This window comes from Bacillus cereus group sp. BfR-BA-01347, from assembly GCF_022663835.1.
Lineage (GTDB): Bacteria > Bacillota > Bacilli > Bacillales > Bacillaceae_G > Bacillus_A > Bacillus_A thuringiensis_K.
The window spans coordinates 57672-115342 of record NZ_JAKUGG010000011.1 but is presented as its reverse complement, the minus strand read 5'-3'; the positions used below and the strand labels follow the sequence as shown (position 1 = coordinate 115342).

Genomic DNA, 57671 nt, shown 5'->3' with positions numbered 1-57671 from the left:
CATGATGAGTGGGAGAAGATATATATTGATAATATAGATTTTAATAAAGCAAATGAATTAACCGATCAGCTAATCCAGAAATTATTTGCAGATAAAAGCGGGAGACAATCGCTTGTAAAACATCGTTTTTTAGGAGCTGCTACACCGAAAGGAGCAGTTGATTTTGTTCCTAATTTAACAGAAGGGTTACCATATCGTTATTTTATAAAAGGGCGCCCAGGCTCTGGAAAATCAACGATGCTCAAAAAGTTAGCTAGGGCAGCTGAAGAAAAAGGGTTTGAAGTTGAAGTATATCATTGCGGATTTGATCCGAATAGTCTTGATATGGTTATCGTAAGAGAATTAGGCTTTGCAATTTTTGATAGCACTGCACCACATGAATATTTTCCAAGTCGCGAGGGTGATGAAATTATTGATATGTATGCCCTTATTGTTACCCCAGGGACGGATGAGAAATATGCGAAGGAAATTCGTGATGTTTCCATTCAATATAAAGCAAAAATGAATGAGGCGATGTCTTTCTTAGCAAAAGCAAAATCGGTTCGTGATAAATTAGAACGAATTTATATTGCTGCTATGGATTTTTCAGTAGTAGATGCATATAAAGAGGAGATTCAAAAAGAGTTTGAACGAATTGCTGCTACTGTAATCGAAAAGCAATAATAGAAGTTTCATTGGGCTGTCAGTAATTTCTGACAGTTTTTTTAGTATGTAGTAAAATTGATAGTGTATTGTCGAATTTCCAAGGAAATAATCAAAAAATGGAGATGTTATGAAATGAGAGAGAAAATCGAGTTGGAGTTAGAAAGAATTGAAAAAGAGAATGATGTGAAAATTTTATTTGCGGTGGAATCAGGGAGTCGTGCTTGGGGGTTTCCATCGAAAGATAGCGATTATGATGTTAGGTTTGTTTATATACATCCGGTAGAATGGTATTTATCAATTCATGACAAACGAGATGTAATTGAATATCCAATTAGTGATGATTTAGATATAAGTGGTTGGGATATTAGAAAGGCGTTGCAACTATTCGCGAAGTCGAACCCAGCTTTACTTGAGTGGATTCGATCACCAATTTTTTATTCGAAAAACTCTAATTTTCCAGAACTACTTCAACAGATGAGTGAGAAGAATTTTGATCCAAAAGCAACGATATATCATTATTTACATATGGCTTCGAAAAATTATCGTGAATTTTTGCAAGGTGAGAATGTAAAGCTGAAAAAGTACTTTTATGTATTACGTCCTATTTTAGCTTGTAAGTGGCTAGAAGAGAAAGCAACTTTACCACCTGTAGAATTTGACCGATTGATTACAGAATTATCATTAGAACGTAGCGTATTAGATGAAATTGAAAAGTTGTTAATAAAGAAAAAAGCAGGTACTGAATTAGATGTTGGATTGAAAATTAAGGTGTTGAATCAATTTTTAGAAGAACAAATTCATTACTATGGGCAATACGTGAAAGGTGTTGAAAAGGGGTTAGGGATCGATATTGAGATTTTAAATAAACTATTTCGAGACATGCTGTTTGAAGCATATGAAAAAGAGCACAAGTAAGTTTGTGCTCTTTTTATTTTGTAGGAATAAAGAAAACAGATATAGCTGCGATAAGACCTGCAAAGGAGAATAAGTAAAAATTCCATGATAAGTCATATTGCATTGTCATAATAATACCGACGAGAATAGGGCCAGCAATTGCACCAACTCGGCCAAGTCCAAGTCCCCAGCCTAAGGAAGTAGCTCGGATATGTGATGGGAAGTATTGGGTTACATATGCATTTAATATTTGAGTAATACCGACTGATCCAATTCCAGCAAGACCAATTAAAAGATAAATGATTGTAACAGATGGTTTAATTGTTAATAGTCCAATACATATAGCTGCCATAAGATAGGAGATGCTAATAACGATTTTAGCTCCTATACGATCCGCGATTGCTCCAGCAAATAATGCACCGATAGCGGCAGTAATATTTAGCATAAGTAGAAATGATAAACTAGATCCAAGAGGGTATCCTGCCTGTCGCATCATCTGAGGTAACCAAGTATTTAAACCGTATATTAAAAACATTCCCATTATATAAGTGATCCAAAAAAGTAGCGTTGCTTTTATGTATTCTTTTGAGAATAAAGTAAGAAATCCATTTTTCTTTCGTATATTAGACGGAGTTTGATAAGTTTCATTTTTCGCATAGAATACAATTTGAAAACGATTAAGGATTTGGTCCACTTCTTTTTGGCGATTACGTGATAATAAAAATTGAATGGATTCAGGTAAATAACGAATAATGAAAGGAATGAGGAGTAGTGGAATCATTCCGATGCCAAACATAGTTCTCCATCCGAAACTTTCTAACATAAACATAGACAAAATAGCGCCTAACACGATACCTAAAGGATAGCCAGTAAACATAAGAGCATAAATAAAAGATTGTCGTTTTTTTGGTGAATATTCAACAGTAAGTGCTGAAGCTGTTGGAATAACACCGCCTAATCCGATTCCTCCAATAAATCGAGATAAACCAAATAATTCGGGAGAAGGAGCAAGTGCAGCTAGTCCCATTGTGATAGAAAAAAGCGCTAAACAGCATATAAGCGTCCATTTTCGTCCAATTAGATCTGTAATAGTTCCAACTAGAATAGCACCAATAAACATCCCAAATAAAGCATAGCTTGCAATTGTGCCAGCGTAAGCTGGTGAAAGTGCCCAGCTTTTGTCTTCTAGGAGCTTTGGAAGAACGGCACCGTAAATACCTAAATCATATCCATCAGCTAGAATGGCTAGCCAACAAATAAAAACAACAAGTTTTGTAATAGAGCTTGAAAAGATAGTTTCTGTAGATTCTAGATGAGGTGGAGCTGAAGGTTGCATAGTATTCCCCCCCTTTTATTTGTAGATGAATATATTATTTTATTTTATGTTAATATTTTCCTCCCTGTGTCGAAATTTATCTGAAAAGGTTTTATAATCAATAAAGAAGTTCAACAGGAAACCTGTTGAACTTCTTTATTGGTTTACTCATTATCAACTCGTTTTAACGGTTGATCTGCTGGACCTTCAATAACGTCTCCCTCAATTGAAAAGCGGGAACCGTGACAAGGACAATCCCAAGTACAATCACCATTATTCCATTCAACTTCGCAGCCGAGATGTGTACAAGTTGTATCGACGATATGTAATTTTCCTTCTTTGTCCTTATAAGCACCTGCCCGTTTACCGTTAACATGTACGACAGATCCTTCACCAACTTCGAGATCTTCTGGTTTACGTAATGCATTTTCAATCTTTCCTTCAATTAAATGTTTCGCAACATCAATGTTCTGGGAGAGGAACGTTTTTATATCTGGATTTGCATGGAAGCGTGATGGTGCATACAGTTCTTTATAGGGACTGTGGACTTTTAGGATGGAGTCCTTCAGTAGGTGAGCGGCAGCAGTTCCAGTTGTCATTCCCCATTTGCGATATCCAGTTGCAACAAATATATTTGGATTTCTTTCGTTAATATGTCCGATATAAGGAAGCTTATCTAGAGTGATTAAATCTTGTGCTGACCATCTATAAGGAACTTCGTCTATTCCAAAAGTTGCTTCAGCAAAAGAATAGAGTGCTTCATAATGAAGCATCGTATTTATTCCTTGCCCTGTTTTATGACTCTCTCCGCCAATCAAAATTAATTTTTCTCCATTGTTTGTTATATAGCGTAAGGAGCGCTTTGGATCATCAATACTTAAATACATGCCACCTGGATAATCCATTTTTGCTTTTATTGCAAGAGCATAGGAGCGTTCTACGTACATTCGCGTAAAGAAAAAGCTATTTGCATCATAAAAAGGAAAATGTGAACAAGAGACGACATATTCACAAGTGATATGATGGCCCTCTTTTGTAATTATTTGTGGATAATCTCCCTTTTCCACATTCATAGCTGTTGTTTGTTCGTAGAGCTTTCCGCCCATCTCCACAAACTTTTCTAAAAGTGTTTTTAAATAAAGAAGGGGATGGAATTGTGCTTGATTTTTCATTACAAGCGCAGATTGTACTGGAATAGGAATCGATAGAGATTGAACATAATCACAAGGTATATTTAATTTTTGATAAGCTTCATATTCTTTCGATAAATTTCTTAATCCGTTATCAGTAGTTGTATATAAATATGAATCTTCATTTGAGAAATTACAGTCGATTTTATATGTTTGAACAGTTTCGTTTATGAATTGTAGAGCCTGATTATTTGATTCATAGTAAAGCCGGGCCTTTTCTACACCGAAATGATTTATTAATTCATCATAAATAAGATCATGTTGTGCTGTTACTTTCGCTGTTGTATGCCCAGTCGTCCCGTTTAAAATACGACCAGAATCAATTAAAACCACATCGATGCCTTCTTTTGCAAGTAAATAGGCAGTGGTAATACCTGTAATACCAGCACCGATAATAGCAACTTTCGTTTTTATATTTTCGGATAAACGAGGAAAAGTAGGAAACTCGGTAGATTCAATCCAATAAGATAGCGGCAGTTGTGGAAATGTATCATTTGTCATTGCGGAAACCTCCTGATTTTAGAACAATTTTCCTTTTAATATTTCCATATTATATGAAAATCATGTGTGTTGTTTTAGAAGAAGTCTATTTTTATTAAAAGAGGATATAAATTATTTTAATATAATTAATTAGGTAGGGCATTATGAAGAAGTAGGATTTATATAAAACTAAATTCAAGTGATTCTATTTGTTGATTACATAGAGAGTTATTGAATGAGATAGAGTCTATGGCGTTTAAGAAAATGTCTATATATAGTGGATAAAACCTTATGGAATCTATACATTTTCTTTAGTGAAATAAAGTATGATTATAAAAACATAACCACCTTTTATTACTAGGTCATAAAAGGTGTTGACAATATAGAAATTCTATTGTTATGATTCATCATGTGGAAAGGTTGATAGAGAGTAAAAAGAGAAATGTTTTTCATTGATAATAAAAGCGAAAAATAAGTGACGATAGAGTGAGTATATTTTCCTTATAATAGATGCTTTTTGGATCATCTAGTAAAATCAATCTGGAAGCAAGAATTGATATATGTAAGTTGCGCAAGGCGCGGCATAAGAAAGGGGCAAAAGGATGAAGGAGCTTCATACGTTTGGGTGGTATGCAGCACGTGTATCACCACATTTGCCGAAAAAAGCATTTAAACCAGTGCCTACTCGTTTATTTGGTGGACTGGCTTATTTGCTTGTGGCATTGGCGGGGTTAATATCGATTGGTGTATTTGAATTGAATGTGTGGGCGAATCTAGGAATTGCGATTGTTCTTGGATTATGTTTTGCTTCACTTGGATTTTTAGGGCATGAAATTTTACATGGAACTGTTGTAAGAAAGGCATGGCTTCGTGACTTCTTAGGCGCGATTGCATTTATGCCATTATCAACAGGGCCAAAGCTTTGGAGAAAGTGGCATAATGCAACGCATCATGTTCATACACAGCATGAAGAGAATGATCCGGATGCATGGCCGACACTTGAGAAACTTAAGAAGAGTAAGTTTTTGAGTTGGGTATATCGTATGCCTTTACATGTACGTTCATTCTTTAGTTTTCTGTCACTAACAATTCAATTTACATTGCATTCGACTCGAATGTTCTTTCATTTTATAAAAGAGTTCAAGTCATCCAATCAAAAATCTGTATGGCTTCAACTTCTTTTGCCTTGGACAGTTTGGATTAGTTTATTGTTTATTATGGGACCTGGAAAATGGTTATTTGCATATGTCATTCCGTTGTTAATTGCTAACTTTATTGTAATGGCATATATCGCAACAAATCACCGCTTAAATCCAATTGTTCCAGTAAATGATCCGTTAGCAAACTGTTTGTCAGTAACAGTGCCGCGCTGGGTAGACGTTTTACATTTCAATTTCTCATATCATACAGAACACCATCTGTTTCCTGCTATGAGTTCTAAATACTATCCGTTAGTAAAAGAGAAGATTAAAGAAATGTGGCCGGAACGCTATCATGAGATGCCGATGACAAAAGCTTTGGCAGCGCTATGGAATACACCACGTGTGTATTATCAAGGAAGTGAATTAGTGGATCCGCATAGAGAGCATTTCTATGGTTCTTTAGGAAATGGACTAGATCCTCATAATATTTCATATCGTGAGGAACATATAGAGGAAGACGAAAGTATTAAAAAAGTAAATCAGTAAAAATTAATATATTTTTGCAATGAAAAAGCAAGCCATCTCAGGCTTGCTTTTTCTTATAAAGAAACTTCCGTTTTGTTCTTTTTATGGACTTGGACGGAGTTAGTTTCTTTTTGTTGTAGTCGTTTTTCTAAAAGATTAACAAAGTAAGTAAATAGAAGAACAAGTACGAGATAGTATACACCAACGATTATGTAAGTATCTAATTGTTGGAAGTTACCTGCTGCAATTGATAAACCTGATCCCCATAATTCGGACAGTCCTACGTAAGCGACAAGTGAAGAGTCTTTTAATCCAATAATAAACTGGTTTCCTAGAGGAGGAAGAGACAGACGAAATGCTTGTGGTAATATAATCCGGCGCATAGCTAAAGGATAAGGCATACCTAAGGAGCGAGCGGCTTCCAATTGTCCTCGGTCGACGGATTGAATGGATCCTCGGAAGATTTCCGTAATATATGCACCGTTATGAATTGCTAAAGCGATTGCTCCTGCCCAAAAAGGGGAGAAAACAATGACAGATGTAATGCCAAAATAGAGAATTGCGATTTGAACGATTAAAGGTGTACCACGAATAATAGCAATATAGATATGAGCAATGCTATTTAAAACTTTGTTATTCGAGATTCGAAAGAAAGCGAATAATAATCCAATTAATGAACCGAGTACTAGGGAGGTTAATGTTAATTGTAATGTGACAATGGTAGCCTTTAAGAGTGTGGGATAGGTAGAGATAAAAATTTCAAACATGCGTTTCACCTCATATTGTATAGATTTTAGTAGAGAATGAAATGCCCCACATAAAATGAACATTTAATGAGTGGGGCACTGTTTATGAATCTTTTGAATGGCTAACTTACTTCGTTTTTTCCTCTTCACCAAGAATATTACGCCCGAACCATTTTTTACTGATCTTTTCATACGTACCATCTTTAATGATTTCATCTAACGCTTTATTTACTTTCTCAACCATTTCTTTATCATCTTTGCGAATAGCAATTCCCATTTCATCAAGATTTAATGGTTTTCCCGCTTCTTTTATATTCGATTTTCCTTCTTTTATCATACGTAGACCAACCATTTGATCCGTAATTACTGCGTCAACACGCCCAGGCTCTAAATCCATAAGAGCAGTAATGTCGCTGTCATATTCTGTAATTTGATCTGTATATTTTGCAACAAGATTTTTAAAGGTACTAGCTTTTACAACACCAATTTTCTTATCTTTTAAATCTTCTGGAGAAGAGATAGCAGTATTCTTTTTAGTCACAAAAATTTGAGCGCCAGAGCGATAGTACGGATTTGAGAAACTAACAGCTTTTAAGCGCTCCTCTGTAATTGCCATACTACCCAGTATTACATCATATTTCTTCGCTTGAAGACCTTGAATTAGCGTTTCCCATGGGTTTGTAACTGGCGTAGCCTTCATGTTCATCTTTTTAGCAAGAGCTTCACCGATTTCTATATCAAAGCCGACAAGTTTGCCGTCGTTTTCTTTATAATTAAAAGGTTTGTATAATCCACTCATTGCATAGCGAAATTCTTTTTCACCATTTGATGAAGTAGTAGAGCTTTCTTTGCTACAAGCTCCTAGTATGAAGGATGTACATAGTGTAATGCTCGCAACAATGGTTAATAGTTTTCTTTTCATAAAACCCCTCCTATATATTGATCATACGGATGATTTTAAGTATGTTATTGAAATATTTTATTTGGATGATTAGTTGTGCACCGTATGAATGTATTCCTTTTCGTTTGAAACAGAAGTTACATTATAAAACGTTGCGTAAAAATTGTTTTGCCCGTTCATGTGATGGAGCTGAAAAGAATTGTGCTGGCGGAGCATCTTCTACAATCTTTCCATCATCCATAAAGATGACGCGATCAGCTACATCTCTTGCGAAATTCATTTCATGAGTAACAATAACCATTGTCATCCCTTCTTCAGCAAGTTCTTTCATAACTTGCAATACTTCTCCAACAAGTTCAGGGTCTAAAGCTGAGGTAGGCTCATCAAATAGCATAATCTTAGGGTTCATTGCAAGAGCTCGTGCAATGGCAACGCGCTGTTTTTGGCCACCTGAAAGAAGATGAGGAGTTACATCCGCTTTATCCTGAAGGCCGACTTTTTGGAGAAATTGAGTTCCAATATCCTTTGCATTTGCTTTCTCTAATTTTTTTACGTGAATAGGTGCTTCTATGATGTTTTCTAGTGAGGTCATATGAGGAAAGAGGTTAAAGTGCTGAAAAACCATACCGACATTTTCACGGACTTTATTTAAATTTGAATGTTTTGGATCAATTCGCTCACCTTGTAAGTGAATTTCGCCTTCATCGTACATTTCTAAAAAGTTAAGACAGCGAAGTAATGTACTTTTACCAGAACCACTGGCACCAATTAAAACAACAACTTCTTTTTCTTTTACTTCTAAATCAATTCCTTTTAACACATCAAGTGAACCGAATGATTTTACTAGATTTCGAACTTGAATCATACAAAACCCCCAGTTAAAAATATATTTTACAAATGTTGCCCCTTATTTCTGTTATTAGTCATAAATTGTCAGAATCCTTTATTTTTTTCGTGCAATTTGATATTCAAAGAAATAATATTTTTAAAATCTCTATATCCTTCTATAATGAAAATATGGATAATAATATATAGGTAGTATTTATATTGCTTATAAAAAGGGGGAAAGGGAAGATGGAAAAAGAAAGGAAAACATTTTCTTTTGGATTACGTACACAACTTATGCTATTCACTACAGTTTTAGCTTTTATTACATATTCAACAAGTATATTTTTTATTTACGTGATATACGATTATTTTCAAAGTTATGTAAGTCAAACTGTATATAATATTATCGTTATGTTATTAGGGGTAGTATGGTCTGGAATTTTAGCATATGGAGCAGCCGTATTTTTAATTAAACCACTTCGCAAGTTAGAGGAAGCGGCAAGAAAAGCAGCTGAGGGTGATATTCGTGAAGATGTTCCATTACCGAAGACAGATGATGAAATTAAATCTTTAAGTGTTGCATTTAATATGATGTTAGGAAACTTAAGGGGCATGGTAAAAAATATTGATACAACATTTTCGTATACAAATAATCAAGTACAGCAGATTAGAAAACAAACAGGCGAAGCAACGAGACAAGCGCAAGGTGTATCTGAGACACTTGCAGAGATTTCTTCAGGCGCTGAGCAATCAGCGGCATCAATTCAAGCAATTGTTTCTGCTGTTGATACAACGACGTCTATTGCAAGTGAAGTAGAAGAAAAAGCGAAGCAGTCTGATACATTGTCTTCAGAAATGGTTGAAGCTTTAGGGCATAGTACTCGTGTTTTTACGTCTTTAATTCAAGGTATTCAAACATTGGCAAAAGAAAATGAAGATTCAATGCAAAATGTACAGAAGTTAGAAGAACGAATGAAACAAGTAGAACATATTGTGTCTGTTGTGAGTGCGATTGCTAGCCAAACGAATTTATTAGCACTAAATGCTTCTATTGAGGCAGCTCGCGCAGGAGAGCATGGAAGAGGTTTTGCGGTTGTTGCGGAAGAAGTACGTAAACTTGCTGATGAAAGTGATCATTCTGCAAGAAACATATCGCAGTTATTACGGAATATGCAAGATGAAGTACAACAAGTTGCAATGAAAATGACAGAACAAGTGAAAATAGCTAAAGAAGAGGCGAAACGTGGGGAAGCTACGGAATTAATTTTAAAAGAAATGTCATCAAGTGTTATGGAAGTAGCCGATGCAACTCAGCAAATTAGTAGTTATATGAATGAACAAGTGAGCCACATTCATCAAACAGGAGCACAAACAAAAGCTGTAGCAGCAATTGCTGAAGAAACGTCAGCTGGTTCGCAAGAAGTGGCGCGTGTGACGCTACAACAGTCTAAAAATATGATAGTAATCGATCAATTATTAAAGGATTTAGAGAAGCAAGCAACTGATTTGAAACAAACAATTGAACGATTTTCAATGTAAAAGGAAGAACAGAATGCTGTTCTTCTCTTTTTTATTTAGCTTGATTTAATATTTACAGTTAAACTATGAACGTTTCCGCAACATTCTTTTCTGTCCCTTTCGGATGAAAATTATAGCGAGCTATAATATTAAAAGGGGTGTCTTTTATGAAAAAAGAAAAAAGACAACGGTTAATTAAACAATTTGTAAAGGAGTATGAAATAGATAAGCAAGAAAGATTAGTAGAATTGTTAGCAAAAAAAGGTGTATTAGTAACACAAGCTACGGTTTCTCGCGATATTCGTGAGTTAAACTTAACGAAGGTACCTTCTCAAGAAGGATTAATGATATATAAAGTTTTCTCAGAAGAGCATTTACAAACTGATATAAAGTTGAAGAAAAAATTACGAGAAGTTGTTGTAAAAATTGATTGTGTAAATCAATTAATGGTTATTAAAACATTACCTGGTAATGCACATGTTATTGGTGTTTTATTTGATGAGTTAGATTGGAAAGAAAAAATAGGATGTATATGTGGAAATGATACATGCCTTATAATTTCACAGTCGAAATCAGATAGGGAGATTATAGAAGAAAGATTAAATTTAATTATTTAGATACAAAAATCCTGTTTTTAATAAAATTAAAAACAGGATTTTTGTTTAAATACGGAAGTTAAATATTCAACATATATGCATAATATATGTATTTTTTATTGAGAAAGCGAGATAGTTTGTTATAAAAATACATATTCGTATGATTTTAAAAAAATAACTTGTTTAATATTTCACAATGATAATGTGGATGCTTTCACAAAGATGAAAGTGCAGAGCATTTATTATGTACTTGTAAGACATCAAACATATTTAAAAGGAGGTACAACAAATGAAACATCCGATACATGTTACTTCAGAAATTGGGGAATTACAAACGGTTTTATTAAAACGACCGGGTAAAGAAGTGGAAAACTTGACGCCAGATTATTTGCAGCAATTATTATTTGACGATATTCCATACTTACCAATTATTCAAAAAGAGCATGATTATTTTGCACAAACGTTACGCAATCGGGGTGTTGAAGTTCTTTATTTAGAAAAACTAGCCGCTGAGGCGTTAGTAGATAAAAAACTTCGAGAAGAATTTGTTGATCGTATTTTAAAAGAAGGACAGGCCGACGTAAATGTTGCACATCAAACTTTAAAAGAATATTTACTTTCCTTTTCAAATGAAGAATTAATTCAAAAAATTATGGGCGGTGTACGGAAAAACGAAATTGAAACAAGTAAGAAGACACATTTATATGAATTAATGGAAGATCACTATCCGTTTTACTTAGATCCAATGCCTAATTTATATTTTACTCGTGATCCAGCAGCTAGCGTGGGCGATGGCTTAACGATAAATAAGATGAGAGAACCAGCGCGTAGACGTGAATCATTGTTCATGGAGTACATCATTAAATATCATCCAAGATTCGCAAAACATACTGTACCAATCTGGTTAGATCGTGATTATAAATTTCCAATTGAAGGTGGCGACGAGCTAATTTTAAATGAAGAAACAATTGCGATTGGAGTATCTGCTCGTACTTCAGCTAAAGCAATTGAACGTTTAGCTAAAAATCTCTTTAGCCGACAAAATAAAATTAAGAAAGTGTTAGCAATAGAAATTCCAAAATGCCGAGCATTTATGCATCTAGATACAGTATTTACAATGGTTGATTATGACAAGTTTACAATTCACCCAGCCATTCAAGGGCCAAAAGGGAATATGAATATTTATATTTTAGAAAAAGGATCAGATGAGGAAACTCTTAAAATTACACATCGTACTTCTTTAATGGAAGCATTAAAAGAGATATTAGGCTTAAGTGAATTAGTTCTTATTCCATGTGGAGGAGGAGATGTAATTGCTTCTGCTCGTGAACAATGGAATGATGGCTCGAACACATTAGCAATCGCGCCAGGTGTAGTTGTTACATATGATCGCAACTATGTATCCAATACGTTATTACGGGAACATGGTATAGAAGTGATTGAGGTGCTAAGTTCGGAATTATCTCGTGGTCGTGGGGGTCCACGTTGCATGAGTATGCCAATTGTTCGTAAAGATATTTAGTATAAATAACGGAGAAAGTAGGGATGAAGTATGTTAATGACTAGACCAAATTTAAAAGGAAGAAGCTTTCTAGCAGAAAAAGATTTTACACAAGAAGAATTGTTATATTTTCTAGATTTGGCAGCAGAATTAAAAGAGAAAAAGAAAAATGGTATCCCGCATCATTATTTAGAAGGTAAAAATGTAGCGCTCTTATTTGAAAAAACTTCTACTCGTACGCGTTGTGCATTTACAGTAGCATGTACAGATTTAGGGGCAAATCCTGAATATTTAGGGAAAGGTGATATTCAACTTGGGAAAAAAGAATCTGTAGAGGATACAGCAAAAGTGTTAGGGCGTATGTTTGACGGAATTGAGTTTCGTGGATTTAGTCATGAAACTGTAGAATCTTTAGCACAAAATTCTGGTGTGCCGGTTTGGAATGGATTAACAGACATGTGGCATCCAACACAAACACTAGCAGATTTATTAACAATTAGAGAACATATAGGAAAATTAAAAAATGTGAAGCTCGTTTATGTTGGAGATGGACGAAATAATGTTGCTAATAGTTTACTAGTTGGTGGAGCAATCATTGGAATGGATGTACGTATTTGTACACCGGAATCTTTATGGCCTGCACAAGAAGTAATTGATTTAGCAAAAAAATATAACGAACAGGTAATGATAACAAGTAATGTGGAAGAAGCTGTTGCGAATGCAGATGTAATTTATACAGATGTATGGGTGTCTATGGGGGAAGAAGAAAAATTTGCTGAACGTGTGGAGTTATTGAAACCTTATCAAGTAAATATGAAAATGATTAAAGAAACAGGGAATGAAAACGTGATTTTCTTACATTGTTTACCTGCATTTCATGATGTTGAAACGATGTATGGCGAAGAAGTTTATGAGAAATATGGGTTGAAAGAAATGGAGGTAACTGACGAAGTATTCCGCAGTAAACATTCAAAAGTATTTGATCAAGCTGAAAATAGAATGCATACAATTAAAGCGGTTATGGCAGCTACTTTAGGAAACATGGAGTAAAGAAGAAAGGGAGTTTTCCTTTCTTCTTTCTCCTCCTTTAGACACTATCATTCACTATTGCTTTTGTATTGTTATTGCAATTAAAGAGAGGTGAGTGGAATGGGTGAAGATAAGAAATTAGGGTTGTTTACACTAACGGCTCTTGTAGTTGGGTCTATGATTGGTGGTGGAGCATTTAATTTAGCAAGTGATATGGCAAAAGGTGCTGGTGCGGGACCCATTATTATTGGTTGGGTTATAACAGGAATTGGAATGATTGCACTCGGATTATCTTTTCAAAATCTCACTGTAAAACGACCAGATTTAGATGGTGGTATTTTTAGCTATGCAAAAGCAGGGTTTGGTAATTTTATGGGATTTAATAGTGCGTGGGGATACTGGCTATCTGCTTGGCTTGGGAATGTAGCTTACGGTACATTATTGTTCTCTTCATTAGGATATTTCTTCCCGATTTTTGAAGGCGGGCAAAATGTAGCGTCTATTATTGGTGCAAGCGTATTATTATGGTGTGTTCACATGTTAATTTTACGTGGAGTTCAATCAGCAGCCCTTGTGAATTTAGTAACTACAATCGCAAAATTAGTACCTGTATTTGTATTTATTGTCATAGGAATCTTCGCGTTTCATATTGATACGTTCTTAGATGGATTTTGGGGGCAAACTGGTTCTTTTTCATGGGGAGCAGTTGGCAGCCAAGTTAAAAGTACAATGCTTGTAACTTTATGGGTATTTATTGGGGTAGAAGGGGCTGTTGTTTTATCCAGTCGAGCAAAAAATAGAAGTGATGTAGGGAAAGCAACCGTTATTGGCTTAATTGGTACACTCATCATTTACATTTTAATCACATTATTGTCTCTTGGACTTATGCAGCAAGCAGATATTGCAGGTTTGAAAAATCCGGCTATGGCTTATTTATTTGAAAGTGTTGTTGGAAAATGGGGTGCTATCTTTATTAATTTAGGTTTGGTCATCTCTGTATTAGGTGCTTGGTTAGGTTGGACTTTGCTCGCTTCTGAAATTCCATATTTAGCGGCTAAAGATGGAGTATTTCCAAAATGGTTCGCAAAAGAAAATAAAAATAAGGCTCCAGTAAATTCATTATGGATAACAAATGGTTTAATACAAATATTCTTGTTAACATTCGTCGTTTCTGATCAGGCGTATAACTTTGCATTCTCTTTAGCATCTTCAGCTATTTTAATCCCATATGCTTTTTCAGCATTTTATCAACTGAAGCATAGCTTAAAGTCTGAAGAAGCAGATCGAAATAAAAATATAATAATTGGCTTGATAGCAAGTATTTATGGCGTGTGGTTAGTTTATGCAGCCGGTTTAGAGTATTTATTATTAACAATGACTTTATATGCGCCAGGTATTTTTATTTTTTACAATGTTCAAAAGCAAAAGAGTTCGAAGCAAATATTTACTCGAGTGGAATTAGCATCATCCGTAGCAATTGGTGCCTTAGCATTCTTTGCGATTTATGGATTAATTACAGGCAGTATTACTTTATAAAGCGCTGTGAAAGCGAAATCAACTGGAGGGCTGGAATATGGTACGAAGAAAAATTGTAGTTGCACTAGGGGGAAATGCGATACAGTCTGGAGAAGCTACTGCGGGAGCGCAGCAAGAAGCGTTGGAAAAAACGGCGGAACAACTTGTGAAAATAATGGAAAATGATGTGGATATAGTAATTGCGCATGGAAATGGCCCACAAGTGGGAAATATTTTATTACAGCAAAAAGCTGCAGAAACGGAAAAGACACCTGCAATGCCATTAGATACTTGTGGGGCAATGAGCCAAGGGATGATTGGATATTGGATGGAAAATGCGATTGAAAAGGCATTGAAAAAGCGGAATATAAATAAAGACGTAGCAACGGTTATAACACGCGTTGTTGTGGATAAAAAAGATGAGGCATTTAAAAATCCAACTAAACCAATTGGTCCTTTTTATACAGAAGAAGAGGCCAGAAGATTAATGGATGAAACAAAAGCAGTGTTTAAAGAAGATGCTGGTAGAGGATGGAGACGTGTTGTTCCATCACCGAAGCCTGTAAGTATTCATGAACATAAAGTTATTAATTCTTTGGTCGAAGATGGAAACATAGTAATAGCTGTTGGCGGAGGTGGAATTCCAGTAATTGATTCCGAAGAAGGGTTAGAAGGAACTGAAGCGGTTATCGATAAAGATTTCGCTGCGCAGAAATTAGCAGAATTAGTAGATGCTGATACGCTCGTTATTTTAACTGCAGTTGATCATGTGTATGTAAATTATAATCAACCGAATCAAAAAAAATTAGAGCATGTCACAGTGAATCAATTAGAAGAATATATTGAAGAACAACAATTTGCTGCGGGAAGCATGCTTCCAAAAATTGAAGCTGCTATTAATTTTGTTAATACAAATCCAAAAAGAAAAACGATTATTACGTCTTTAGAAAAAGTATATGAAGCACTAGAAGAAAAAGCTGGTACTATTATTTCAAAACAGAATGTATGCATGTATGTTTAAATTATTATGTACGCTACTTAGTAGTAAAAAAAGAATGGAGTTAGTAACTTCATTCTTTTTATTTATTAATATTTTTTGTGCTCATTGTTCATAAAGTTTTCATGATGAAATCTGAATATATAAGTTAATTATGATAAAATCCAAATTGAATACGCTTTCTTGATTTTTCGCTCCAACATACAGCAAGAGAGAGGGAATTTTATGAATAGACGGAACGTAGTGAAAGACTTAAAGCAGTTCGAATTATTTGCTCATTTAACAGAAAAAAAATTGAAAGGGTTAACAGAGTTTGTTTATTGGCGAACTTATAAAAAAGGTCAATTTTTATTTTTAGAAGGGGATTCAAGGGAAAGAATTTACTTCATGTTAGATGGTTTTGTAAAGTTAGAGCGGGTTAATCAAAATGGGAACTTATTATACGATGACTATGTAAAGCGGTATTCTATTTTTCCTTATGGTGGTATGTTTACAGACAGAGGATATAACTATACAGCAGAAGCAATGACGGATGTGGAGGTATATTATATTCCAACGGTAATCTTTGAAGATATGGTAAAATCCAGCAGAACGCAATTGATGTACGTTGTTCAGCAATTATCATCTATATTAAAATTGAACGAAAATCGAGTGCAAAATATTACAATTCCTAATGCACAAGATCGTGTTATCCAAACGTTAAATTATTTAATGCAGGATTTAGGAGAACAGAGTGGGGAAAAGATTGTAATTTCATGTCCACTTACAACAATTGAAATATCCAAAATATCTGGAACATCTCGAGAGACAGTTAGCGGTGTATTAAAACAATTAAAAAATGATAGCATTGTTACAATTTTAGATAAAAAAATTACAATACATGATCCAACATATTTTGAAGAAATCTCTATGTGAAAATTGTATATTGATTTTTAATTCATACGGTATATTAATAAGGTTCTTTATATATTTATAAGGGACTTTTTTACGTTATCCGCTATAAAAAGATTGTATAGTATGGTAATAATAGCTAAAATCGATAATAAAAAACAAAGTAAAGGGGAGAAGGAATGATTCGCATTGAGTATGATCGATTAGTAGCTATTTGTTACAGTATAGGGGTTTTATTATTATTAAAAATTCCAAATGATAATGAATTAATTGGGGAAAAACTATTCAACGTCTATAGGGTTCCGATACATACGTATGTTTATATGGATTATAAAGTCTCAAATATATTGATTGTTTCTTTCATACTACATGTAATTGCATTTATATTATTTTTAAAATGGCTAGGAAAAAAGGAGTCTAGTACATTTAGAAAAATGAATAAGATAAAAGTAGTAGGTACTAGTATTTTGATTTTAATGATGCCGTTTATTTTAAATAACATCCTCCAGACATTGAATAAAACATGGTACTACGCAGGAAAAACAGGTGTAGAAGCCATAGAATATAAAAAAGATGATAGCCAGTGTAGAGTGGAGAAAAATGGAGAGGATATCGAACGAAAGTGCATCGTTACTTTAAAAAATTATCGTAGTCATTCACAAGCATTAAAAGTTGTTTTATATGATAATGCAAACGAAAATTCAAAAAGTTATCCGGTACCGAAACCAGTCTATTTGCAAAAACACGAGACAAAGCAATTCGAATTTCAAGTTCCTGTTTCTTATAATAGCGGTATTGAAAAAGATAAATTTCCAAATATTAAATTACATTCATTGCATGAAAATGATACGAAATACAATTAATCTATAAGTAAAAGTTTATGAGTAGGAGCAAGAATTTGAAACGATATAGAAAATCAATTTGAATCATCCAACATGCTGCGAGGTAACGGCATATTGGATGATTTTTTATTGTATACCTTTTTACATATGAAAAGGAGGGATACAAAAGAGAAAAATTATCGTAACTATGATGTCCGCTTCTTAATCGAAATGGTATACGACGTTCGCGTGCGTGGACAAGAGCTGATGAGGAATGAGATTTGCTCTTGTGAGAAATAAATAAAGCATAAGAATAAAGAATCTACATAGAGTTCAATGAAAACAGTTGCAAACTGTTCATATTTTGTTATGATAGTGTTACGAAAACGTTTGCATAAAATTCCGATGGGATGCAAAAGGAGAGAAGGACTATGAATAAGACATGGTGGAAAGAAGCAGTTGCTTATCAAATTTATCCACGTAGCTTTATGGATTCAAATGGAGATGGTATTGGAGATTTACAAGGTATTATTGCGAAACTGGATTATTTAAAAGATTTAGGTATAGATGTAATTTGGATTTGCCCAATGTATAAGTCACCTAATGATGATAATGGTTATGACATTAGTGATTATCAAGATATCATGGATGAGTTTGGTACGATGGAAGACTTTGATGCTTTACTAGATGAAGTTCATAAGCGTGATATGAAGCTTATTATTGATTTAGTTATTAATCATACAAGTGATGAACATCCATGGTTTATTGAGTCTCGTTCATCTAAAGACAATCCGAAGCGTGATTGGTATATTTGGCATGATGGTAAAGATGGTGCGGAACCAAACAACTGGGAAAGTATTTTTAATGGTTCGGCATGGGAATATGATGAAGTAACAGGACAATATTATTTACACTTATTCTCGCGTAAACAACCAGATTTAAACTGGGAGAATAAAGAAGTTCGCGAAGTATTATACGATACAGTTAATTGGTGGCTTGATAAAGGTATTGATGGTTTCCGCGTTGATGCGATTAGTCATATTAAAAAAGAAGAAGGTCTCAAGGATATGCCAAATCCAAAAGAGTTAAAATATGTGCCATCTTTTGATAAACATATGAATGTAAAAGGTATTCAACCTTTATTAGAAGAGCTAAAAGAAAATACATTCTCTAAGTACGATATTATGACTGTTGGTGAAGCAAATGGCGTTAAGATTGAAGATGCTGAGCTTTGGGTTGGAGAAGAGCAAGGTAAGTTCAATATGGTATTCCAGTTTGAACATTTAAGTTTATGGGATGCAGAGAAGAAGAAAGACCTTGATGTTGTAGGATTGAAAAAAGTATTAACGAAATGGCAAAAAGGATTAGAAAATAAAGGATGGAACGCTTTATATATTGAGAATCACGATAAACCACGTATCGTTTCAACATGGGGAGATGATAAACAATATTGGCGTGAAAGTGCAACAGCTCTAGGAGCGATGTATTTCTTTATGCACGGTACACCGTTTATTTATCAAGGACAAGAAATTGGTATGACAAATGTTCAGTTACCAAATATTGAAGATTACGATGATGTAGCAATTAAAAATTTATATCGCGAGAAAATTGCAGAGGGCGTACCACATCAAGATATGATGGAGATTATATGGGCTTCTTGCCGCGATAATTCACGTACACCTATGCAGTGGAATGATGAGATGAATGCTGGTTTCACAACAAGTACACCTTGGTTTAGCATGAATCCAAATTACAAAGAAATTAATGTTGAGAAGCAAAAAAATGAAGAAAAGTCTATTTTCAATTTCTATAAGAAAATGATTGCCCTGAAAAAAGAGCACGATGTACTGAACTATGGTACGTACGATTTACTTTTAGAAGACGATCCACAAATTTATGCATATACACGTACGTTACAGGATGAAAAAGTCATTGTAATTAGTAATATCTCAAAAGAGGAAGCTGTGTATAATGAGGGTTCATTTGCACTAGAACGCAAACGTTTGCTTTTAAATAACTATGAAGTTGCGGAACATGAAGAAGTAACAACAATTGCTTTAAAACCTTATGAAACAAGGGTTTATCGCATTTCATAATAAAAAAGGATGCTCTTTGAGCATCTTTTTTTATGAAAAAAAATAAATTTCTATTGCAAAGTGAAAACGCTTTTATTAAAATAGATTTATGAAAACGGTTGCGTAAAAAGAAAAATGATATGAGGAATCGTTTTCATAAAAGGGACAGAAATTATAATTTAAATCATTATGTTGTTATAAATAAAGGGGAGGAAGAACAGATGAAAATTACGTCTTTTGATTTTTGGCAAAAGTTCGGGAAAGCTTTATTAGTTGTTGTAGCCGTAATGCCAGCAGCTGGTTTAATGATTTCCATCGGTAAGTTAATTGGTATGTCTGCTGGGGATGTTAACGCAGTTCATACAATCGCTCGCGTAATGGAAGACATCGGTTGGGCAATCATTACAAATCTACACATCTTATTCGCAGTAGCAATTGGGGGATCTTGGGCGAAAGATCGCGCGGGTGGTGCATTTGCAGCGCTATTAGCATTCGTCTTAACAAACCGAATTACAGGAGCTATATTTGGCGTAAACGCTGAAATGTTAGCGGATTCAAAAGCGAAAGTTTCTTCAGTAATAGCGGGAGATTTAATTGTAAAAGATTACTTTACTTCTGTACTTGGTGCACCTGCATTAAACATGGGAGTGTTCGTAGGGATCATCACAGGTTTCTTAGGAGCTACTTTATATAACAAATATTATAACTATAATAAACTGCCACAGGCATTAGCATTCTTTAATGGAAAACGATTTGTACCATTCGTTGTAATTCTTTGGTCTACAGTTACTGCGATTGTATTATCACTTCTATGGCCATTCATCCAAAGTGGGTTAAATGAATTTGGTCGCTGGATTGCAGCTTCAAAAGATAGCGCACCAGTTGTTGCACCGTTTGTATATGGAACGTTAGAGCGTTTATTATTACCATTTGGTTTACACCATATGTTAACGATTCCGATGAACTATACAGAGCTAGGCGGAACATATACGATGTTAACTGGTTCAAAAGTTGGACAAGTTGTAGCAGGACAAGATCCATTATGGCTTGCATGGATTACAGATTTAAATAATTTACTAGCAAATGGAGATACGAAGGCATATAACGATTTATTAAATAACGTTGTACCAGCTCGTTTCAAAGCTGGACAAGTTATCGGCTCAACAGCAGCGTTAATGGGGATTGCATTTGCGATGTTCCGTAACGTTGATAAAGAAAAGCGTGCAAAATATAAACCAATGTTTTTATCAGCAGCATTAGCAGTATTCTTAACAGGTGTAACAGAACCAATTGAATTCATGTTCATGTTTATTGCTCCAGTATTATATGTTGTATATGCTATTACAACAGGACTTGCATTCGCGCTAGCTGATTTAATTAACTTACGTGTTCATGCATTTGGATTTATTGAGTTAATTACTCGTACACCAATGATGGTTAATGCAGGTTTAACAAGAGACTTAATCAACTTTGTTATTGTTTCATTAGTGTTCTTCGGTCTTAACTTTACACTATTTAATTTCTTAATTAAAAAATTCAATTTACCAACACCAGGGCGTGCAGGTAACTATATTGATAATGAAGATGAGGCATCAGAAGGAACAGGAAATGTACAAGACGGTTCATTAGCAACAAAAGTTATCGATTTATTAGGTGGAAAAGAAAATATTGCTGACGTAGATGCTTGTATGACACGCTTACGTGTAACAGTAAAAGACTTAGATGTTGTTGCACCAGAAGCACAGTGGAAACAAAATGGTGCTTTAGGGCTTATTGTAAAAGATAAAGGTGTACAAGCGGTATATGGTCCGAAAGCTGACGTATTAAAGTCAGACATTCAAGATATGTTAGGTGCGTAATAATATGAAATTGCTAACTTTAAACTGTCATTCTTGGCAAGAAGAGAATCAAATAGAAAAGATAAAATACCTTGCTAAAGTAATTCAAGAAGAAGAGTACGATGTCATCGCATTGCAAGAAGTAAGTCAGTCCATACAAGCTGAAAATGTATGCGGTAACAAGAAAAAAGATAATTTTGGACTTTTACTATTAGAAGAGTTAAAAGCGCTACATGTAAAAGATTACAATATTACTTGGGATTTCTCTCATATTGGTTATGACTTGTACGAAGAAGGATTAGCGATTATAACGAAGCATAATATTATAAAAGAAGATACGTTCTTTATTTCAGAAAACGAGGATACAACGTATTGGAAAACGCGTAAAATTGTAAGTACAACACTTGCTTATAATGGTAAGGATATAACGTTTTACTCTTGCCATCTCGGTTGGTGGAATGATGAAGAAGAGTCATTCAAAGGTCAAGTCGATCGTTTGATGGAGCGTGTAGATAGCAATAAGCTCGCCTTCTTAATGGGGGATTTTAATAACAATGCTCGATTGAAAGGCGAAGGTTATGAGTATATGATGCAAAAAGGGTTGTATGACACATATGAATTAGCAATAGAGAAGGATGAAGGAACGACTGTCCAAGGCGAGATTGCTGGTTGGGATGAAAATAAACATAGTTTGCGAATCGATCTAATATTGTGTAACCAAAGTAAAAAGGTTCATTCTTCAAAAGTTATTTTTAATGGTACAAACAGAAATGTAATTTCAGATCATTTCGGTGTAGAGGTTCAATTGGATATATAATAGAAGAAATCCTCACAGAGAATAAAAGCTGTGAGGATTTTTTTTAGGAATACAAGTATTTCCAAGAGAAAATACTTGTATTTTTTATGACATTTCATATATATTTGTTATTATTGAATGTAAAACCGATTTGGTCATTTTGTATTCATACTTTCACTCACTTCGTTATATAATGAAGTAAGTGAAAGTTAATGGGAAAAAATAGTACGTTTTTGGTTAATACACGATGTAGAAAGTGATATAATTGCAAAATGTATGTATCATTTTCTAAAGAAGGAAAAATATATAATTAGGTGATAACTTCTATGAAACAGATTTGGCGTATTTATAAGACAGATTTACGGAATGTAGCCAAACATTGGGCTGCAATTGTTATTGTTTTAGGATTAATGATTTTACCATCGTTATATGCATGGTTTAACATTAAAGCTTCTTGGGATCCGTATGGAAATACAAAAGAGGTTCCCATTGCAGTTTCTAACCAAGATGCAGGTTCTAATTTAAGAGGGAAAGACATTAATATCGGGAAAGAGATTGTAGACTCCCTTAAGAAAAACAAAAATCTTGGCTGGAAATTTGTAGATGAAAAACAAGCAATTTACGGAGTTGAGCGTGGGGATTATTATGCAAGTATTACGATTCCAAAAGACTTCTCTGAAAAAATTGCAACTGTTCTGGATGAAAATCCTAAAAAACCAGAACTGGATTATTATGTGAATGAAAAAGTAAACGCGATTGCACCGAAGATTACAGCAAAAGGTGCATCAGGCATTACAGAAGAAATTAGTAAAAACTTTGTAAAAACAGCAAACGGTGAGATTTTTAAAGTTTTCAATGATCTTGGAATCGATTTAGAAACAAATTTACCAAGTATCGAAAAAGTAAAAGATCTTGTATTTAAGTTAGAAGCGCAGTTCCCAGAAATGAATACACTTATGGATAAGGCATTAGATGATGCAACTCGAGCAGAAGATGTTGTGAAAGTAGCGCAGAAAGATTTACCTGTTGTAGAGAGTGTAATAAATGATGGGCAGGAAGCGTTGGCGAATTTAGATAAGTTCTTTGCAAGACAAGATCAAACATTAAAAAATGCTCCAGGGACGATAAGAAATGATTTAGTGGCAGCAAAAGGCGTTATGGATAGTGCAGCTGCATTTACTGACTTTTTAATGAATCCAGGTATAGAATTAAATATTCCTGATTTGTCTGGAATGAATGGATTACCTGAATTCCCAGCGAGACCAGATCTTTCTAAGTTGAATAGTGATGGGTATAAAGGGATAGCACAAAATATTAATCAAACAGTAAATAATGTTCTAAGCTCATCACGTGCAGGAACAGCTTATGGAAAAAGTGTTTTAAATGGATTGCAAAATGGTCAGTTTGATCCAGAACAAGCAAAGAAAGATTTAAATGCGGTATCAGAACGATTACAAACTGGTACAGATGGTATTTCATATCTTATTAATTTCTTTACTGAACTTCAAAAATCGGCGACTACTGATTTTGGTCAAAGCTTTTTCCAAGGGCGAGTGAATCACTTAACTAATGTTAAAAAAGGTATGGAAAATGCAAATAACGGTATTAAAGATATTGTAAATGTTATTGGCAAAGGACAAGAAGTAAAGAAAGATGTAACAGATGTAGCGAATCAAAAATTAGATGCAGCAAATGGATTAATTGATCAAGCTGAAAAAGATTATAATGAAACGTTTGTAGCAGATTATAAAAAAGCAGTTAGCACAGTCGATCAAGCCAAAGTTGATGCAAATGCAGTATATGATAATGCAAAAGCAGATTACGATAAAGTAAAAAATGGTATTGAGGGTGCAAAAGCAGATTTACAGAAAGCAAAAGAAGATGTACAAAATAGAGGTATTAACGGTTTAGATTCAACGAAAGTAGCTTTAAATAGCTTAAATGGTCAATTCCAATCTGGAATCGGTTTAATTGATGATATGATTCCTGTTCTAGAAAGTACAAATAAGGTTTTAGCGGATGTAAATAGTGATAAAAACCTTAATAATGGAATCGCAAAATTAAACAAAGCGAAAAGCAGCTTACAAAAAGGTGTAGAGGCAACGAATAAGGGAATTACACTTCTTAACAATGGCCAGAAACCTACAAAAGATGTAATTGAAAGTATTAACAATGCTGCGAAGGGCGGATCAGCTCAATTAACAGATGTATTATCGACGTATGATTCAGAAATTGTACCTAATTTCAATACAGCAATTGCTCGTACAAAAGAGATGTCGAAAAATACAACTCAAATTTTAAATGATGCAGACAAAAAGCTTCCAGATGTTAAAAAATTACTAGAAGATTCATCAAAAGGCTTAGTAGACGGGAAAAAGAAATTAGCAGATATTAAAGCTGAAATGCCAGCTACTGAGAAAAAGATTAAAGAATTAGCAGATAAAATTCGTGATTTTGAATCTGAAGAGGATTTAAAAGACATCATACGCTTATTGAAAAACGATGTTGAAAAGCAAAGTGATTACTTTGCGAATCCAGTAAATTTAAAAGAGAATAAATTATTTGCGATGCCGAACTACGGTTCAGCGATGTCACCATTCTATACAGTGCTTGCATTATGGGTAGGCGCATTATTAATGGTTTCATTATTAACGGTAGAAGTACACGAAGAGGGCGCGAATTATAAGAGCCATGAAATTTACTTCGGACGTTTATTAACATTCTTAACGATAGGTCTTTCACAAGCGTTTATCGTATCGATGGGAGATATATTCTTACTCGGTACGTACGTAGTCGATAAGTTCTGGTTTGTGTTATTTAGTTTATTTATTGGTGGAGTCTTCGTTTGTATCGTATACTCACTCGTTTCTATTTTCGGAAACGTTGGGAAATCGATGGCAATCATTTTACTTGTACTGCAAGTAGCAGGATCGGGCGGAACATTCCCAATCCAAATGACACCAGCGTTCTTCCAAGCGATTTATCCGTTCTTACCATTCACATACGCAATTAGCGCAATTCGTGAAACAGTTGGCGGAATGCTTTGGGATATCGTAACGCGAGATTTACTTGTGTTAAGTGCTTTCGTAGTAGTTATGATCGTTGCTGCGTTATTACTGAAAACACCAATTAACAAATCAAGTGAAAAATTTGTTGAGAATGCAAAAGGAAGTAAAATCATTCACTAAAATAAAAGGTTCCTACCGATAGAGGTAGGAACCTTTTTGTTTAATCAAATTTTAATTTTTTTAATGCTTCTGCGAATGGGTTATTTAATGGTTCTTCTTCTTTTTTCTGTTGTTTCATATATTTTTGAACGTCGCGTTTATCGGCTTTGTTTCCAGATTCTTTTTTACGTCGCTCTTGGAATGTTGATAATTTCTCGCGATAGCCACATTTACATGCGAAAATTTGGCCTGCACCCTCACCACGTAATTCTAGTTTCTTTTTACATTGCGGACAGCGAGCGTTTGTTGTACGAGATACATTTTTACGATGACCACATTCACGATCTTGGCATACGAGCATTTTTCCCTTTTTGCCGTTTACTTCTAGCATTGGTTTACCGCAATCTGGACAAGACTTCGTTGAAATATTGTCATGTTTATATTTTTTATCACTCGATTTAATTTCAGAAACAATTTCTTTCGTATAGTTCTTCATTTCCGAAATGAATACTTCTTTCTTTAATTTTCCTTTTGCAATTGCCTCAAGTTTTTGTTCCCATTCACCAGTTAGTGTAGGTGATTTTAATTCTTCTGGTACTAAATCAAGTAATTGACGACCTTTTGATGTAATGTGAATATCTTTACCACGTTTTTCAATTAAGAAAGAATTGAAAAGTTTGTCGATAATATCTGCACGTGTCGCTACAGTACCTAATCCACCAGTTGATTTTAACGTATCAGCAAGTTGTTTATTTTGCGTATCCATATATTTTGTAGGATTCTCCATTGCTGAAAGTAAAGTTGCTTCATTAAAGCGTGCAGGTGCTTTCGTTTGGCCTGATGTTTGCATAAGTAACTTTACAGTTAATGTATCGCCCTTTTCAATGTGAGGTAGAATCTGCTCTTTTACGTCATCAGTTACATCATCGTCTTCAAATCGATTTTCGTATACTTCCTTCCAACCAGCATGTAAAATCGTTTTTCCGCGTGCAATGAACGTTTCACTACCAACTTTGGTACGTAATGTTAGTTGCTCATATTCGAATGCTGGGAATAAAACAGCTAAGAAACGTTTTACAACTAAATCATAAATTTTGCGTTCTTTATCTGTGAATGCTGAGAAGTTAACGTATCCTTCTGTTGGAATAATCGCATGATGATCGCTTACTTTACTATCATCAACAAATGATTTGTTAGGTTTGATAGGCTTTTGTAATACTTTATGTGCGAAGGGACGGTATTCTCCAACACCACATGCTTTTAGACGTTCTGGAAGTGTTCCAACGATATCAGATGAAATGTAGCGTGAATCTGTACGAGGGTACGTTAGCACTTTATGCTGTTCATACAATTTTTGCATAATATTTAATGTTTCTTTAGCAGAGTAACCGAACTTTTTATTTGCATCACGTTGCAATTCAGTTAAATCGTAAAGACCAGGAGAGAATGACTTCTTCTGTTTCTTATCAATTTCCACAACAGTAGCATTTTGTTTATCTAAACTTTTTACAATACCATCGATTTTTTCTTTATTAAAACTACGGCTATTGCCATTTGCATCTTGCCAAGTAAGTTTGAGCTTCTCCATTGTTTGAGCTTCGATGCCGTAGTAAGTTTGTGCTTTGAAGTTCTTTATTTCATCCTCGCGACTAGCAATCATAGCAACAGTAGGGGTTTGCACACGGCCACAATTTAACTGGGCATTAAAGCGAGTCGTTAAAGCACGAGTTGCATTAAGACCGATATACCAGTCAGCTTCTGAACGCGCAACTGCTGAAGCGTATAAATTGTCATAGGCTTTACCTGGTTTTAAATTTGCAAAACCATCTTTAATTGCTTTATCGGTTACAGAAGAAATCCATAAACGTTTGATTGGTTTATTTATCTTAACTTTATCGATAATCCAGCGTGCGACTAATTCCCCTTCACGTCCAGCGTCTGTTGCTACAATAATTTCATTTACATCTTTTCTAAGTAGCTGACTTTTTACAGCATTAAATTGTTTACCAGTTTGTTTAATAACCGTTAATTTCAAACGCTCAGGTAGCATCGGTAAATCTTCTAAATTCCACTTTTTATATTTCACATCATAGCTTTCTGGATCAGCTAATGTAACAAGATGGCCTAAAGCCCAAGTTACAATATATTTACTACCCTCAAGATAGCCGTTTCCTTTTTTATCACACTTCAGTACACGAGCAATATCTCGTGCAACGGAAGGTTTTTCAGCGATTACAACGCTTTTTGACATATTAAAAACATCCTTTCAAATTTCCATAAGTTAAATATAGCATACATCTTCTTGAGATTCAGTTTCGCTCCATATTTGAGCTGTTTTTAATGGAGTGAACAAAATCCCAACTGATTAAAGTTTCACTTTATCAGTTGCTTCTATATTAAATAGAAAAGTAAAGAACTTGTTATTTTACTAGAATAAGAGTAGACTTTGAAGTAGATGAATAAGAAACACATGGGAGTTTGTGGATACAAACTGAGAGTATGACTAGTCCGTCATTGACCATTTGAACCTGTTGGATAATGCCAGCGTAGGGAGAGTGTAAAAGCACATGTTCAGGCACTTTGCGTACGCGCGAAGTGTCTTTTTGTGTATCTCCCATCATTATAGTTAGGAGATGAAAAGGATGAATATGAAAGAAATTAGTAAAGTAGTGGATTTGGTGAGAGAATCTAATCCGCTTGTTCATAATATTACAAATGTTGTTGTAACAAATTTTACTGCTAACGGTTTGTTGGCACTTGGGGCATCGCCTGTAATGGCGTATGCAAAAGAAGAAGTAGCAGAAATGGCTAGCATTGCTGGAGCGTTAGTATTAAATATGGGGACACTTCGTCCTGAAGAAGTAGAAGCGATGTTACTCGCAGGTAAATCAGCAAATGCGAACAATGTGCCAGTACTATTTGATCCAGTTGGTGCAGGAGCAACTTCGTATCGAACAGAAGTTGCGAGACATATTCCGGCTGAAATCGATTTAGCAATTATCCGCGGAAATGCAGCTGAAATAGCAAATGTTATTAATGAGAAATGGGAAATTAAAGGGGTAGACGCTGGTACTGGACATGGCAATGTTGTAAGTATTGCAAGGCAGGCAGCAGACGAATTAAATACAGTTGCGGTTATTACTGGAAAAGAAGATGTTGTTACAGATGGAGAGAGAACTATTGTTATTCGAAACGGTCACCCTATTTTAACGAAAGTTACGGGAACAGGTTGTTTACTAACTTCGGTAATAGGAGCATTTGTAGCAGTAGAAAAAGATTATGTAAAAGCAGCAGTAGCTGCATTAACATTTTATGGAGTAGCAGCGGAACTAGCAGCGGCTAAAACGGTAGAAAAAGGACCTGGTAGTTTCCAAATTGAATTTTTAAATCAGTTAGCGAATACTACTTCTGATGATATTGAGAAGTATGGGAAGATTGAGGAGTTAAAGTAAGGGGGAGGAAACACACGATGCGCATTGAAACAAAGAAAATGTCTAAGTTATTACAGGTGTATTTTATTATGGGAAGTAATAATTGCGCGAAGGATCCTTTATCTGTATTGAAAGAAGCATTAGATGGTGGAGTGACACTTTTTCAATTTCGTGAAAAGGGAGAAGGGGCTTTAATTGGAGAAGAAAGAGTGCGTTTTGCAAAAGAATTGCAGGCGCTTTGTAAGGAATATAGTGTTCCTTTCATTGTAAATGATGATGTAGAATTAGCCATTGAATTAGATGCAGATGGTGTTCATGTAGGACAAGATGATGAAGGAATTACATCTGTTCGTGAAAAAATGGGAGATAAAATTATCGGCGTATCTGCTCATACAATTGAAGAAGCACGCTTTGCAATCGAAAACGGAGCAGATTATTTAGGTGTTGGACCTATTTTCCCAACGAGTACGAAAAAAGATACGAAAGCGGTTCAAGGAACGAAAGGATTAGCTTATTTTAGAGAACAAGGAATTACAGTGCCAATCGTTGGTATTGGTGGGATTACAATTGAAAATACAGTGGCAGTTATAGAAGCGGGTGCGGACGGTGTTTCAGTTATTTCAGCAATTAGCTTAGCTGAATCTGCGTATGAAAGTACGAGAAAATTAGCTGAAGAAGTAAAGAGAAGTTTGTAGGGAAGGACGTGTAGTATTTTAAGTGCTACATGGAGAAATAGACTGCCCCAAAATTTAAACAAATATTTGATTAAAAAAGCACAAACCTTTTTAAATAAAGGTTTGTGCTTTTTCTTTAAAACATAATTGAAATTAAGAGCATTCCAATTCCGATAGAAGTAAATGTTGCAATTAGGCCCGGAATCATAAAACTATGATTTAATACGTATTTACCGATACCTGTTGTACCAGTGCGGTCGAAGTTAATGGCAGCAACGATTGTTCCATAGTTTGGAATGAAGAAGTATCCGTTCACTGCAGGGAACATAGCAATCAGTAATGCTGGCGGAATACCAAGAGATAGTCCAAGTGGCATTAAGGCACGAACTGTTGCTGCTTGGCTGTACAGTAAAATAGATAGAATGAATAATGCGATAGCAAATAGCCATGGTGCACTTGTTACTAAATGCTGAATGGATCCTTGAATCATATTTAAGTTTCCGTTAAAGAAAGTATCTCCCATCCAAGCGATACCGAAAATAGCAACAACTGCTGTTGCTCCTGCTTTAAAGACGTTACCAGATACAATGCTTTCTACATTTGGTTTACAGAAAATAATAATAAGGGCCGCGATAGTTAACATAACCATCTCAATTGTGTTCGGCATGGAAAGACGAGCTAACTTCCCATCAACTATCCATCCTGGACGAAGTGCTTCAAATGAACCAAGAAGTACAACAAGGAAGGTTCCTACAAGGAAAAGGATAACTGATAATTTGGCGCCCTTTACACCTACAAATTCTTTTTTCTCTTCAAGTTTAGGAATCATTCCTTCGTTTAATCGTTTTAAGTATTCAGGGTCTTCATTTAATTCTTTTCCCATCTTACTAGCAACAAATGCTGCTAACATACAAGCAATGAAAGTAGAAGGAATACTCACTTTTAAAATATCTAATAAAGTGATTTTATAGTCAGCTAACATTGCTAAAAGAGCAACTGTGGCAGCTGAAATTGGACTAGCTGTAATTGCTTGTTGAGAAGCGATTACGGCAATCGACATTGGGCGTTCCGGTCTAATCCCTGATTCACGAGAGACTTCTGCAATAACAGGAAGTACAGAATAGGCAACGTGACCAGTACCTGCACATAGTGTGAATAAATAAGTAACAATTGGAGCAAAAAAAGTAATACGCTTTGGATTTTTTCGTAATGCTTTTTCAGCTAGATGAACAAGATAGTCCATTCCTCCAGCAGCTTGCAAAGCACCAGCAGCTGTAATTACTGCCAAAATCATAAGCATTACATCGATAGGAGGCGCGGTAGGTTGTAAGTGGAAGACAAAAACGAGTATTGCCATACCAACTCCACCCATTACTCCTAAACCAACTCCGCCTAGGCGTGCACCAATAAAAATACAGAGTAACAAGGTAAGAAATTGTAGCCAAAACATGATAAACTACCTCCGAAATTCATTAGTTAAGATATATTCGAATAGTTTAATTTGAATGAAAATTAAATAAATACCCGAAGAAATCCTTGTTATTAATACATTTTTTATTATATAACACAAAAAAAGTAACATTCACGTACTTTTTGAAATTATTTTGAAAAAACAATGCGTTAAAAATTTGTATTTATATCTCTAAATAAGTAGACATTTTGATTTATATGTTGTAATCTTTGAAAGAGAATAAATTAATTCTCATAGAACTCCCATATCGTTCAACTCGTTCAGCGAGAAAGGCAAACTGATGGAAACATGAGGACGCAAAACTACAGGAGCTAAGGTCGAAAGGCTATGCTAGCCAGTTACCGGACGGATAGGGTTGGTCTTTGCCAATGCTTTTACATTGGCTTTTTTTTATTCTCGAACATATTGAGAAACATTTTTAAACAAAATATTCATATATTTTGTTTTTTTTGTTTATGTTAGTTAAGGAAGGTGGATATTAATGAAAAAATATTGGCATAAGTTATCGTTCCTTCAAAAGAACGTCTTATTAACCGTACTAGTTATTTTGACGCTTGTTGGAAGTATGGGTGCGTTAAGTTTCAACATGTTTCAAAATAGTATGATGTCTTTATTTGAAAGGCAGTCTATTGAAACAGGAGAAATAGTATTAAAAAAATTGGATTTAGAGTTAGTTAGAGACATGGCGAAAGATCCTACAGCCGAAAAAGTGAAAAAAGAAAAGTTAACAGAGAAATTAGATGAAGTTTCAAAAGAATTGAAAAGTGTTGGACAAACGTATGTTACAGGAGCAAAGCCGAATGAAAAGCGAGAATTAAAACTCGTTGGTTTGACTACAGAGTTAACAAATGCATTCCCTATAAAGACGGGAGATTATTATGAACAACCCGCTCATTGGATGAAGGCATACGATAAAGTGATTGATACGAAAAAGGCACAAATGACAGAAGTATATGAAGATGAAATAGGTTCGTGGGTGACAATATTAGAACCAATTACGGATGGAGAAAACAATATTGTTGCAATTATTGCGGCTGACCTAGATGCTTCCATTGTTCCTATTACAAAAGAGAAGTTTATGATACAGGGCTTACTCTTTATCATTATTTCATTAGCAATTGCGACTATTACTCAATTCTTTATCGTGCGTCACTCGCTAGCTCCATTAAAAGATTTACGAGAAGGGTTACGTAAAATTGGTGAAGGAGACTTAAGTATTAAATTAAAAGAAAGACCAGATGATATTGGAATTATTAATGTTTATTTCAATAACACGATTGAAAAATTTAAAGGGATTATAGATAAAGTAAGGCAAACTGCTGAGCAAGTTTCTTCTTCTTCGCAAGAGTTGTCAGCGAGTACAGAGGAAAATAGCATGGCAGTTCAAGAGATTGCAAGTTCTATTGAAGGTTTAAGAGTAGGGGCACAGTCTCAAAAAACGTCAGTACAACAATGTTTAGGAATTGTACATGGAATGGAAGATAAGGTAGAAGAGATAACTGGGGCTGCAAAACAAGTTGCAGTTGCTTCTGAAGGTATGGAGCAACATTCAATTGAAGGTAATGAAGTGATTGGACAAATTATTAATCAAATGAGTTTAATCCAAAATGCAGTACAAGATTTATCTTCCATCATTTATTCGTTAGAAACAAGGTCAAAAGAAATTAGTGATATCGTAACTGTAATTACAGGTATTTCAAATCAAACAAATCTATTAGCTTTAAATGCTTCTATTGAGGCTTCACGTGCTGGAGCAGCTGGAAGAGGGTTTGCGGTTGTTGCTGATGAAGTACGAAAATTAGCAGAACAAACTGAAGCGTCTGCAAAAGATATAGCGAAATTAATTGGTGAAACACAAGCTGAGACAGAAGATGCTGTAGTTTCCATGCAAAAAGGTTCAAAAGAAGTAGAAACTGGAATTTCACTTGTTCAAAGTAGTGGAGATTTCTTTGAAAAAATTTCAAAATCAGCGCAATCTGTTACAGATCAAGTAAAAGCTGTTTCTGGTAATTCGAGTGACATTTTACAAAATAGCCAAAATATTGTTCAAGTTGTAAATGAATTATCGCATATTGCAAATACTTATGCCAACAGCAGTAGTAATGTTGAAGAAAGCATGAAAGAGCAAGAAATATCAGTACAAGATATTGCAGAATTAGCGACTTCTTTAAGTTGGCTTTCTCAGGAATTACAAGAGCTAATTGGTGAGTTTAAAAGTGAATAAGAAGAAAGATCAATTCTAATCAAAGGGGGATCCCCCTTTGATTATGAATTGAACGAATCTGCCCGTTAATAAGGGATGAAAAAGGTGTGAATTTTCACACCTTTATTATATTTGAGAGAGGAATTTACATAAATATGAAATTAGCGATTTCTTATAATGAGATGGTAAAAGAATTTTTAGGAAAAGTAGAAGGAAATATTACAATACCTAAAGATGTGCAAGGAAAAGAAATTAGAATGAAAAGAAAAACGGAACTGTTTCTAAATTTGACTCATATTGTAGATTTAATAGGAGCGACTGCAACGTGGTTATATCATATTTCTAAAGAAAAACATATTGTCGTGTTTTATCATGTAAGAGGAAGTTTATTTCCGATTACTATTGAAGTTTCTAATTTTCTTTCCTATGAAAGTTTGAATCTACAGATTGAAGAGCAACTGGAACAAATTAAAGAAATAAATGCGGAAGAAATAGAAGAGTTTCAAAATGGTAAGAAATTATATGAAATGTCACCTATTATTATTGGTGAAACATATTATGAGCTACAAGATGCGAATACATTACAATTTGTATTTAGTAAAAATATGCAAAGTGTAGAAATAATATTTAATAGTGTTAATTGGAAAGAGACAACGATTACTCGTTATGCACAACAAATACAAGGTGTTTTAATTGATAAATCACAAAATAATAATAAACGCATAAAACATTTTAATATTATTACAGAGGCCGAGATGGCACTTTATAGTCAAGTGAATGATACGACAGCGGTATATCCTGAGAAAAGTATCGTCGATATGTTCTATAATACTGTTACTCAATTTCCAAATCGTATAGCTTTATCTTCAAGGGAAGGTACTTTAACTTATGAGGAGTTAAATAAAAAAAGTAATCAAATAGCTCATATGTTAATTAAAAACGGCGTGCGATTAGGAGACTATGTTGGAATATTTATGAAACGTAGCATAGACACAGTAGTAAGTATGGTAGCTATATTAAAAGCTGGTGCAGCGTATGTTCCAATTGATCCAGATTATCCCGAAAGTAGAATACAGTACATTATTCAAGATAGCCAAGCGAAAGTTATATTGATGAAAGAGACGCCTATAACATGTGATGGAGTTCAAACTGTTTCAATTTATGATAGTGAAACTTGTGAAGATATAGATGTAAAGTTGTCTATTCATTGTGATGATGTAGCTTATATGATTTATACATCTGGTTCAACAGGGAATCCAAAGGGAACGATGTTAGCACATAGAGGCGTTGTTAATCTGTATACTTGGATGAAAAAGCAATATGAATTGACAGAAGAGGATGTATTTGCCCAATTTCCTTCCTTTAGTTTCGATGCCTCTGTATGGGAGTCATTTGCTTCTTTATTCTGTGGAGGAAACTTGTATGTATTATTAGAGGAAGAGCGATTGTCTGTAGAAGCATTTGCACATGCAATCTATAAAGTGAAAGCAACTTCGATCTTGGCATTAGCAACAATTTTTGTTCGACAAGTAGCAACGTATTTAGCAGAAGAAGATATATATAAGCTAGCTTCCCTAAAAAGAATTGCGATTGGCGGTGAAATGTTGCCTGTAGAGGTTATTAAATTGTGGAGAGAAAGAATAGGTACAAATGTTGAAATTCATAATGTATACGGACCGACAGAATGTACTGTAGTGACGACAACCTATAAAATACCTAGTCAGTTAAATGAGGATGTTGCGAGTATTCCCATTGGTAAACCATGTGCTAATTATCAAGTTATGATTTTGGATGAGAATATGAATCTTTGTCCAATTGGTGTACCTGGTGAATTATATATAGATTCAGTAGGATTAGCAAAAGGGTATTTTAATAAACCTAATAAAACAATTGAAGCTTTTATTCCGAACCCTTTTAATCCTATAGTTAATATATATAAAACAGGTGATATCGTTAAGTTGCTAGAGGATGGAAATATAGAGTTTTTACATCGGAAAGATGATCAAGTAAAAATTAGAGGACATCGTATTGAACTAGGAGAAATCCAAAGTAAAATTTCTCAAAATCATAATATAAAAGAAAATGCTGTTTTTGCTAAGAAGAGTAAGGAAGGTAGCCAATATTTAATCGCGTTCTATACAACTTTAAATAAAAAAGAAATACCAGAATTAGTTTATCAGTTACAAGAGCAGTTACCAGATTATATGGTGCCATCTAAACTAATTTATATTAATGAATTACCACTTACACCTAATAAAAAGATTGATGTTAAAAAGTTAGCCCAGTTAGAAGAAAAGTATGAACCGCTTCGTCTACAAGAATATGTTGCACCTTCTAATAAAGCAGAGAAGCAAATAGCGAATGCTTGGGCGGAAGTATTAGGAATTTCAAAAATTGGAGTGCATGATGATTTCTTTACAATTGGTGGACACTCATTGAAAGTATTACGAGTATTAACATTGTTAAAAGAAGACTTCTCGCATTTAACAATTCAAGATTTCTTTAAAGAAAGAACGATATATGGATTAGCTCGAATTGAGCGAGAAGTAAAAGTAGAGAAAGAAGAAGTATTTCGGGAATATAAAGTAATTCACGAACCAGATACTATTACGTATGCAAACGTTTTTGAAGAAAAACAGATTTCAAATGTCTTTTTAACAGGAGCTACTGGTTATTTAGGATCACACATATTATATGAATTGCTAAGAGATACATCTGCTACTATTTATTGTTTAGTAAGACCAACCAAAGATGTGCAGCAAAGAATTATAGATACATTAACAGGCTATTTTAATGATATATGTGAAGAATGGTTACAGCGTATACAGGCCGTAGCTGGCGATCTAGGAGAAGAGTATCTTGGGATGAGCGAAGAAGAATTTATGTTCATCAGTTCTAAGATGGATACGATAATTCATTGCGGTGCAGATGTAAGACATTTTGGAGATGTAAAACAATTTGAAAATATAAATGTACAAGGGACTAGCCGTATGCTAGCATTAGCGGAAAAAGGCGCTACATTCCATTTTATTTCTACAATTGGTATCCCGTTAGAATTAGCGGTAGATCAATGGGATACATACATGAAAACTGGTGATTTTAATTACAGTGTAGACTTAGAGAATGTATATTCAAATAGTAAACTACAAGCGGAAAACATTGTTCGTGAAGCAATGAAAAATGGTTTGCGTGGAAATATTTATCGTGCAGGTAATTTAGCATGTCATTCAGAAACAGGTTCGTTCCAACAAAATATTGAAGGAAACGCATTTTATCGTCTTATTAAAACAATGCTATTAATTGGGAAAGCACCAAATGTGAAGTGGAAAGTTGATTTCACACCAATTGATTTTGCTAGTAAATCAATTGTATCGTATTTACAAGATGCGCAAATTGTAGGAGAGACGTTACATATTTGTCATCCACATCAAATTGAGTTTGAACAATTTATACAGCTAATTGGAGAGTGTGGATACAATCTTGAAATGGTTCCACTTTCAGAATATGAAAATGCCGGACTGGAATTAGCAAAGGGAAATGAAGTAATAGCAGAGTTAATTGCTTCTCAAGTTGCAGGAGATGGAGCACAGCAATCTGAAATTGTAATGGGTACACGTAGAACGAATGAATGGATTAAGAAAAAAGAATTGAAAGTACCAGCAATTAATAAAGAATTTATACAGCAGTTATTAGCTTATGGTGAAAAAGTTGGATATTTTCCAAAAATAATGAAATGATTATGCATGCTTTTGTTTGTTCAATAAAATAAATCATGCTACAATGAAAACGAATTAAGGACCGGGGAGCCAATTGGCTGAGAGGATGTAAGTAAACATCGACCCTCAACCTGATCTGGATAATGCCAGCGTAGGGAGTTACTTAAAGTGATGTAGCATATGTTATTCTATAATAACTTGCATACAAGGCTTTCCTACGCAGTAGGAAAGCCTTTTCTTATTTTTGAAATTTAATTTTATAAGGGGGATTTTATTATGTCACAACAAGTTACAATGTCATTTTCAGTAGTACCACAAGCGAAAACGAAAGATGTATATTCTGTTGTCGATAAAGCAATTGAAGTTGTGCAACAATCGGGAGTTCGTTATGAAGTAGGGGCAATGGAAACAACTTTGGAAGGAGAATTAGATGTACTTCTTGATGTCGTTAAACGTGCACAACAAGCTTGCGTCGATGCTGGAGCAGAAGAAGTGATTACTTCTATTAAAATCCATTATCGTCCAAGCACTGGTGTAACGATAGATGAAAAGGTTTGGAAGTACCGTGATGAATATGCAAAACCAGAAGCAATCTAAACTTATTACAACTATTTGGCTTATCCTTCTCATTGCGATATGGGAAGGATCTGTTTCATTATTTAAAATCGAACCGTGGATTTTACCAAAGCCTTCTGCCATTGTTCAAGAATTAATTGGGATGAAAGATTTACTATTACCAAATACGATGCAAACACTGCAGGAAGTTATAATTGGACTATTCTTTGCAATTTTATTGGGGACGAGCATCGCAATTATTATGGACGTTATACCGTTATTTCGTATTTTAATAAATCCATTGCTCGTTATTTCGCAAACAATTCCAATTGTTGTACTTGCACCACTATTTATTATTTGGTTTGGATATGGGATGTTGCCGAAAGTAATGGTCGTAATACTCGTTTGTTTCTTCCCAATTGCGCTTAGTATTTTAGAAGGTTTTCAAACAGTAGATAAAAACATGTTGAAGCTGTTACAAACAATGAAGGCGACGAAATGGCAAGTTTACCAGAAAGTAAAATTTCCAGCAGTGCTTCCATACTTTTTCTCAGGCTTAAAAATTGCAGTTACATATAGCGTAATGGGGGCAATTATCGGAGAATGGCTCGGTGCAAGTGAAGGATTAGGCGTTATGCTTACGAGGGCTACAAAATCCTTTTTGACTGCCCGAGTATTTGGTGTTGCAGCAATCATCGTTATGGTGACATTGTGTCTGTATTTTATCGTAGAGTTTATGGCAAGAATAACAGCACCATGGATATATAGAAAGGACGGCAGAAAATGAAAAAAGGTTTGAAAGTTATGTTAGCTGCCTTAGTAGCGGTAGGCGTGGCTGGATGTAATCCGGCGAAGAAAGAAGAAAGTAAAAGTAAAGATCAAAAAGTAAAAGTAGTATTAGATTGGTTTCCAAATACGAATCATACTGGCTTATATGTAGCACAAACGAAAGATTATTACAAAAAGCAAGGATTAGATGTAGAAATTATTCAACCGGGTGACAATGTAACAGCAGAGCAAATGATAGCATCAGGAAAAGCTGACTTCGCAATAAGCGCACAAGAAAATGTAACGTTGGCTCGTGTGGAAGGGATTCCTGTTGTATCTGTCGGAGCGATTATTCAGCATAACACTTCAGCATTTGCATCACTTAAGAAAGATAATATGACGTCACCGAAAGATTTTGAAGGTAAACGTTACGGCGGCTGGGGAGGACCAGCAGAAGAAGCGACATTAAAGACGATTATGGATAAGCATCAAGCTGATTTTAATAAAGTTGAAAAAATCATCTTAGGACAAACCGATTTCTTTAAATCAATCGGCCGTGATGCAGACTTTGAATGGATTTATTACGGATGGGATGGAATTGAAGCGAAGCGCCAAGGAAAAGAGTTAAATACGATTATGGTAAAAGACTTAGACCCAGCGCTTGATTTCTATAGTCCTGTTATTATTACGAGTGAAAAACATACGAAGCAAGATAAAGACTTTGTGAAAAAGTTTATGAGTGCAACAACAGAAGGTTATAATTTTGCAATTAAGGAACCGAAAGAAGCTGCTGATATTTTAATTAAAGCTGTTCCAGATGTAAATAAAGATTTAGTTCAAGAAAGCCAAAAATGGTTAAGTACGAAGTATCAAGATGATGCTAAAGCATGGGGAGTACAGAAGGAAGAAATTTGGACGAATTACATGAATTTCTTATATGACAACAAAGTTATTAAAAAGAAAATCGATGTAAAAGATGCTTTTACAAATGAATTCCTTCCAAGTGAAAAATGAGCGGATTACAAATAAAAAATATAGTGAAATCTTTCGATGGAAAGAATGTACTAGAGAAGATTAGTGCCTCTATACAAGAGGGAGAGTTTGTCTCCTTTGTAGGCCCGAGTGGTTGCGGGAAAAGCACATTATTAAACATGATTGCAAATGTTGAAAAACCAACAAGCGGGAACGTAACGTATAACGATAAGCAAGTACAAGAGCAAGATGTTGTTAGTTATATGCCACAACAAGATTTATTACTACCGTGGCGATCAGCTTTGCAAAATATCGTTCTTCCGTTAGAAATTGAAGGAAAGCCGAAAAAACAAAGACTGACAGAAGGAATGGAAGCATTAAAGCAGTTCGAACTAGATGAATATGCAGACCATTATCCAGATGAATTGTCTGGTGGTATGCGTCAAAGAATTAGTTTTCTGCGCACCTATTTATGTGAAAAGCCAATTATGCTGCTTGATGAGCCTTTTGGAAAGTTAGATGCATTTACAAAAATGGAAGTACATAGCTGGCTTTTAAACTCTTGGCATCAAGAGAAGCAAACAATCGTTATGGTGACACATGACTTAGATGAGGCAATCTTGCTGTCTGACCGTGTATTTATTTTATCTCAAAGACCAGCGTCAATAGTTGGCGAGGTACAAGTGAAATTACCTAGGCCGAGAACGATGGATATGTTAACATCACTCGAATTAAAAAAGGATAAAGAAGAGATTTTAAGTGTGTTAGCTCCTTATATGAAAAAATAGAAAAAGCTGATGTTTTAATTTTAGACGAACCGACTAATCATTTGGATGTAGAAACTAAGATGGCTTTACAGGAAGCGTTACAACAATACAAAGGAACGGTTTTAATTGTCTCACATGAACCTTCTTTCTATGAATCGTGGATAACAAAAGTATGGAATATAGAAGATTGGAATGCTGAACAATATGAATAAAGAAAAGGCATTAGCTTTTATGGGCTAATGCCTTTTCTTTGTGATTAACATGATTTTCGAGAACTCTTACATGAGAATTGTATGAAGAAGCACTCTTATGGTGCGCTTATAAGCGTGCTTTTTCTTTTGTTATATTTATAATAATACGAAAGCCTTTCCCTAACAGGTGACTATCTTTCTTTATATATATAGATAGTTCAAAATGGAATAAAAATAATTCCTATATGTAAAGGATAATATGGATATTATAGGAAGACAATAGAAATTAAAGGGAATTCATTTAAAATTCAAATGAACTTCATATAAACTTCATATAGAAACTAAATATAATTATAATAGTTTATTTTATTTTTTGATTTTTCATAAAATTAAAAGTTTGAATTTAGGATGTATTGCTCAAACCTAAATTCAAACTTTAGTGAAAGAATTAATGGATATTACGTCTAGTTTTCGCTAATTACGGCATTTAAAAGTTCGGCAGGATTACCCGTTCCTGCACCGCCAATTGTAATAGATCCACTAGGAGGAATTTCGCCATTCCATCCTGCGTTCGTAATTACATAATGGTTATTTGTTTTACTACTAATTTTAGAATCCCAAACTTGTGTTAAATTGCCGCTATAATCAAATTCTAATTTCCAATTTTTAATAGGAGTCGTTCCATTATTTTTGATTATAATCGAGAAGTTATAACCGCTGCCCCAATTCGAAGTGACTGAAAATGTAGCAGTGCCATTTCCATCAGGAGGTGTCGTATTAGCTTCATCCGTTTTGACAGTAAGAGCGGTAGGTTGTGATTTATTTCCAGCAGCATCTTTGGCAATTACTGAAAATGTGTATTCTGTATTAGGTTTTAAGTTTTTAATTGTAATGCTATTTGTTGTTGTACTCCATTTCTCTTCTCCAGCAGTAATTTCATATTCCGTAACTCCTACGTTATCAGTAGATGCAGTCCAGTTTAATTGAACTGAATTTGAATTTTTATTCGTAACTACAATGTTTTTAACATTCGTTGGTGGCTCAGTATCTTTTTGACTAATAGGTCCACCAAGTAATTCTTTTACTAGCGTATCAAGTAATTTTGGACCACTGCAACTATATTTTGGACTTGTACGGCAATCTCCGCTTAGTTCCCAAAACATTGCTCCACTTAAACCTTTCGTCTTTATATAGTCTGTTTTGTATTTCATAGATTCATTGTCATCGTAGCTAATAAATGTGCCTGTAGTTGCATTATATAAATAAGGTACTTTAGCTGTGTCATTCCAGTAGCGTACAAAACCATTTTTATTAACGTAATTGGCTGCTAAATCACCGTAATCATACACACCCGTGTCACCGGTAGAATAATCATCCCAAGTACCTTTAGAAGCAAGTTTCCCATCACTACCTGGTTTGCAAGGTTGATATTGTCCGTTATTTTCCTTGCCACAACTTTTCCAGCCACGTCCGTAAAAGGGTACGCCTAATACTAGTTTATCGACTGGAACACCTTCATTTGTATAAACATTTATAGCACCATCTACGTAAAAATTCGTATTTGCTGCTGGGTCATTTGGATCCTTATATAGAGCTGCATTATGATTAGAAGTAGCTTCCCATCCGCCGTGGAAATCATATGTCATAATATTAATCCAATCGAGTATTTGAGAAATTTTCTTTAGCTCTGTATGATCAGCGTAGCGTTGGCTTGCGCCTGAAGCGATTGTTAGTAAATATTGTTTGCCATCTTCAGCACCTGCTTTATTCAAAGCATTTCGGACGTCTTGAAGAAGGAGAGTGAAATTTTGTTTATCTTCAGGACGATAACTACCACCAGGAATCGTTTCAACGCCCGGATATTCCCAGTCTAAATCTACGCCATCAAACCCATATGCGCGAAGAAAAGCTACTGTAGAGTCAGCAAATACTTTTCTTGTTTTTTCATCAGCGGCCATATCAGAAAAGCGGTTAGACCAAGTCCAGCCACCAACGGAAATAATTGTTTTTAAGTGAGGATATTTAGCTTTTAATCGTTTTAGTTCACCGAAATTTCCGCAACGGGCATATTTATCGCAATCTTCCCAAGTTGTCCCTGAGCCAGGATACGATTTGGTAACATCAGCCCATGGTTCCCCGAGTACGAGAGTACCATTAGGAACCTCTTTATTTTGCAATGGTACACCAGATTCTTTACAGTTCCACGTTTGTTTATTTGGATTATCAGGATGAGTAGAAGGGTTTCCATGTTTTCCATTCCAACAAATATCCGCGAAAGCATAGTTAAGGTGAGTAAGTTTTGATGCATCAATGTCAGCAACTTGATAATTACGTCCGTAAACCCCCCACGAAGGAAAGTACCCAACAATTTTTTGACTTTGCTTTGGTGAATCTGCTAATGCGAGATTTGGAGTAATAAAATTTGTGAGAAAAAGAGGTAAGAAAAGTAGTATGGATAGTAATAGCAGTGTGAATTTTTGAGACCTCATAGCCATTTCTCCTTTCAAAATAAAAGATATATTTAAAGGCATACGCCAATAAATCAAAATGAATCTAGACGTGTGAAACGTCTAGATAAAATGATCAGACATCACGAAGTCTATACAAGGGAGCTGGGGGTGATTAAATCGTAACAAATGTAAGATTTAGTGTAAACGCTTTATTAAGTTGAAAAAGACTTTCTCAATACAAAAAGGCTTGAATACAAACTATATATGAAAACGAAAAATCGGTATGGGAGGAAAAAGCTCATTATAAATAAATTTGAGAAAAAATTGTATAGAGCCAATTATTAAAGACGTAGAAAGATAAGGAAATATCATGTAAAATAATAGTAAAAATATGTAAAGGAGGGAATAGTGTGGATGTGTTTTTGAACATTGCTGAAGAAAAAATTCGACAAGCAATACGGAATGGTGATCTTGATTATCTTCCGGGAAAAGGAAAACCACTACAATTAGAAGATCTTTCAATGGTACCTCCAGAACTTAGAATGAGTTATAAAATTTTAAAAAATGCGGGAATGATTCCACCAGAAATGGAACTACAAAAAGATATATTAAAAATAGAGGATCTAATTGCTTGCTGTTATGATGAAGAAGAGAGAAAGAAATTACGAGAAGAGTTAACAGCAAAAACTCTGCGTTTTCAGCAGGCAATGGAAAAGAGAAAGATTAAAGATAGTTCAGCTTTTCGTATGTATTAAGACAAAGTATTTCGTAAATTACGCTGAGAGGGATAAGATGAATACATTTAAAACGATAGAAGAATTAGCGACCTATATCAAAGAACAACAATTGGTACTTCTGTTTATTAAAACGGAAAATTGTGGTGTTTGTGATGTTATGCTAAGAAAAGTAAATTGCGTATTAGAGAATTATGATTACGTAGAGAAAATAGAGATATTACTACAAGATATGCAAGAGATTGCGGGGCGATATGGAGTATTTACAGGGCCAACAATTTTATTATTTCATAATGGAAAAGAAATTCTTCGTGAATCACGCTTCATTTCACTTGAAAATCTAGAAAGAACCATTCAATTATTCGAGGAATAAGGGAGGCTTTTATATGGAATTTATTATTGTCATACTATTATTTGTTGTAGTTGGAATAATCGTAACAGCAGTTCGATCGAACAAAAAGAAGGTAAATCTTACAAAACAAAATAACATTCATAATTCATCTAACAGCTCATCACCATTATTTTTCTTTGCTGGATCTGATAATGATAGCTCGCATGATGGCGGCTCACATGATTGTGGAGGGTCTTTTGGGGGAGATAGCGGAGGAAGCTGCGGTGGCGGTGGTGATTGATGAAAATGCGCCTTATATAGGCGTATTTCTTTTTAAACAAACGTTTGATTAGTCGGCTTACATATGCATAAACACAGTTAAACAAACGTTTGATTAATATTTTTAACATACTAAGGGGAATGGAAATGAAAAGGGAACCGAAAGTGAAAAATAAGGGGAAAGTAGTGTTATTTTTATTAGCTGCGGGAGGCGTATTTCTTGTTAAATTAGCATTTAAATTTGGAACCATACATATGATTCGAACTTGGTTTGAAAGTACGTTTTCTTAAATAAGGAATATAGCCTCTTGCGATAGAGGTTTTTGATTTGTTATTATTAGACTGAACGGTCGGTTTAAAGAGGTGTGAATATGAGAAGAAGCGCAGAAGAGATAAAGAAAGAAATTGCATATAAAGCAGAAAGTCTATTTTCACAGAAGGGCTACGCAGCTACATCTATGGAAGAGATTTGTGAAATTACAGAGCGAAGTAAAGGAAGTATTTATTATCACTTTAAAAGTAAAGAAGAATTATTTTTATTTGTAGTGAAACAGCATACGTATGATTGGATTGAAAAATGGAATGAAAAAGAGAAGTTGTATAGCACTAGTACTGAAAAACTATATGGTCTCGCGGAATATCATGTAGAGGACATACAGCAACCAATTTCAAATGCAATAGAGGAATTCTCTATGAGCCAAGTTGTAAGTAAAGAGATTCTGGATGAACTGTTAGCTTTAACTAGAGAATCATATGTTATGTTTGAGAAATTAATTGAAGTAGGTATACAGTCTGGAGAGTTCCGTGAAGATAATACTCGTGATCTTATGTATATTGTGAACGGATTATTATCAGGACTTGGAGTGCTTTACTACGAATTAGATTATAAAGAGCTGAAACGTATTTATAAAAAGGCAATAGATGTATTGTTAAAAGGAATGGCAGCTGAATAATAGGTCAGTTGCTTTTCTTACAAAATAAATTAGACCGAACGGTCGGTTTGTGAAAGGGGAATGAAAATGAACGCTTTATTTAAAAACCGAGCATTTATGCTCGTTATGGCGTCTGATATTTTACAACAATTTGCAATTTGGATCAGAAATATGGCTCTTTTGTATTTTATAATGGAGCGAACGAATAATGATCCAGTTTCTGTTTCGTTGTTATCAGTTATGGAATATGCACCTATTTTTATTTTCTCGTTTATCGGTGGTGCGCTAGCTGATCGCTGGAATCCGAAAAGAACAATGGTCGCTGGAGATGTATTAAGTGTACTGTCTATTATAGGAATTGTCTTGTTGTTAAAAATGGATTATTGGCAGGCTATATTTTTTGCAACACTCATTTCCGCGATTGTAGGTCAGTTTTCTCAGCCCTCATCTTCGCGTATATTTAAGCGCTATGTAAAAGAAGAAGAGGTAGCAAATGCGATTGCATTTAACCAAACATTACAGTCATTATTTCTGATTTTTGGACCAGTGGTAGGATCGCTTGTGTATACACAACTTGGTTTATTTACGTCACTATATAGCTTAATCATTTTATTTTTGTTATCTGCTATCGCCCTTTCATTCTTACCAAAATGGGTTGAAAAAGAGCAAGTGGCGAGAGATTCATTAAAAAATGATATAAAAGAAGGTTGGAAGTATGTTCTTCATACGAAAAATTTACGTATGATTACGATCACTTTCACCATTATAGGCTTAGCTGTTGGATTAACAACTCCATTAGAGGTATTTCTTGTAATAGAGCGCCTTGGAATGGAAAAGGAAGCAGTTCAATATTTAGCTGCAGCTGATGGAATAGGTATGTTAATTGGTGGTATTGTTGCTGCAATTTTCGCTTCAAAAGTGAATCCGAAAAAGATGTTTGTATTCGGTATGGGCATATTAGCAATGTCATTTTTAGTAGAAGGGCTATCTACATCATTTTGGATTACTAGTTTCATGAGGTTTGGAACAGGTATTTGTTTAGCTTGTGTTAATATTGTTGTCGGTACGCTTATGATTCAACTTGTACCAGAAAATATGGTTGGAAGAGTAAATGGGACGATTTTACCACTGTTTATGGGGGCAATGCTAATTGGAACTTCACTAGCTGGAGGATTAAAGGAACTAACTTCACTAGTTACTGTGTTTTGTATAGCAATGGCACTTATTTTATTAGCGATAGGGCCAGTTCTACGTATGCAAATAAAAAAAGAAGATGTTGCTAATAAAGAGGCACTAACAAATTCGTTAGCTTCGAAATAACTATTGTAAGGGAGCAATATTGCTCCCTTTTTCTTTGAGGAACTTTTGACAACTATATGAGCCAATTATATACTGATGTTGTAAAAACGATTTTACAGGTTAGGAGCAATGGTGTGAAAAATCAAATCTATGAATTACGCACTGAAAATAATATTTCACAAGGCGCATTAGCTGATAAATGTAAGGTTTCTAGACAAACGATAAATGCAATTGAGAATAATAAATATGATCCAAGTTTAGCGTTAGCATTCCGTTTAGCTGAAGTATTAGGAACAACTGTTGATAAATTATTTTTGTACAAGCAGTAGAGTCGTTCATTATAAGGCGCACCTTTAAAAATAAAAAAGATTCTCTTCTTATGAGAAGAGGATCTTTTCTTATAGCGTTTTAGTCTTTTGACTAGGTGGTGTAACGGATGTGTTATTTTCTGGAACTCTAGTTAGTAAGAATCCTCCTATAATAAACAGAACAATAATACTAAGAACACCAGCGTTTGTTTTTCCTGTTAATTGCGTTGTAACACCGACTAATACCGGACCCATAATTGCGGCAAACTTCCCAAATATATTATAAAATCCGAAGAATTCATTAGCAGATTCTTTTGGTACTAGTTTTGCAAAGTATGAACGACTTAGTGCTTGAATACCACCTTGAGATGTAGCAACTAACATTGCTAAAATCCAAAAATCAAGTGTCGTTTTTAAGAAATAAGCATATATGCAAATGATGATATAAATAATGATACCGACATATAGCATTTTTTTACCTGTGAATGTTGCTGATAATTTTCCGTATAATAAAGCAAATGGACAAGCGACAATTTGTGTTACAAATAATATGATTAATAGATTAGTTGCACTAATACCGAGATCGGTTCCGTAAGCGGTAGACATAGTAATAATTGTATCGACTCCGTCAATATAGAAAAAGTAAGCGATTAGAAACATAAATACAGTTTTATATTCTTTAATATTTTTAAAAGTAGCAGCAAGGCGTTTGAAGCTCATTGTAATTGGTCTAGGGTGACGTTCAATATAGTGCGTTTGCTCTACGTTTTTTAGCATTGGAATTGTAAATAACCCCCACCAAAGAGCTGTTATCGCAAATGAAATTTGACTAGCAATACCAACAGATAAAGGGATAGTTCCTTTTTGAGAAAGAATAATAAGAGCGATACAACCGATAAAAGGAATTGTACTCCCGATATAACCTAATGCAAATCCTCTTGTAGAAATTCGGTCCATTCTATCTTCAGAAGTGACATCTACTAAAAATGCATCATAAAAAATGTTTGCTCCAGCAAAACCGACTAAGGCGAGCATATAGCATCCTAATAATAAGTACCACTGAGATGTTGGAACGACTGCTAACATACTTGTAAATACGATACCGAGTCCAAAGAAGAATGTGAAAAATCGTTTTTTAAATCCTTTATAATCAGCAACTGTGCCGAGAATAGGAGCAAGTATAGAAATTAAAAGTGTTGCGAACGAGTTTGCATATCCCCAATATGCTGTTGAAGTTGCCCCGGATAGTCCAGCTTCTTTTGCAGCTGCTTTAAAGTAAATTGGAAATAATGCAGTTGTAATGACGAGCGAATATACCGAGTTCGCCCAATCGTATAATATCCAGCTTTTTTCTTGTCTGGACATTTTTTTCATATAATGTTCCCCCTTAAATTTGTTTTACTAACAGTGTACAAAAATAAAAATTATAAAAAGAGAAACAGTGATGAATTTTACATAACTTTTACATATATACACAGTTCTTTACAATTGGAGTAAATCCTCTACAATTGCTCCGTCTGTTTCACCTAAGTGTAAACCGAGTAGTCTAGCGATAGTTGGACCTTCATCAATAAGTCTCATATACGGGACGGTAACGCCACTTTTTATTCCTTTCCCAGCAGCGATAAAAATTGTTTCATAGTTAGGTTTTGTTGGAGAGTATCCATGCGTACCAAATGTATATTTTTTACTAGGCGTAACATCTTTTTCAGTAATTTCTTTTATAAAATCTCCTGTATAGTTTTCAGTGAAATAATACCCTTCTCGTGCTTCTAACATGAATAAACAATTACCGTCTGCACCGCAGTCTTTGGCAGCTTCATCATGAAGTATAAATTCAATTCCGTTTTGTTTATTTTGAAGTAGTTCTTCAAGGAGTAGTTGTACCTCCCGAATTGTATCCGTATCATTTTTGTCCTTTACATATACATAGGCAGAGCCGTCGCAACTTTGGCAATAGGCTTTCCAGTCTACTAATTTTCCTTTTTTATTAAGAGATATAAGTCCTCTTTGATGGAATAGCACATTTAATTGGATGGATTTGTTTTCACTTAAAGCGCTATGATCACCAAGGGCAATAATTGTACTTTCTTCGTATAGGTCACTTTCTTTTAGTGCTTGAATAATTTTCCCTAGACGTCCGTCGTGCCTCTGGATAGCAGCTATTGTTTCGTTAGATTCAAAGCCGTGATAGTGTCTTTGTGTGTCTAGATCGGTGAAATGTACGAACATGACATTAGGCTTTTTCGTCTGGATTGTATGCACAGCAGAGGCGAGGACGAAATCATCCAGCTCTGGTTGTGATAAACCATTTCTTATATGGCCGAAACGACGATTTAAATCTAATTGATATAGCGGGCTACCGCTAAATAAGGAAACTAACACTTGATTTTGCCAAGGTCTATTTGGAAAAATTTCTGGTAAATTGTAATCGATGTTCGCTCTTCCAGTAACAGGCCATAGAAGGGCAGCTGTCGTTAAATTTGCTTTGCGCGCTTCATCATACAATGTTGTTCCTTTTATTGATTTTCGATACCAATGCCAATCAGGTGATTCACGCCCTGGTTGAAGTAACGTATTGCTAACAACACCGTGCTTGTTAGGGTAATTACCAGTTACGATTGTTGAGTGGCTTGGATATGTTACAGAAGGATAAATTGGTTCTACTTTTTCGACAATCGTGCCCTTTTTTATTAGAGATTGGAAATGAGGTAGTTTTTGTAGTATAGGAAAATCTAAAGCTGATAAACAGTCGAATGATAAAATAATGACGTGGTTTGTTAATGCTTTATCCATAAAGTTCCCTCCTGATTATATAAAACCTATTATCATATATTACTATTAATACCTAGTAATAAAAATATATTTTTAGGTGAAAATTTATTATTTATTTTCAGAAAAATTAAACATATAATTAAGTATAAGGGAATCTATGGAAGGAGGAAACACTATGGATTGGTTAGATGGATTTGGTATCTTTTACATCATTGGCGGAATCACAATTATCCTTGTATTTGCTATTTCATATTTACTAAAGAAACGGTTTCCAGACAAACAGTTTGATATTATATTTGCACTTAGTTTAATACTTCTTTGTTTAGCGTCCTTTCCTGTTACAATGATGGTCATTGGTGGGTGGGAAGGAATGGGATATGGATTTATTGGTTTCTTCGTCCTACTTGGTACACTTATCGGTATGATTGCACATCAACTTGTGAAAATTACGCGGAAAAGCTACGTATAAAACTGCAAAAAATGAAAAGAATATATAAAAATAAGAAAATTAGCTATTGTTTAAAAAAAGAATTTGTATTATGATAATCAACAAATTTATTTCGTTATAACGATGAAAAAGGATTAGTACATGTTCAACCTTTTTAGCAGAGAGAGAATCCGTCAGGCTGAAAGATTCTTAAAAAGGTAATATGGAACCTGCCTTTGAGTTCTGCATATGCAGCGGGAATTTCCCGTTATCAAAAAGAGAGCATGCGCAATTTTTGTGCATGAATCAGGGTGGTAACGCCGGCAAAGCTCGGTCCCTATTTAGGGATGCGGGCTTTTTTGTATTTTCTAGAAGGAGGAAGACTGACTATGGCAAAAGAACAAGTGCAAGCCATTACGAAGATGGAAGAGGACTTTGCGCAGTGGTATACCGATATTGTAAAAAAAGCCGAACTTGTTGATTATTCAAGTGTAAAAGGGTGCATGATTTTACGTCCGTATGGTTATGCCTTATGGGAGAATATGCAGAAGGTGATGGATGAGAAGTTAAAAGGAACTGGCCATGAAAATGTATATATGCCAATGTTTATCCCAGAGAGTTTATTGCAAAAAGAGAAGGATCATGTTGAAGGATTTGCTCCTGAAGTAGCATGGGTTACGCATGGTGGAGATGAAAAGTTAGCGGAAAGACTTTGTGTACGTCCTACATCTGAAACTTTATTCTGTGAGCACTTTTCAAAAATTGTGCAATCCTATAATGATTTGCCAAAGTTATATAATCAGTGGTGTTCAGTAGTTCGTTGGGAGAAGACAACTAGGCCGTTCCTTCGTACGACTGAATTTTTATGGCAAGAGGGTCATACAATCCATGAAACGGCAGAAGAATCGCAGGCTGAAACATTAAATATTTTAAACTTATATGCTTCTTTCTGTGAGGATTATTTAGCAATACCAGTTATTAAAGGACAAAAAACAGAAAAAGAGAAGTTTGCTGGAGCAAAGGCAACTTATACAATTGAAAGTTTAATGCATGATGGAAAAGCACTTCAAACAGGAACCTCTCATAACTTTGGGACGAATTTCTCAGAAGCATTTGATATTAAGTTTTTAGATCGTAACGGTAAGTGGCAATATGTGCACCAAACATCTTGGGGTGTATCAACAAGAATGATAGGCGGGCTAATAATGGTTCATAGTGATAATAATGGACTTGTAATGCCACCAAAAGTCGCTCCAGTGCAAGTTGTTATTGTACCAATTGCTCAGCATAAAGAAGGAGTTTTAGCAAAAGCAACAGAGTTACAAGCACATATTCAAAAGGTTGCACGAGTAAAAATAGATGCTAGTAATAAAACACCAGGCTGGAAATTTAATGAGTATGAAATGAAGGGGATTCCAATTCGATTAGAAGTTGGCCCTAAAGATATTGAAAAGAAACAAGTTGTACTTGTAAGAAGAGATACGAAGGAAAAAGAGTTTGTACCAATGGATCAATTAGAAGAACGTATTCCAGCATTACTTGAAGAAATTCATATTTCTTTATTTAATAAAGCAAAAGTATTTCGTGATGAAAATACGTATGTTGCGACAAATTTCGAAGAGATGAAAAAAATAGCTGACGAAAAACAAGGATTTATTAAGGCAATGTGGTGCGGAGAATTAACTTGTGAAGAGAAACTAAAAGAAGAAGTTGGAGTATCTTCACGTTGTATGCCTTTTGAGCAAGAGCATTTAGCTGAAGAATGTATTTGTTGTGGTAAAGACGCTAAACAAATGGTGTATTGGGGAAAAGCGTATTAATACTTTTTCTGATAGGTGATAAAAAGGACTTTGGACTGCATAATAAAATACAATCCAAAGTCCTTTTTAGTTTTATACATTATTTCATGTGTTATTTAGATGGAAGGATGTTGTTCTTATTTTACGTTTTTACGGCGAATAAATAGTAACATACCGATTAGGAATGTTGAAAGTCCCATTAAAATAGATGTAGGATAATGTGTTGCTGTATTCGGTAATTTATCACCTTGTTTTTTCGTATTATCTTTTACATTACCACCTTGAGAACCGTTGCCACCCTGAGAATTACTATCGCCTTTAACACGGTTGCCACCTTGAGAGCCACTGCCATCAGAACCGCTACCACTAGAACCATTGTCACCAGAGCCATTGCCACCAGAGCCATTGCTACCAGAACCATTGCCACCAGAGCTATTGCCACCAGAACCGTTGCCACCAGAGCTATTGCTACCATAACCATTGCCACCAGAGCTATTGCCACCAGAACCACTGCCACCAGAGCCGTTACCACCAGAACCGTTACCGCCGGAACCATTGTCGCTAGAGCTGTTGTCACCAGAACCATTGCCGCCAGAGCCACTATCGTCCTGAGAACCACCGTTTCCTGGTGGTTTATTATTATCTTTCGAGTTACCTTCTACTAAATGATCGTTATTTTGTACAATTGCGTTTATTGCTGGAGAGAAGTTTTCTGTTGCTGCATTACCGATATTTAAACCGCTAAAAAAAGATAAAGAGAGTGTTGAGGCTAAAATGAAGATTTTCGTCATGGTTTTCCTCCTAAGAAATTAATATTCCATCTAAAATACATCCCTTTGTAATATTTCTTAGGAAAAAGAGTTTTATACAAAAAAAACTATATATAGAAAAAGGTGGAGTATTTCTAAAGAGAGAAAAGAGTTAGTGTAAATTTTTTATAATAAGTAGAGCGTGGGGAGTTTCAGACTCATTATAATAGAGGAAGTGACAGCAGATGAAAGAATATATTGCATTTGATGTTGGTGGTACACAAATTAAATATGGGATTGTTTCAGAAACAGGAACAGTACGAAAGCATCAAACAGTTCCAACAGAAATTCATTTAGGTGGAGAACAAATTATTCAAAAACTTATATATGTATCCAAAAAAATAATGAATGAACATACTATTGTAGGAATTGGTATTAGCACTGCGGGAATTGTTGATATTAACAAAGGAATTGTGACGGGAGGTGCGGATCATATTCCAGGATATAGTACTATTCCTATAATTGATAGATTGCAAGAGATATTAAAAGTTTCAGTATCGATTGACAATGATGTGAATTGTGCAGCGTTTGGAGAAAAATGGAATGGTAGTGGAAGAGAGAAAGAGAATTTTATTATGCTCACCCTCGGAACAGGGATTGGGGGAGCGATTTTTATAGATGGAGAATTGTACCGAGGAAATTCATTTAGTGCTGGTGAATGGGGGAATATGTTAATAGAAGGAAAAACGTTTGAAGAGGTTGCCTCGATTTCAGGATTAATTCGTCTTGTCAGAAAGTATAAAGGCAAAGGTGAGTGGAATGGGAGAACAATTTTTGAGTTGTATGATAAAGGAGATAGAGAAGTTGCTCAAGCAGTTGGGATTTTCTTTAGACATTTGGCAATCGGAATTAGTAATCTTGCTTATATTTTCAATCCAGAAACGATTATTATTGGTGGAGGAATTACCGATAGAGGAAATAAGTTTTTAAAAGAAGTAAAAGAAGAGGTCAGTAAATACTTAAATCAAGAGATTTATAATAATTGTGAGATTGAACTTGCACAAAACGGTAATTGTGCAGGAATGATTGGTGCTATTTACCACTTCTTACATCATCATAAGTAAATTATATGAATGTTTTCATATAACTGAGAATTTATCCTTTTTATCGCTAGGTAAATAATGCTACAATATAAGAGAAGAATACAATATTTTCCGATTTGGAAAATGCTTTGTAGAGAGGGAGAAACTTCATGCCTATTATTTTAGAAAAAGGTCAAAAGATCGATTTAACGAAAGGACAACCAAAAGTAGCAAAACTACAGGTTGGCTTAGGCTGGGATCCAATTGGGCAATCAGGTGGATTTCTGTCTTCATTATTTGGAAGTAAACCAAATGTAGATTGTGATGCATCTGTTGTTATGTTAGAAGGAGATCGTTTTTTAAACAAAAATGATTTAGTTTACTTCGGAAATAAACTTTCTACTTGTGGTAGTATTATTCATTCAGGAGATAATTTAACAGGCGAAGGCGCTGGTGATGACGAAACAATTTTCGTAGAATTACATAAAGTTCCGAGCCGTATTAATCGTTTAGTATTCGTTGTAAATATTTATGACTGTGTAAATCGTCGTCAAGATTTCGGGATGATTCGTAATGCATATATTCGTATTCAAAATCCGCAAACTGGTGAAGAATTAGCACGCTATAATTTATCGGATAATTATGCTGGCAAAACGACTCTAATTGCAGGTGAAATGTATCGCCACGGAAGTGAATGGAAATTCTCAGCTGTTGGAGAAGGTACACAAGATAAAAACTTAAGTGAGATTGTATCACGTTATCAATAAAATAAACCGAGGAGGAATTGTGTATGGCATCAATTTCATTGAAAAAAGGACAAAAGGTAGACTTAACAAAAACGAATCCAGGTCTTTCAAAAGTTCTTGTAGGACTTGGTTGGGATACGAATCGTTATGACGGACAAAACGATTTCGATTTAGATGTTAGTATTTTCTTAGTAGGTGCTAACGGTAAAGTTTCAGGTGCAGAGGATTTCGTCTTCTATAATAACCCAAAAGGTGCAAATGGTGCTGTAGAGCATTTAGGAGATAACCGAACTGGTGAAGGTGAAGGCGATGACGAATCGATTAAAGTAGATTTAAAAAATGTACCTGCACATATCGAACGTATTTGTTTCACTATCACAATTTACGATGGAGAAGGACGCAGCCAAAACTTCGGACAAGTTTCTAACTCTTTCGTACGTATTTTAGATGAAGAAAAGAATGCAGAATTAATTCGTTACGATTTAGGAGAAGATTTCTCTATTGAAACAGCGGTAGTAGTAGGTGAACTATACCGTCATGCAGGTGAATGGAAGTTCAATGCAATCGGAAGTGGATTCCAAGGTGGATTAGCGTCTCTATGTAATAATTTCGGTTTAGATGTAGAGTAATAGATTGATATATCCATCGATAAAACAGATGTTTACTGATGGATATATTTTTTAAGATTAAAATATAGAGGTGAATATAAATGGTTATTCAATTGCAAAAAGGACAGAAGATTGATTTAGGTAAGACAAGCCCTGGTTTAACAAAAGCAGTAATTGGTCTTGGGTGGGATATTAAATCTTACGACGGTGGATCAGATTTCGATTTAGATGCATCAGCATTCCTATTAGATGCGAACGGAAAATGTACGAAGGAAACTGATTTTATCTTCTATAATAATTTACAGTCTCCTTGTGGATCTGTTCTACATACAGGAGATAACCGCACAGGTGAAGGTGAAGGTGACGATGAGCAACTTGTTGTAGATTTGAAGAAAGTTCCAGCAGATGTGCACAAAATTGCTATTACAGTTACGATTTATGATGCAGAAGGCCGTAGTCAAAACTTTGGACAAGTAGGAAATGCGTTCGTTCGTTTAGCGAATGAAGAAACGAATGAAGAAGTTCTTCGTTTTGATTTAGGGGAAGATTTCTCCATCGAAACAGCAGTTGTCTTTTGTGAATTATACCGTCATAATGGACAGTGGAAGTTTAATGCAGTAGGAAGTGGATTCCAAGGTGGTTTAGGTGCGCTTGTAAGAGCGTATGGCTTGGATGCATAGAAAGGAAACGACATTCGTTTCCTTTTTTTGACCTTTCTATAAATCTAGCAAAGAATAGGGGATATAGGTAAGATGAGTATTTTGCAAGGAATCCTTGATACGTATGCTCAGTTTTTTGACTTGGACATGTGGATTAAAGTGTTGCAGGATCCAGTATCTTGGGGATTAATTGGTACACTTGTTGTACTTGAAGGGTTGTTATCTGCTGATAACGCACTTGTATTAGCAGTAATGGTAAAACACCTTCCGGAAGAGAAACGTAAAAAAGCATTATTCTATGGACTTATTGGAGCTTATGTATTCCGCTTTATTGCGATTGGAATCGGAATGTTCTTAATTAAATTATGGTGGGTAAAACTTCTTGGTGCACTTTACCTTGCTTGGTTATCAGTAAAATACTTTATTGATAAGCGTAAAGGTGCAAGTGAAGAAGACGAAGCTCACGGTATGAATCAAAATAGTATTCTCTTTAGAATGTTCGGTGTCTTCTGGGGAACAGTTGCGATGGTTGAATTAATGGATATCGCGTTCTCTGTAGATAGCGTACTTGCTGCATTTGGTGTATCTAATGAAGTTTGGATTCTATTATTAGGCGGAATGCTCGGTATTTTAATGATGCGTGGTATCGCTGGTGTATTCTTAAAATTGTTAGAGCGTATTCCAGAGCTTGAAACAACAGCATATATTTTAATCTTAATTATCGCATCGAAAATGCTATTGTCTCTAATTGATATTCATATTAGTCATACACTGTTCTTCATTATTTTAGTTGTAGCATTTGGAGCAACATTTATAATTCACTACATGAAGAATTCTGGACAAGCTAAAGAAGAAGTTGCAGCTACTAAAGAAGACAATAAATAATTGAAATGGGTTTGCTCGTTTTGCGAGCGCCCATTTTTTATAACCAAAAATAGTTTATAATATAAGAAGGACTTAGAAAAAACGTAAATGTTTTTGGAGGTGAACTGTTGTGTTTTCACGTTTTACACTTCAACCATATGCATTAAAAGATGAATCAGATTTAAAGCAATTTGAAATGCTTTTAGAAAAACGTCCACAATATGAGCTGACAGAGAATGAGATGAAATTTAGTTATATAGCATGTCGAATCCTTGGCGTTCCTAATGATGTAGATGAATATTTTAATGAATTGTTTGATTATAGTGAAGCGAAAGGAATCGAAGTTTTACACGAACAAAATTTAAACAAAGTGATTGATTCAGAAAAGCTTCGTCATATTCAAGAAGTGTTCGGATTACATCAAGAAGCACCCAATGGTCTGACAGTAAATAGGTTAGTTGCACACTTATCTGGGAAACAACTTTTACCGAAAGTAGACAATCCTGATTTACAGCATTACATACATACGACGTTTATTTCACTATTGAAATTATATGAGAAGCAACATAATCAGTCGTTAAAGACAGAAGGCTTCCGTCGTTTCTTAATCGACATAATTAAACTAAGTGAAAATTACGTAGCGAAGTGGTTTTCTACGATTAATTATAAGAAACAAATGCCGCGTATCGTTTGGTATGGTGATGCACAGGAAAGCCGTATATATTTCTTATATTTTCTTATTATGCTCGGTTGTGATGTGCTTTATTATCACCCCGAAGGAAAAGATGGATTTGAAAATATTGATGAAGAGGGAAGAACTTTTGTTGTATCTCATTCAAGTCGCATTTCGCTTGAACCGTTCCCTGATCGTCGACGTGAGCGTGTTGCAACAGTAGCATATCAAGCTTCGAAAGAAATTGAACAAGTACTTCACCACGATAATTCACTATTATATAAACCGTGGCAATTCCGTTCGTATACACCTGTAGCACGTACGTTAAAAACGACATATGATGAACTCTTTTTAATTACGAAAGAAAAGGCATTTGTACGTCCAACATTCTTTGTTGAAAATAAACATATTTATATCCCTTCTTTATTTGCGAAAATATCAGGTGTTTCAAAGAATGATAAAGAATATTTTCAACGATTAAAGGCTGTTACATCATTTGATAATAGTTTACTAATTAATACATTCCCATTTACGAAAGAGCAAAAAGCAAACTTCCAATATCATTATCGAGATGCATTGGACCGAGCTGGGAAATTACATCCTGATTTAATTATGAATAGCCATTGGTGGCCGCATAAGCGTTTACCGGAAGGTTTACAACATGGGATTGCAGAGGCGATTATCCATACGTGCGAAAGTGAAATGTGTAAACCAATTGCAAAAGAGACGAAACAAGATGTAGCGCTATATGTTTTCGCACAACTTTCTCAAATACCACCGAATATTTTAGAACAGCTT

48 protein-coding genes, 3 pseudogenes, 3 riboswitches and 1 other annotated feature (2 of these 55 cut by a window edge) are annotated in these 57671 nt (G+C 34.8%); of the genes and pseudogenes, 40 read left to right on the top strand and 11 right to left on the bottom strand.

Going from position 1 to position 57671, the window contains the following annotated elements:
- Both MR143_RS17230 and MR143_RS17225 read left to right on the top strand, forming a co-directional pair.
- On the top strand, window positions 1-663 hold the 3' portion of the coding sequence (locus MR143_RS17230) for a PRK06851 family protein (RefSeq protein ID WP_000147490.1). Its footprint begins 444 nt before the window's first position; 663 of the gene's 1107 nt are visible here — the last part of the coding sequence; the start codon falls outside the window, past its left edge; the stop codon is at window positions 661-663.
- A 114-nt stretch (window positions 664-777) separates the two neighbouring features.
- On the top strand, window positions 778-1560 hold the full coding sequence (locus MR143_RS17225; RefSeq protein WP_001208239.1) for a nucleotidyltransferase domain-containing protein: 783 nt from the start codon (window positions 778-780) through the stop codon (window positions 1558-1560).
- 13 nt (window positions 1561-1573) lie between these two features.
- Here MR143_RS17225 and MR143_RS17220 read toward each other — a convergent pair whose 3' ends face one another.
- On the bottom strand, window positions 1574-2875 hold the full coding sequence (locus MR143_RS17220; protein ID WP_001183098.1) for an MFS transporter: 1302 nt from the start codon (window positions 2873-2875) through the stop codon (window positions 1574-1576).
- Between the two features lie 143 nt (window positions 2876-3018).
- A complete protein-coding gene (locus MR143_RS17215) occupies window positions 3019-4545 on the bottom strand; it encodes an FAD-dependent oxidoreductase (RefSeq protein WP_000180403.1) in 1527 nt (508 codons plus the stop codon).
- Window positions 4546-5126: 581 nt separating this feature from the next.
- On the opposite strand from MR143_RS17215, the gene desB reads away from it, so the two are divergent.
- Window positions 5127-6212, top strand: coding sequence for a Delta(10) desaturase DesB (gene desB / locus MR143_RS17210; RefSeq protein WP_000661223.1), 1086 nt, complete (start codon window positions 5127-5129; stop codon window positions 6210-6212).
- A 53-nt stretch (window positions 6213-6265) separates the two neighbouring features.
- Here desB and MR143_RS17205 read toward each other — a convergent pair whose 3' ends face one another.
- From MR143_RS17205 to MR143_RS17195, 3 genes are all read right to left on the bottom strand, one after another.
- A complete protein-coding gene (locus MR143_RS17205) occupies window positions 6266-7021 on the bottom strand; it encodes an amino acid ABC transporter permease (protein WP_157407037.1) in 756 nt (251 codons plus the stop codon).
- Between the two features lie 43 nt (window positions 7022-7064).
- Complete coding sequence (locus MR143_RS17200) at window positions 7065-7859, bottom strand: ABC transporter substrate-binding protein (RefSeq protein ID WP_000823749.1); 795 nt, start codon at window positions 7857-7859, stop codon at window positions 7065-7067.
- Between the two features lie 121 nt (window positions 7860-7980).
- Complete coding sequence (locus MR143_RS17195) at window positions 7981-8703, bottom strand: amino acid ABC transporter ATP-binding protein (protein ID WP_000616922.1); 723 nt, start codon at window positions 8701-8703, stop codon at window positions 7981-7983.
- Window positions 8704-8912: 209 nt separating this feature from the next.
- Here MR143_RS17195 and MR143_RS33715 point away from each other — a divergent pair.
- The 13 genes and pseudogenes from MR143_RS33715 to MR143_RS17130 all read left to right on the top strand — a co-directional run.
- Window positions 8913-9263: pseudogene (locus MR143_RS33715) on the top strand (HAMP domain-containing protein); the annotation flags it as partial.
- Window positions 9264-9632: 369 nt separating this feature from the next.
- A pseudogene (locus MR143_RS33710) lies at window positions 9633-10205 on the top strand (methyl-accepting chemotaxis protein); the annotation flags it as partial.
- Between the two features lie 146 nt (window positions 10206-10351).
- A complete protein-coding gene (gene argR / locus MR143_RS17185) occupies window positions 10352-10801 on the top strand; it encodes an arginine repressor (RefSeq protein ID WP_000711830.1) in 450 nt (149 codons plus the stop codon).
- A gap of 268 nt (window positions 10802-11069) precedes the next feature.
- Window positions 11070-12302: an arginine deiminase gene (gene arcA, locus MR143_RS17180; protein WP_000682333.1), complete on the top strand. Its 1233-nt coding sequence runs from the start codon at window positions 11070-11072 to the stop codon at window positions 12300-12302.
- A gap of 30 nt (window positions 12303-12332) precedes the next feature.
- On the top strand, window positions 12333-13331 hold the full coding sequence (gene argF / locus MR143_RS17175; RefSeq protein WP_000930301.1) for an ornithine carbamoyltransferase: 999 nt from the start codon (window positions 12333-12335) through the stop codon (window positions 13329-13331).
- Between the two features lie 99 nt (window positions 13332-13430).
- On the top strand, window positions 13431-14846 hold the full coding sequence (arcD, locus tag MR143_RS17170) for an arginine-ornithine antiporter (RefSeq protein ID WP_000503419.1): 1416 nt from the start codon (window positions 13431-13433) through the stop codon (window positions 14844-14846).
- A 37-nt stretch (window positions 14847-14883) separates the two neighbouring features.
- On the top strand, window positions 14884-15846 hold the full coding sequence (gene arcC / locus MR143_RS17165) for a carbamate kinase (RefSeq protein WP_000252337.1): 963 nt from the start codon (window positions 14884-14886) through the stop codon (window positions 15844-15846).
- A 201-nt stretch (window positions 15847-16047) separates the two neighbouring features.
- Window positions 16048-16737, top strand: a complete 690-nt coding sequence (locus tag MR143_RS17160) for a Crp/Fnr family transcriptional regulator (RefSeq protein WP_001081904.1) — start codon at window positions 16048-16050, stop codon at window positions 16735-16737.
- A 155-nt stretch (window positions 16738-16892) separates the two neighbouring features.
- The gene (locus tag MR143_RS17155; protein WP_000619197.1) at window positions 16893-17576 is read left to right on the top strand and encodes a hypothetical protein; all 684 of its coding nucleotides are present in this window, start codon (window positions 16893-16895) and stop codon (window positions 17574-17576) included.
- Window positions 17577-17965: 389 nt separating this feature from the next.
- Complete coding sequence (locus MR143_RS17145) at window positions 17966-19630, top strand: glycoside hydrolase family 13 protein (RefSeq protein ID WP_001044745.1); 1665 nt, start codon at window positions 17966-17968, stop codon at window positions 19628-19630.
- 200 nt (window positions 19631-19830) lie between these two features.
- A complete protein-coding gene (locus MR143_RS17140; protein ID WP_000705560.1) occupies window positions 19831-21468 on the top strand; it encodes a PTS transporter subunit IIBC in 1638 nt (545 codons plus the stop codon).
- Between the two features lie 4 nt (window positions 21469-21472).
- Complete coding sequence (locus MR143_RS17135) at window positions 21473-22264, top strand: endonuclease/exonuclease/phosphatase family protein (protein WP_000771976.1); 792 nt, start codon at window positions 21473-21475, stop codon at window positions 22262-22264.
- 305 nt (window positions 22265-22569) lie between these two features.
- Window positions 22570-25431, top strand: a complete 2862-nt coding sequence (locus MR143_RS17130) for a YhgE/Pip domain-containing protein (RefSeq protein WP_242280870.1) — start codon at window positions 22570-22572, stop codon at window positions 25429-25431.
- 40 nt (window positions 25432-25471) lie between these two features.
- Here MR143_RS17130 and topB read toward each other — a convergent pair whose 3' ends face one another.
- A complete protein-coding gene (gene topB / locus MR143_RS17125; protein ID WP_000047287.1) occupies window positions 25472-27661 on the bottom strand; it encodes a DNA topoisomerase III in 2190 nt (729 codons plus the stop codon).
- Between the two features lie 209 nt (window positions 27662-27870).
- Window positions 27871-27980: riboswitch (TPP riboswitch) on the top strand.
- 72 nt (window positions 27981-28052) lie between these two features.
- Between topB and thiM the strand changes: the two genes are divergently transcribed.
- Together thiM and thiE are read left to right on the top strand one after the other, a co-directional pair.
- A complete protein-coding gene (thiM, locus tag MR143_RS17120) occupies window positions 28053-28862 on the top strand; it encodes a hydroxyethylthiazole kinase (RefSeq protein WP_001056091.1) in 810 nt (269 codons plus the stop codon).
- Window positions 28863-28879: 17 nt separating this feature from the next.
- Window positions 28880-29536 carry a thiamine phosphate synthase gene (thiE, locus tag MR143_RS17115; RefSeq protein ID WP_001217745.1) on the top strand — a complete coding sequence of 219 codons (657 nt, stop codon included), beginning with the start codon at window positions 28880-28882 and terminating at the stop codon, window positions 29534-29536.
- A gap of 115 nt (window positions 29537-29651) precedes the next feature.
- Here the strand turns inward: thiE and MR143_RS17110 are convergent, their stop codons facing one another.
- Window positions 29652-30965, bottom strand: a complete 1314-nt coding sequence (locus tag MR143_RS17110) for an anaerobic C4-dicarboxylate transporter family protein (RefSeq protein WP_000498707.1) — start codon at window positions 30963-30965, stop codon at window positions 29652-29654.
- A gap of 282 nt (window positions 30966-31247) precedes the next feature.
- Window positions 31248-31332: riboswitch (cyclic di-GMP riboswitch) on the top strand.
- 135 nt (window positions 31333-31467) lie between these two features.
- On the opposite strand from MR143_RS17110, the gene MR143_RS17105 reads away from it, so the two are divergent.
- The 7 genes and pseudogenes from MR143_RS17105 to MR143_RS17075 form a co-directional block, all read left to right on the top strand.
- On the top strand, window positions 31468-33210 hold the full coding sequence (locus MR143_RS17105) for a methyl-accepting chemotaxis protein (protein ID WP_000761074.1): 1743 nt from the start codon (window positions 31468-31470) through the stop codon (window positions 33208-33210).
- Window positions 33211-33344: 134 nt separating this feature from the next.
- A complete protein-coding gene (locus MR143_RS17100) occupies window positions 33345-36926 on the top strand; it encodes a non-ribosomal peptide synthetase family protein (RefSeq protein ID WP_000761455.1) in 3582 nt (1193 codons plus the stop codon).
- 52 nt (window positions 36927-36978) lie between these two features.
- Window positions 36979-37080, top strand: a riboswitch (TPP riboswitch).
- A gap of 101 nt (window positions 37081-37181) precedes the next feature.
- Window positions 37182-37502: an MTH1187 family thiamine-binding protein gene (locus MR143_RS17095; RefSeq protein WP_000082906.1), complete on the top strand. Its 321-nt coding sequence runs from the start codon at window positions 37182-37184 to the stop codon at window positions 37500-37502.
- The gene (locus tag MR143_RS17090; protein WP_001057166.1) at window positions 37474-38247 is read left to right on the top strand and encodes an ABC transporter permease; all 774 of its coding nucleotides are present in this window, start codon (window positions 37474-37476) and stop codon (window positions 38245-38247) included. The genes MR143_RS17095 and MR143_RS17090 overlap by 29 nt, the downstream gene beginning before the upstream one ends.
- Window positions 38244-39242: an ABC transporter substrate-binding protein gene (locus MR143_RS17085; RefSeq protein WP_000715577.1), complete on the top strand. Its 999-nt coding sequence runs from the start codon at window positions 38244-38246 to the stop codon at window positions 39240-39242. The genes MR143_RS17090 and MR143_RS17085 overlap by 4 nt, the downstream gene beginning before the upstream one ends.
- Window positions 39239-39988 carry an ABC transporter ATP-binding protein gene (locus MR143_RS17080; protein WP_000016076.1) on the top strand — a complete coding sequence of 250 codons (750 nt, stop codon included), beginning with the start codon at window positions 39239-39241 and terminating at the stop codon, window positions 39986-39988. The genes MR143_RS17085 and MR143_RS17080 overlap by 4 nt, the downstream gene beginning before the upstream one ends.
- Window positions 39985-40179, top strand: a pseudogene (locus MR143_RS17075) (P-loop NTPase family protein); the annotation flags it as partial. The gene MR143_RS17080 and the pseudogene MR143_RS17075, both read left to right, overlap by 4 nt.
- 443 nt (window positions 40180-40622) lie before the next feature.
- On the opposite strand, the gene MR143_RS17070 reads toward MR143_RS17075, so the two are convergent.
- Window positions 40623-42647: a glycosyl hydrolase family 18 protein gene (locus MR143_RS17070; protein WP_001257470.1), complete on the bottom strand. Its 2025-nt coding sequence runs from the start codon at window positions 42645-42647 to the stop codon at window positions 40623-40625.
- A gap of 371 nt (window positions 42648-43018) precedes the next feature.
- On the opposite strand from MR143_RS17070, the gene MR143_RS17065 reads away from it, so the two are divergent.
- From MR143_RS17065 to MR143_RS17035, 7 genes are all read left to right on the top strand, one after another.
- Window positions 43019-43363, top strand: a complete 345-nt coding sequence (locus MR143_RS17065; RefSeq protein WP_000382373.1) for a DnaJ family domain-containing protein — start codon at window positions 43019-43021, stop codon at window positions 43361-43363.
- Between the two features lie 37 nt (window positions 43364-43400).
- Window positions 43401-43715 carry a thioredoxin family protein gene (locus MR143_RS17060; protein ID WP_001091339.1) on the top strand — a complete coding sequence of 105 codons (315 nt, stop codon included), beginning with the start codon at window positions 43401-43403 and terminating at the stop codon, window positions 43713-43715.
- Between the two features lie 13 nt (window positions 43716-43728).
- Window positions 43729-43974: a hypothetical protein gene (locus MR143_RS17055; protein WP_000394364.1), complete on the top strand. Its 246-nt coding sequence runs from the start codon at window positions 43729-43731 to the stop codon at window positions 43972-43974.
- A gap of 125 nt (window positions 43975-44099) precedes the next feature.
- Window positions 44100-44243 (top strand): hypothetical protein, encoded by a 144-nt coding sequence (locus tag MR143_RS17050; RefSeq protein ID WP_000817981.1) that lies wholly within the window; start codon window positions 44100-44102, stop codon window positions 44241-44243.
- An 80-nt stretch (window positions 44244-44323) separates the two neighbouring features.
- Window positions 44324-44905 carry a TetR/AcrR family transcriptional regulator gene (locus tag MR143_RS17045; protein WP_001254434.1) on the top strand — a complete coding sequence of 194 codons (582 nt, stop codon included), beginning with the start codon at window positions 44324-44326 and terminating at the stop codon, window positions 44903-44905.
- A 66-nt stretch (window positions 44906-44971) separates the two neighbouring features.
- On the top strand, window positions 44972-46204 hold the full coding sequence (locus MR143_RS17040) for an MFS transporter (protein WP_000992571.1): 1233 nt from the start codon (window positions 44972-44974) through the stop codon (window positions 46202-46204).
- 56 nt (window positions 46205-46260) lie between these two features.
- Window positions 46261-46512 (top strand): helix-turn-helix transcriptional regulator, encoded by a 252-nt coding sequence (locus MR143_RS17035; protein ID WP_002023181.1) that lies wholly within the window; start codon window positions 46261-46263, stop codon window positions 46510-46512.
- Between the two features lie 69 nt (window positions 46513-46581).
- Here MR143_RS17035 and MR143_RS17030 read toward each other — a convergent pair whose 3' ends face one another.
- On the bottom strand, window positions 46582-47865 hold the full coding sequence (locus MR143_RS17030; RefSeq protein WP_000738827.1) for an MFS transporter: 1284 nt from the start codon (window positions 47863-47865) through the stop codon (window positions 46582-46584).
- A gap of 108 nt (window positions 47866-47973) precedes the next feature.
- Window positions 47974-49287: an alkaline phosphatase family protein gene (locus tag MR143_RS17025; RefSeq protein WP_074593395.1), complete on the bottom strand. Its 1314-nt coding sequence runs from the start codon at window positions 49285-49287 to the stop codon at window positions 47974-47976.
- A 154-nt stretch (window positions 49288-49441) separates the two neighbouring features.
- On the opposite strand from MR143_RS17025, the gene MR143_RS17020 reads away from it, so the two are divergent.
- Both MR143_RS17020 and proS read left to right on the top strand, forming a co-directional pair.
- Entirely contained in the window at window positions 49442-49735 is a 294-nt protein-coding gene (locus tag MR143_RS17020; protein ID WP_000383853.1) for a YesK-like family protein, read from the top strand.
- Between the two features lie 93 nt (window positions 49736-49828).
- Window positions 49829-50035, top strand: a binding site (T-box leader).
- Window positions 50036-50082: 47 nt separating this feature from the next.
- The gene (gene proS / locus MR143_RS17015) at window positions 50083-51513 is read left to right on the top strand and encodes a proline--tRNA ligase (protein ID WP_001040993.1); all 1431 of its coding nucleotides are present in this window, start codon (window positions 50083-50085) and stop codon (window positions 51511-51513) included.
- A gap of 116 nt (window positions 51514-51629) precedes the next feature.
- On the opposite strand, the gene MR143_RS17010 is transcribed toward proS, so the two are convergent.
- Window positions 51630-52283 carry an LPXTG cell wall anchor domain-containing protein gene (locus MR143_RS17010; protein ID WP_242280869.1) on the bottom strand — a complete coding sequence of 218 codons (654 nt, stop codon included), beginning with the start codon at window positions 52281-52283 and terminating at the stop codon, window positions 51630-51632.
- Window positions 52284-52486: 203 nt separating this feature from the next.
- Between MR143_RS17010 and MR143_RS17005 the strand changes: the two genes are divergently transcribed.
- From MR143_RS17005 to MR143_RS16980, 6 genes are all read left to right on the top strand, one after another.
- Window positions 52487-53365 carry an ROK family protein gene (locus MR143_RS17005; RefSeq protein ID WP_000666141.1) on the top strand — a complete coding sequence of 293 codons (879 nt, stop codon included), beginning with the start codon at window positions 52487-52489 and terminating at the stop codon, window positions 53363-53365.
- A 128-nt stretch (window positions 53366-53493) separates the two neighbouring features.
- Window positions 53494-54090 carry a TerD family protein gene (locus MR143_RS17000; protein WP_001121586.1) on the top strand — a complete coding sequence of 199 codons (597 nt, stop codon included), beginning with the start codon at window positions 53494-53496 and terminating at the stop codon, window positions 54088-54090.
- A gap of 23 nt (window positions 54091-54113) precedes the next feature.
- Window positions 54114-54698, top strand: a complete 585-nt coding sequence (locus MR143_RS16995; protein ID WP_000146731.1) for a TerD family protein — start codon at window positions 54114-54116, stop codon at window positions 54696-54698.
- Between the two features lie 80 nt (window positions 54699-54778).
- Entirely contained in the window at window positions 54779-55357 is a 579-nt protein-coding gene (locus tag MR143_RS16990; RefSeq protein ID WP_000236649.1) for a TerD family protein, read from the top strand.
- A gap of 72 nt (window positions 55358-55429) precedes the next feature.
- Window positions 55430-56221: a TerC family protein gene (locus tag MR143_RS16985; protein ID WP_000025705.1), complete on the top strand. Its 792-nt coding sequence runs from the start codon at window positions 55430-55432 to the stop codon at window positions 56219-56221.
- Between the two features lie 109 nt (window positions 56222-56330).
- A protein-coding gene (locus MR143_RS16980; protein WP_000492849.1) for a YceG family protein crosses the window boundary here: on the top strand, window positions 56331-57671 show its 5' portion. The gene runs 291 nt beyond the window's last position; 1341 of the gene's 1632 nt are visible here — the first part of the coding sequence; the start codon lies at window positions 56331-56333; the stop codon falls past the right edge of the window.

Excerpts from the sequence above, each read along its gene's own strand:
- MR143_RS17225 (WP_001208239.1), top strand. The coding sequence starts at position 778 with ATGAGAGAGAAAATCGAGTTGGAGTTAGAAAGAATTGAAAAAGAGAAT.
- MR143_RS17220 (WP_001183098.1), bottom strand. The coding sequence starts at position 2,875 with ATGCAACCTTCAGCTCCACCTCATCTAGAATCTACAGAAACTATCTTT.
- MR143_RS17215 (WP_000180403.1), bottom strand. The coding sequence starts at position 4,545 with ATGACAAATGATACATTTCCACAACTGCCGCTATCTTATTGGATTGAA.
- desB (WP_000661223.1), top strand. The coding sequence starts at position 5,127 with ATGAAGGAGCTTCATACGTTTGGGTGGTATGCAGCACGTGTATCACCA.
- MR143_RS17205 (WP_157407037.1), bottom strand. The coding sequence starts at position 7,021 with ATGTTCATTTTATGTGGGGCATTTCATTCTCTACTAAAATCTATACAA.
- MR143_RS17200 (WP_000823749.1), bottom strand. The coding sequence starts at position 7,859 with ATGAAAAGAAAACTATTAACCATTGTTGCGAGCATTACACTATGTACA.
- MR143_RS17195 (WP_000616922.1), bottom strand. The coding sequence starts at position 8,703 with ATGATTCAAGTTCGAAATCTAGTAAAATCATTCGGTTCACTTGATGTG.
- argR (WP_000711830.1), top strand. The coding sequence starts at position 10,352 with ATGAAAAAAGAAAAAAGACAACGGTTAATTAAACAATTTGTAAAGGAG.
- arcA (WP_000682333.1), top strand. The coding sequence starts at position 11,070 with ATGAAACATCCGATACATGTTACTTCAGAAATTGGGGAATTACAAACG.
- argF (WP_000930301.1), top strand. The coding sequence starts at position 12,333 with ATGTTAATGACTAGACCAAATTTAAAAGGAAGAAGCTTTCTAGCAGAA.
- arcD (WP_000503419.1), top strand. The coding sequence starts at position 13,431 with ATGGGTGAAGATAAGAAATTAGGGTTGTTTACACTAACGGCTCTTGTA.
- arcC (WP_000252337.1), top strand. The coding sequence starts at position 14,884 with ATGGTACGAAGAAAAATTGTAGTTGCACTAGGGGGAAATGCGATACAG.
- MR143_RS17160 (WP_001081904.1), top strand. The coding sequence starts at position 16,048 with ATGAATAGACGGAACGTAGTGAAAGACTTAAAGCAGTTCGAATTATTT.
- MR143_RS17155 (WP_000619197.1), top strand. The coding sequence starts at position 16,893 with ATGATTCGCATTGAGTATGATCGATTAGTAGCTATTTGTTACAGTATA.
- MR143_RS17145 (WP_001044745.1), top strand. The coding sequence starts at position 17,966 with ATGAATAAGACATGGTGGAAAGAAGCAGTTGCTTATCAAATTTATCCA.
- MR143_RS17140 (WP_000705560.1), top strand. The coding sequence starts at position 19,831 with ATGAAAATTACGTCTTTTGATTTTTGGCAAAAGTTCGGGAAAGCTTTA.
- MR143_RS17135 (WP_000771976.1), top strand. The coding sequence starts at position 21,473 with ATGAAATTGCTAACTTTAAACTGTCATTCTTGGCAAGAAGAGAATCAA.
- MR143_RS17130 (WP_242280870.1), top strand. The coding sequence starts at position 22,570 with ATGAAACAGATTTGGCGTATTTATAAGACAGATTTACGGAATGTAGCC.
- topB (WP_000047287.1), bottom strand. The coding sequence starts at position 27,661 with ATGTCAAAAAGCGTTGTAATCGCTGAAAAACCTTCCGTTGCACGAGAT.
- thiM (WP_001056091.1), top strand. The coding sequence starts at position 28,053 with ATGAATATGAAAGAAATTAGTAAAGTAGTGGATTTGGTGAGAGAATCT.
- thiE (WP_001217745.1), top strand. The coding sequence starts at position 28,880 with ATGCGCATTGAAACAAAGAAAATGTCTAAGTTATTACAGGTGTATTTT.
- MR143_RS17110 (WP_000498707.1), bottom strand. The coding sequence starts at position 30,965 with ATGTTTTGGCTACAATTTCTTACCTTGTTACTCTGTATTTTTATTGGT.
- MR143_RS17105 (WP_000761074.1), top strand. The coding sequence starts at position 31,468 with ATGAAAAAATATTGGCATAAGTTATCGTTCCTTCAAAAGAACGTCTTA.
- MR143_RS17100 (WP_000761455.1), top strand. The coding sequence starts at position 33,345 with ATGAAATTAGCGATTTCTTATAATGAGATGGTAAAAGAATTTTTAGGA.
- MR143_RS17095 (WP_000082906.1), top strand. The coding sequence starts at position 37,182 with ATGTCACAACAAGTTACAATGTCATTTTCAGTAGTACCACAAGCGAAA.
- MR143_RS17090 (WP_001057166.1), top strand. The coding sequence starts at position 37,474 with ATGAATATGCAAAACCAGAAGCAATCTAAACTTATTACAACTATTTGG.
- MR143_RS17085 (WP_000715577.1), top strand. The coding sequence starts at position 38,244 with ATGAAAAAAGGTTTGAAAGTTATGTTAGCTGCCTTAGTAGCGGTAGGC.
- MR143_RS17080 (WP_000016076.1), top strand. The coding sequence starts at position 39,239 with ATGAGCGGATTACAAATAAAAAATATAGTGAAATCTTTCGATGGAAAG.
- MR143_RS17070 (WP_001257470.1), bottom strand. The coding sequence starts at position 42,647 with ATGAGGTCTCAAAAATTCACACTGCTATTACTATCCATACTACTTTTC.
- MR143_RS17060 (WP_001091339.1), top strand. The coding sequence starts at position 43,401 with ATGAATACATTTAAAACGATAGAAGAATTAGCGACCTATATCAAAGAA.
- MR143_RS17055 (WP_000394364.1), top strand. The coding sequence starts at position 43,729 with ATGGAATTTATTATTGTCATACTATTATTTGTTGTAGTTGGAATAATC.
- MR143_RS17050 (WP_000817981.1), top strand. The coding sequence starts at position 44,100 with ATGAAAAGGGAACCGAAAGTGAAAAATAAGGGGAAAGTAGTGTTATTT.
- MR143_RS17045 (WP_001254434.1), top strand. The coding sequence starts at position 44,324 with ATGAGAAGAAGCGCAGAAGAGATAAAGAAAGAAATTGCATATAAAGCA.
- MR143_RS17040 (WP_000992571.1), top strand. The coding sequence starts at position 44,972 with ATGAACGCTTTATTTAAAAACCGAGCATTTATGCTCGTTATGGCGTCT.
- MR143_RS17035 (WP_002023181.1), top strand. The coding sequence starts at position 46,261 with ATGAGCCAATTATATACTGATGTTGTAAAAACGATTTTACAGGTTAGG.
- MR143_RS17030 (WP_000738827.1), bottom strand. The coding sequence starts at position 47,865 with ATGAAAAAAATGTCCAGACAAGAAAAAAGCTGGATATTATACGATTGG.
- MR143_RS17025 (WP_074593395.1), bottom strand. The coding sequence starts at position 49,287 with ATGGATAAAGCATTAACAAACCACGTCATTATTTTATCATTCGACTGT.
- MR143_RS17020 (WP_000383853.1), top strand. The coding sequence starts at position 49,442 with ATGGATTGGTTAGATGGATTTGGTATCTTTTACATCATTGGCGGAATC.
- proS (WP_001040993.1), top strand. The coding sequence starts at position 50,083 with ATGGCAAAAGAACAAGTGCAAGCCATTACGAAGATGGAAGAGGACTTT.
- MR143_RS17010 (WP_242280869.1), bottom strand. The coding sequence starts at position 52,283 with ATGACGAAAATCTTCATTTTAGCCTCAACACTCTCTTTATCTTTTTTT.
- MR143_RS17005 (WP_000666141.1), top strand. The coding sequence starts at position 52,487 with ATGAAAGAATATATTGCATTTGATGTTGGTGGTACACAAATTAAATAT.
- MR143_RS17000 (WP_001121586.1), top strand. The coding sequence starts at position 53,494 with ATGCCTATTATTTTAGAAAAAGGTCAAAAGATCGATTTAACGAAAGGA.
- MR143_RS16995 (WP_000146731.1), top strand. The coding sequence starts at position 54,114 with ATGGCATCAATTTCATTGAAAAAAGGACAAAAGGTAGACTTAACAAAA.
- MR143_RS16990 (WP_000236649.1), top strand. The coding sequence starts at position 54,779 with ATGGTTATTCAATTGCAAAAAGGACAGAAGATTGATTTAGGTAAGACA.
- MR143_RS16985 (WP_000025705.1), top strand. The coding sequence starts at position 55,430 with ATGAGTATTTTGCAAGGAATCCTTGATACGTATGCTCAGTTTTTTGAC.